51 protein-coding genes, 3 tRNA genes and 1 pseudogene (1 of these 55 running past the window's edge) are annotated in these 57,671 nt (G+C 66.3%); 50 read left to right on the forward strand and 5 right to left on the reverse strand.

Annotation, left to right across the window (positions count from 1 at the left end):
• The first annotated feature begins 343 nt into the window (after positions 1-343).
• The 4 genes from ABD301_RS08245 (at position 344) to ABD301_RS08260 (ending at position 4,246) form a co-directional block, all read left to right on the forward strand.
• Positions 344-1,159, forward strand: a complete 816-nt coding sequence (locus ABD301_RS08245; RefSeq protein WP_344308629.1) for an alpha/beta hydrolase family protein — start codon at positions 344-346, stop codon at positions 1,157-1,159.
• A gap of 19 nt (positions 1,160-1,178) precedes the next feature.
• A complete protein-coding gene (mtnA, locus tag ABD301_RS08250) occupies positions 1,179-2,174 on the forward strand; it encodes an S-methyl-5-thioribose-1-phosphate isomerase (RefSeq protein ID WP_344308631.1) in 996 nt (331 codons plus the stop codon).
• On the forward strand, positions 2,171-3,475 hold the full coding sequence (locus ABD301_RS08255) for an amidohydrolase family protein (protein ID WP_344308633.1): 1,305 nt from the start codon (positions 2,171-2,173) through the stop codon (positions 3,473-3,475). The genes mtnA and ABD301_RS08255 overlap by 4 nt, the downstream gene beginning before the upstream one ends.
• Positions 3,476-3,670: 195 nt before the next feature.
• On the forward strand, positions 3,671-4,246 hold the full coding sequence (locus ABD301_RS08260; RefSeq protein ID WP_344308635.1) for a hypothetical protein: 576 nt from the start codon (positions 3,671-3,673) through the stop codon (positions 4,244-4,246).
• 59 nt (positions 4,247-4,305) lie between these two features.
• Here the strand turns inward: ABD301_RS08260 and ABD301_RS08265 are convergent, their stop codons facing one another.
• Complete coding sequence (locus ABD301_RS08265) at positions 4,306-4,701, reverse strand: hypothetical protein (protein WP_344308637.1); 396 nt, start codon at positions 4,699-4,701, stop codon at positions 4,306-4,308.
• A 766-nt stretch (positions 4,702-5,467) separates the two neighbouring features.
• Between ABD301_RS08265 and ABD301_RS08270 the strand changes: the two genes are divergently transcribed.
• The 6 genes from ABD301_RS08270 to ABD301_RS08295 all read left to right on the forward strand — a co-directional run bounded on the left by ABD301_RS08270 (position 5,468) and on the right by ABD301_RS08295 (position 9,638).
• On the forward strand, positions 5,468-7,972 hold the full coding sequence (locus ABD301_RS08270) for a putative bifunctional diguanylate cyclase/phosphodiesterase (RefSeq protein ID WP_344308638.1): 2,505 nt from the start codon (positions 5,468-5,470) through the stop codon (positions 7,970-7,972).
• A gap of 85 nt (positions 7,973-8,057) precedes the next feature.
• Positions 8,058-8,133 (forward strand) — tRNA-Thr (locus ABD301_RS08275).
• Positions 8,134-8,153: 20 nt separating this feature from the next.
• Positions 8,154-8,226 (forward strand) — tRNA-Met (locus ABD301_RS08280).
• A 405-nt stretch (positions 8,227-8,631) separates the two neighbouring features.
• Positions 8,632-8,796, forward strand: coding sequence for a 50S ribosomal protein L33 (gene rpmG / locus ABD301_RS08285; RefSeq protein WP_163567634.1), 165 nt, complete (start codon positions 8,632-8,634; stop codon positions 8,794-8,796).
• Positions 8,797-8,802: 6 nt separating this feature from the next.
• On the forward strand, positions 8,803-9,243 hold the full coding sequence (locus ABD301_RS08290) for an FAS1-like dehydratase domain-containing protein (RefSeq protein WP_344308640.1): 441 nt from the start codon (positions 8,803-8,805) through the stop codon (positions 9,241-9,243).
• Positions 9,240-9,638, forward strand: a complete 399-nt coding sequence (locus ABD301_RS08295) for a MaoC family dehydratase (RefSeq protein WP_344308642.1) — start codon at positions 9,240-9,242, stop codon at positions 9,636-9,638. Before ABD301_RS08290 ends, ABD301_RS08295 begins: the two co-directional genes overlap by 4 nt.
• Before the next feature lie 79 nt (positions 9,639-9,717).
• Here the strand turns inward: ABD301_RS08295 and ABD301_RS08300 are convergent, their stop codons facing one another.
• Positions 9,718-11,202: a peptide MFS transporter gene (locus tag ABD301_RS08300; RefSeq protein ID WP_344308644.1), complete on the reverse strand. Its 1,485-nt coding sequence runs from the start codon at positions 11,200-11,202 to the stop codon at positions 9,718-9,720.
• Positions 11,203-11,390: 188 nt separating this feature from the next.
• Here ABD301_RS08300 and ABD301_RS08305 point away from each other — a divergent pair, with 188 nt between their 5' ends.
• From ABD301_RS08305 to rplL, 8 genes are all read left to right on the forward strand, one after another.
• The gene (locus tag ABD301_RS08305) at positions 11,391-11,816 is read left to right on the forward strand and encodes a pyridoxamine 5'-phosphate oxidase family protein (RefSeq protein WP_163567636.1); all 426 of its coding nucleotides are present in this window, start codon (positions 11,391-11,393) and stop codon (positions 11,814-11,816) included.
• A gap of 884 nt (positions 11,817-12,700) precedes the next feature.
• Positions 12,701-12,773 (forward strand) — tRNA-Trp (locus ABD301_RS08310).
• Positions 12,774-12,865: 92 nt separating this feature from the next.
• The gene (secE, locus tag ABD301_RS08315) at positions 12,866-13,264 is read left to right on the forward strand and encodes a preprotein translocase subunit SecE (RefSeq protein WP_344308646.1); all 399 of its coding nucleotides are present in this window, start codon (positions 12,866-12,868) and stop codon (positions 13,262-13,264) included.
• A gap of 34 nt (positions 13,265-13,298) precedes the next feature.
• Positions 13,299-14,072, forward strand: a complete 774-nt coding sequence (gene nusG, locus ABD301_RS08320) for a transcription termination/antitermination protein NusG (protein ID WP_163567638.1) — start codon at positions 13,299-13,301, stop codon at positions 14,070-14,072.
• A gap of 44 nt (positions 14,073-14,116) precedes the next feature.
• The gene (gene rplK, locus ABD301_RS08325) at positions 14,117-14,548 is read left to right on the forward strand and encodes a 50S ribosomal protein L11 (protein WP_163567639.1); all 432 of its coding nucleotides are present in this window, start codon (positions 14,117-14,119) and stop codon (positions 14,546-14,548) included.
• A gap of 88 nt (positions 14,549-14,636) precedes the next feature.
• Positions 14,637-15,356: a 50S ribosomal protein L1 gene (gene rplA, locus ABD301_RS08330; protein ID WP_344308650.1), complete on the forward strand. Its 720-nt coding sequence runs from the start codon at positions 14,637-14,639 to the stop codon at positions 15,354-15,356.
• A 324-nt stretch (positions 15,357-15,680) separates the two neighbouring features.
• A complete protein-coding gene (gene rplJ / locus ABD301_RS08335) occupies positions 15,681-16,247 on the forward strand; it encodes a 50S ribosomal protein L10 (protein WP_279579836.1) in 567 nt (188 codons plus the stop codon).
• 67 nt (positions 16,248-16,314) lie between these two features.
• A complete protein-coding gene (gene rplL / locus ABD301_RS08340; RefSeq protein WP_163567642.1) occupies positions 16,315-16,698 on the forward strand; it encodes a 50S ribosomal protein L7/L12 in 384 nt (127 codons plus the stop codon).
• 582 nt (positions 16,699-17,280) lie between these two features.
• Here rplL and ABD301_RS08345 read toward each other — a convergent pair.
• Positions 17,281-17,655 (reverse strand): hypothetical protein, encoded by a 375-nt coding sequence (locus ABD301_RS08345; protein ID WP_344308654.1) that lies wholly within the window; start codon positions 17,653-17,655, stop codon positions 17,281-17,283.
• 258 nt (positions 17,656-17,913) lie between these two features.
• Positions 17,914-18,261, reverse strand: coding sequence for a hypothetical protein (locus tag ABD301_RS08350; protein ID WP_344308656.1), 348 nt, complete (start codon positions 18,259-18,261; stop codon positions 17,914-17,916).
• Positions 18,262-18,368: 107 nt separating this feature from the next.
• Between ABD301_RS08350 and ABD301_RS08355 the strand changes: the two genes are divergently transcribed.
• The 18 genes from ABD301_RS08355 (at position 18,369) to ABD301_RS08440 (ending at position 43,493) form a co-directional block, all read left to right on the forward strand.
• Positions 18,369-19,067, forward strand: coding sequence for a hypothetical protein (locus ABD301_RS08355; RefSeq protein ID WP_344308657.1), 699 nt, complete (start codon positions 18,369-18,371; stop codon positions 19,065-19,067).
• A gap of 2 nt (positions 19,068-19,069) precedes the next feature.
• Positions 19,070-19,783 carry a hypothetical protein gene (locus tag ABD301_RS08360; protein ID WP_344308658.1) on the forward strand — a complete coding sequence of 238 codons (714 nt, stop codon included), beginning with the start codon at positions 19,070-19,072 and terminating at the stop codon, positions 19,781-19,783.
• A gap of 786 nt (positions 19,784-20,569) precedes the next feature.
• Positions 20,570-21,619, forward strand: a complete 1,050-nt coding sequence (locus ABD301_RS08365) for an ABC transporter ATP-binding protein (RefSeq protein WP_163567646.1) — start codon at positions 20,570-20,572, stop codon at positions 21,617-21,619.
• 63 nt (positions 21,620-21,682) lie between these two features.
• The gene (locus ABD301_RS08370; protein ID WP_163567647.1) at positions 21,683-22,459 is read left to right on the forward strand and encodes an MlaE family ABC transporter permease; all 777 of its coding nucleotides are present in this window, start codon (positions 21,683-21,685) and stop codon (positions 22,457-22,459) included.
• Between the two features lie 4 nt (positions 22,460-22,463).
• A complete protein-coding gene (locus ABD301_RS08375) occupies positions 22,464-23,291 on the forward strand; it encodes an MlaE family ABC transporter permease (RefSeq protein ID WP_163567648.1) in 828 nt (275 codons plus the stop codon).
• An 11-nt stretch (positions 23,292-23,302) separates the two neighbouring features.
• The gene (locus ABD301_RS08380) at positions 23,303-24,616 is read left to right on the forward strand and encodes an MCE family protein (RefSeq protein WP_344308660.1); all 1,314 of its coding nucleotides are present in this window, start codon (positions 23,303-23,305) and stop codon (positions 24,614-24,616) included.
• Between the two features lie 31 nt (positions 24,617-24,647).
• A complete protein-coding gene (locus tag ABD301_RS08385) occupies positions 24,648-25,688 on the forward strand; it encodes an MCE family protein (protein WP_163567651.1) in 1,041 nt (346 codons plus the stop codon).
• Entirely contained in the window at positions 25,685-26,698 is a 1,014-nt protein-coding gene (locus ABD301_RS08390; RefSeq protein ID WP_344308663.1) for an MCE family protein, read from the forward strand. Before ABD301_RS08385 ends, ABD301_RS08390 begins: the two co-directional genes overlap by 4 nt.
• Positions 26,695-28,035 (forward strand): MCE family protein, encoded by a 1,341-nt coding sequence (locus ABD301_RS08395; protein WP_344308665.1) that lies wholly within the window; start codon positions 26,695-26,697, stop codon positions 28,033-28,035. Before ABD301_RS08390 ends, ABD301_RS08395 begins: the two co-directional genes overlap by 4 nt.
• Positions 28,035-29,276 (forward strand): MCE family protein, encoded by a 1,242-nt coding sequence (locus tag ABD301_RS08400; RefSeq protein ID WP_344308667.1) that lies wholly within the window; start codon positions 28,035-28,037, stop codon positions 29,274-29,276. The genes ABD301_RS08395 and ABD301_RS08400 overlap by 1 nt, the downstream gene beginning before the upstream one ends.
• The gene (locus ABD301_RS08405; protein WP_344308669.1) at positions 29,273-30,523 is read left to right on the forward strand and encodes an MCE family protein; all 1,251 of its coding nucleotides are present in this window, start codon (positions 29,273-29,275) and stop codon (positions 30,521-30,523) included. Before ABD301_RS08400 ends, ABD301_RS08405 begins: the two co-directional genes overlap by 4 nt.
• Before the next feature lie 74 nt (positions 30,524-30,597).
• A complete protein-coding gene (locus tag ABD301_RS08410; RefSeq protein ID WP_344308671.1) occupies positions 30,598-31,248 on the forward strand; it encodes a hypothetical protein in 651 nt (216 codons plus the stop codon).
• A 28-nt stretch (positions 31,249-31,276) separates the two neighbouring features.
• The gene (locus tag ABD301_RS08415; RefSeq protein ID WP_163567658.1) at positions 31,277-32,062 is read left to right on the forward strand and encodes a hypothetical protein; all 786 of its coding nucleotides are present in this window, start codon (positions 31,277-31,279) and stop codon (positions 32,060-32,062) included.
• A 1,009-nt stretch (positions 32,063-33,071) separates the two neighbouring features.
• Positions 33,072-33,623, forward strand: a complete 552-nt coding sequence (locus ABD301_RS08420) for an RNA polymerase sigma factor (protein WP_344308673.1) — start codon at positions 33,072-33,074, stop codon at positions 33,621-33,623.
• Between the two features lie 224 nt (positions 33,624-33,847).
• Positions 33,848-34,876, forward strand: a complete 1,029-nt coding sequence (locus ABD301_RS08425) for a hypothetical protein (protein WP_344308675.1) — start codon at positions 33,848-33,850, stop codon at positions 34,874-34,876.
• A 634-nt stretch (positions 34,877-35,510) separates the two neighbouring features.
• On the forward strand, positions 35,511-38,954 hold the full coding sequence (gene rpoB, locus ABD301_RS08430) for a DNA-directed RNA polymerase subunit beta (RefSeq protein WP_344308677.1): 3,444 nt from the start codon (positions 35,511-35,513) through the stop codon (positions 38,952-38,954).
• A 92-nt stretch (positions 38,955-39,046) separates the two neighbouring features.
• Positions 39,047-42,943: a DNA-directed RNA polymerase subunit beta' gene (locus ABD301_RS08435; protein ID WP_344308679.1), complete on the forward strand. Its 3,897-nt coding sequence runs from the start codon at positions 39,047-39,049 to the stop codon at positions 42,941-42,943.
• Positions 42,944-43,049: 106 nt separating this feature from the next.
• Complete coding sequence (locus tag ABD301_RS08440; RefSeq protein WP_163567661.1) at positions 43,050-43,493, forward strand: GNAT family N-acetyltransferase; 444 nt, start codon at positions 43,050-43,052, stop codon at positions 43,491-43,493.
• A gap of 87 nt (positions 43,494-43,580) precedes the next feature.
• Here the strand turns inward: ABD301_RS08440 and ABD301_RS08445 are convergent, their stop codons facing one another.
• Entirely contained in the window at positions 43,581-44,039 is a 459-nt protein-coding gene (locus ABD301_RS08445; protein ID WP_344308681.1) for a hypothetical protein, read from the reverse strand.
• A 97-nt stretch (positions 44,040-44,136) separates the two neighbouring features.
• On the opposite strand from ABD301_RS08445, the gene ABD301_RS08450 reads away from it, so the two are divergent.
• From ABD301_RS08450 to rplV, 14 genes and pseudogenes are all read left to right on the forward strand, one after another.
• Entirely contained in the window at positions 44,137-46,656 is a 2,520-nt protein-coding gene (locus ABD301_RS08450; protein WP_344308683.1) for a M14 family zinc carboxypeptidase, read from the forward strand.
• Between the two features lie 858 nt (positions 46,657-47,514).
• The gene (locus tag ABD301_RS08455; protein WP_344308685.1) at positions 47,515-48,090 is read left to right on the forward strand and encodes a hypothetical protein; all 576 of its coding nucleotides are present in this window, start codon (positions 47,515-47,517) and stop codon (positions 48,088-48,090) included.
• 47 nt (positions 48,091-48,137) lie between these two features.
• Positions 48,138-48,926: a DUF4190 domain-containing protein gene (locus tag ABD301_RS08460; protein WP_344308687.1), complete on the forward strand. Its 789-nt coding sequence runs from the start codon at positions 48,138-48,140 to the stop codon at positions 48,924-48,926.
• Positions 48,927-49,315: 389 nt separating this feature from the next.
• Positions 49,316-49,690: a 30S ribosomal protein S12 gene (rpsL, locus tag ABD301_RS08465; RefSeq protein ID WP_163567666.1), complete on the forward strand. Its 375-nt coding sequence runs from the start codon at positions 49,316-49,318 to the stop codon at positions 49,688-49,690.
• Entirely contained in the window at positions 49,690-50,160 is a 471-nt protein-coding gene (gene rpsG / locus ABD301_RS08470) for a 30S ribosomal protein S7 (RefSeq protein WP_163567667.1), read from the forward strand. Before rpsL ends, rpsG begins: the two co-directional genes overlap by 1 nt.
• Positions 50,161-50,232: 72 nt before the next feature.
• A complete protein-coding gene (fusA, locus tag ABD301_RS08475; protein ID WP_344308690.1) occupies positions 50,233-52,326 on the forward strand; it encodes an elongation factor G in 2,094 nt (697 codons plus the stop codon).
• Between the two features lie 160 nt (positions 52,327-52,486).
• Positions 52,487-53,680 (forward strand): elongation factor Tu, encoded by a 1,194-nt coding sequence (gene tuf, locus ABD301_RS08480; protein WP_344308692.1) that lies wholly within the window; start codon positions 52,487-52,489, stop codon positions 53,678-53,680.
• A 447-nt stretch (positions 53,681-54,127) separates the two neighbouring features.
• The gene (gene rpsJ / locus ABD301_RS08485; protein ID WP_163508525.1) at positions 54,128-54,436 is read left to right on the forward strand and encodes a 30S ribosomal protein S10; all 309 of its coding nucleotides are present in this window, start codon (positions 54,128-54,130) and stop codon (positions 54,434-54,436) included.
• Between the two features lie 13 nt (positions 54,437-54,449).
• The gene (gene rplC / locus ABD301_RS08490; RefSeq protein ID WP_344308696.1) at positions 54,450-55,103 is read left to right on the forward strand and encodes a 50S ribosomal protein L3; all 654 of its coding nucleotides are present in this window, start codon (positions 54,450-54,452) and stop codon (positions 55,101-55,103) included.
• Positions 55,100-55,717 (forward strand): annotated as a pseudogene (rplD, locus tag ABD301_RS08495) (50S ribosomal protein L4); the annotation flags it as partial. The gene rplC and the pseudogene rplD, both read left to right, overlap by 4 nt.
• 143 nt (positions 55,718-55,860) lie before the next feature.
• Entirely contained in the window at positions 55,861-56,181 is a 321-nt protein-coding gene (gene rplW / locus ABD301_RS08500; RefSeq protein ID WP_163567668.1) for a 50S ribosomal protein L23, read from the forward strand.
• Positions 56,182-56,211: 30 nt separating this feature from the next.
• The gene (rplB, locus tag ABD301_RS08505) at positions 56,212-57,045 is read left to right on the forward strand and encodes a 50S ribosomal protein L2 (RefSeq protein ID WP_344308699.1); all 834 of its coding nucleotides are present in this window, start codon (positions 56,212-56,214) and stop codon (positions 57,043-57,045) included.
• 12 nt (positions 57,046-57,057) lie between these two features.
• The gene (gene rpsS, locus ABD301_RS08510; protein WP_344308701.1) at positions 57,058-57,339 is read left to right on the forward strand and encodes a 30S ribosomal protein S19; all 282 of its coding nucleotides are present in this window, start codon (positions 57,058-57,060) and stop codon (positions 57,337-57,339) included.
• Positions 57,340-57,382: 43 nt separating this feature from the next.
• Positions 57,383-57,671: the 5' portion of a 50S ribosomal protein L22 gene (rplV, locus tag ABD301_RS08515; RefSeq protein WP_163567670.1), read on the forward strand. 257 nt of this gene lie beyond the right edge of the window; the window shows 289 of its 546 coding nt (coding positions 1-289); the start codon lies at positions 57,383-57,385; its stop codon lies off the right edge, out of view.

The following is a 57,671-nucleotide window of genomic DNA, read 5'->3' on the forward strand; positions in this document are numbered from 1 at the left end:
TGCCCGCTTTTTGGGCGTCCCGTCCGGCGCGAGTTGACGCGCGCGGCAGGTACTGCCGCCATAAGCACAGACCCACCCGCCGCACGAGGGAGTAAGAGGGAATGCGACGGATGGGCCTGATCCGTGGGCGCCCTGATGGGCGCGCTATTCAGCTTTCTCTACTACAGACGCCCGAGTTGTCGAAAAGGTTGGGGCGACTTTTGCCGGGTAGTCAACTGCCTGATGGTGCATGACAAAGTGGACAGTCGGCACGAACTTCGCGCCTGTGGGCGGAATGTCTGGTTTGTCGCGAGGATGGTTCGCAAACTGGGCGAACGACGTTTCCTTGGAGGGTGTTCTGCGGATGGTGGATCTCGGGTACGAGGCTGGGAAGCCGTTTGAGCTGACCGTTGAGACGGTGGCCGAGCGGCCAGGGGTGGTGATCGCGGACTGCCGTTTCGAGAACGTCGAAGGCGAGCCGGTTGACGCGTATCTGGTGTCGCCCAAAGACGCGCCAGCGCGGGCCGGCGTGGTCTTCCAGCATTCGACTGGCGGACGGGTGGGCTTCCTGGCGGAGGCGATCCGGGTAGCCGAAGCCGGCGGGGTGGCGTTGTCGCTGCCAGTGACCTACCAGGCGTCCGGCGAGCAGGCGCCGATGATCCGGCAGTCGATTTACGCGATCCGCAGGGGTGCGGACATCCTGCTCCAGCGGACCGACCGGATCGGCTGCGTCGGGCACAGCGCGGGCGCGATGATGGCCGGCACCGTCAGTGGCCTCGACGACCGGTTCAGCTGCTTCGTTTTCGAGGTCGGGCTGTCCGGGCTGAGCTTCCACTACCGAGACAGTCAGCACCCCATGGTGCAGGCACAACGCGCGACCACACCGCCGGACGAGTTTGCCGCGCTACTGGAGTCCATAAGTCCGTACGACGCGGTGCGTTTCATCGCCGACGCGGCGCCGACCCCGTTGCTGTTCCAGTCTGCCCGGTTCGACATCGGGGTCAGCGTGGCCGAGTCGGAGACGTTCTTCGCCGCCGCTGGCGAACCCAAGGAACTGCGGTGGTACGACACTGGCCACGAGGCCAACGATCCGGCCGTCTACGCCGACCGGGCGCGGTTCCTCGCCGAGCACCTGGACCTGCCGGCCTTGCCCGAAATCCTGGCCAACCGGCTCGCCTGACGTCAGTACGCTTACTGGTGTGCGTTCCGTCGACCTGCTGGACACTCCGGATGGGCCGGTGGTCGAGATGATCGACCAGACCCTGCTGCCCGCTGAGCTGGTGATGCTGCGCTGCCGTACGCCGGTCGAGGTCACCGACGCGATCGGGCGGCTGGCCGTACGAGGTGCGCCGGCGCTCGGAGTGGCCGGCGCGATGGGCGTCGCGCTGGCCGCCTGGCATGCGACCGCGGGCATGACGGCCGAGATCGATGCGCTGCGTGATGCGCGGCCCCCCGCGGTCAACCTGGCCCGTGGCGTCGATCGGGCGGCCGGCGCGCTGGCTGGCGGCTATCCGGCCGTACGAGATGCCGCCCTGGCCTTGCGCGACGAAGAAGAGGCCGCCAGCCGCGCGATGGCGACGCGTGGCGCCGATGTGGTCGGTGAGCTGCTCGGCGACGCGCCGGCTCGGGTGCTCACGCACTGCAACAAGGGCCTGCTCGCCACCACCGGAGACGGCATCGCGCTGGCGGTCGTACGCGAAATCCATCGCCGGCAACGGCTTGCCAGCGTCGTCGCCAGCGAAACCCGGCCGCTGTTGCAGGGCGCCCGGCTGACCGGCTGGGAGCTGGAGCGACTGGGCGTGCCGTACCGGATCGCGGTCGACGGCGCCGGCCCGTTCCTGCTTGCCCGTGGTGAGGCCAATGTGGTGCTGCTCGGCGCCGACCGGGTCTGCGCCAACGGCGACGTGGTCAACAAAGTCGGCACGTACGCTCATGCGCTGGGCGCGCATCGGGCTGGTGTACCGTTTCTCGTGGTCGCCCCGGAGTCCACAGTGGACCGGGACACCGCCAGTGGCGACCGAGTGTCCATTGAGGACCGCGGCGCCGCCGAGGTGCTCGGTTTTGCTGGCGTACGAGTGGCTCCAGAAGCCGCCGGCGCGATCAACCCGGCCTTCGACGTGACGCCGGCCGACCTTGTCACCGCGCTGGTCACCGACCGCTGCGTGGTTCGCTACGACCGCGGGGAGCTGCCGTGACGGCCCGGTACCAGGCCCGCTGGGTGGTGCTCGGCGACCGCGCCGGCACGGTCATCCCGGACGGCGTGGTCGACGTCGACGACTCGGGCCGTATCGAGTTTGTCGGGCCAGCCACGCACGCTCCCGTCGTCGACGGGCCGGCGACCACCCTGGGCGGGGCTTTGTTGCCTGGCCTGGTGAACACTCACTGCCACGCGCCGATGACGCTCTTTCGGGGCGTTGGCGAGGGTTTGCCGCTGGAGCGCTGGCTGCGGGACGTGATGTGGCCGCGGGAGAGCCGCCTGACTCCCGACGACGTTTATGCCGGGATGGCGTTGGCCAGCGCGGAAATGCTGCGGTGCGGGGTCACCACCAGCTCGGAGATGTATTTCCATCCGGACGCGATGATCGCCGCCAGCACGGATTCCGGTGCCCGGCTGGTGGCGGCCGCCCCGCTGCTCGCGCCGCCCGGTACCGCTCAGCTGTCCATATTGGACGGTCAGCTGGCGGCCGCGCTCGATCACGCGGTGCGCTACGCGAAAGATGAGCGAGTGCGGATCGCACTGGGTCCACATTCGGCTTACACCGTGCCCATCCCGTTCCTCGCGACCGTCGCGGAACAGGCCCAAGCGGCCGATCTTTTGGTGCACATCCACGTGGCCGAGACGCAGAACGAGGACGCCGAGCTGCGCGAGACGTACGGGACGAGTTCGCCGCAGGTGCTGGCTGACCATGGCGTCCTCGAGGCCCAGCTGATCGCCGCGCACGCGGTGTGGCTCTCTGACGAGGATGTCGAGATCTTCCGCCGCCACGACGTGTCGGTCGCGCATTGCCCCAGCAGCAACGCCAAACTCGCGTCCGGCATCGCCAGAGTGCCAGTCTTTTCGGCCGCGGGACTACGGGTTGGCCTGGGCACCGACGGCCCGGCGTCCAACAACACCCTTGATTTGTGGCACGAGATCCGGCTTGCCAGCCAGTTGGCGAAACTGTCCACAATGGACGCGACCGCGCTGCCGGCGGCGGAGGCGTTCTGGATGGCCAGTGGTGGCGGGGCGGCCGCGCTCGGCCTGGACGACATCGGGATTCTGGAGGCCGGTCGATGGGCCGACCTCGTCCACCTGGACACCGAGGACTCCGCGTTCGTCCCGATCGAGACTCCCACCGACGTCATCACGCATCTCGTCTGGTCGGCCGGCAGTCGGCACGTACGGGACACCTGGGTGGCCGGCCGTCAGGTGGTCGCCGACGGGGTCTGTCGTACGCTCGATGTGGCCCAGCTCCGCGCGGATGTCCAGGTCAGAGCCCTTCGATTGGCCCAGTGATGTGACTTGTGTCACAAAGAGAACCGGCAACCGGGTCTTCGCGGCGAGCGTCTTTCTAAGTGCAAGGGTTTACCGGCGGCGGCCTGAGGCGGACCAAGAATCCTCCTTTAGTCAGTAGGGGTCACCGCCCATAGATGGATGTTTTTCCACTTCGGGGCAACCATCATCAATGAAGTGGCAACGGTGGGAGAGGGCATGACGGGGGTAGCGACCGGCGTACGTCGGCGAACGACGGTGCGATTCGCACCGGTGCAGCGACGGGCTCCGGGTGTCCGCCCAGTGGTCCGGATGATCGACAGCAGCCTGGTCGCGGTACCGGTTCGTCGCGAGTCACCGTTCGAGATCGCGGCCAAGCGGCAGTTGCGTGAAGCGTTGGTCGTCGGCCGCAGTTGGGCCGCGGTGATCGCGGCTTCGGCCGCGTTGGTGGCGGTCCTTCTGCAGCTGTACATGTCGGACGAGGTCGCCGCGGTTGTCCTGGTGCCCGAATGGGTTCCGTCGGTGGCTGTCCTCATTGGACTGTTGGCCGCGCTGGCGGTGCGGTCGGCCGGTCGGCTGCTGCCGCGGCGGTTCGTCGTCGGCTTCGGTTGGTTGTCTGCCGGTCTGCTGGCCTGGTCGGCCGGCTGTCTGGTGCACGACGCGCTCCGGGTCGCGCACGCGGCGCCGATGGCGATGGTCTGGAACGGCCTGCTGGCGCACGGGCTGGCCCTGCTCGCGGCGATGTTGCTCGCGGTGCGGACGTACCGCTTCCAGCGTACGACCCGAGGTCGCTGAGGTCTTAGCGTACGAAACCGGGCGGATCCCTTAGCGGGGTCCGCCCGGTTTTTGTCTGTCTACGCTGGGACGATCCAGAGATCGGGGACGATCCGCTGGAGCGCGGTCGCGGCGCTCTTGTCGGTGAGGACCGGCCAGCCGCGTTTGCTGCCCAGGTAAGCGACGTGGGCCGCGGTGGTGTCACCCTCGGCCAGGTTGTAGAACTGGTTCATCGCGTCGGACGGCACCTCGGCCCGGTCGTGCAGCCAGGTGGCCGGCTCGGAGAGCAGTCGGGCCAGCGCCGGACCGCCGTTGGGGCGGGCGTCGTACGCGTCGTAGAGGGCGCTGTCGGGGACAAGCAGAGTCAGCGCGTGCGTGCGGGCGACTCGGAGCACGGACTCGGCATAGACGGTTCTGTCGGCGAATGAAGTCAGAGCGGCAACGTTGAGGATCCAACCACCAATATGACCGATCACTCCGCCCCCATCCGCATGGTTCCTCCGACGGTCAGCAGCTCGATTTCACCTGTGCTGTGTAGCCGCACACGCGGCGAGCACGCTTGTAAGCCTAGAGTGCCGGACCGCCTTCGGAGAAGGGTAGGGACCATGACGCGCCGTGAGTCCGCGTGATAGTGGGTCGCATCCACCTCACGGAAAGTAATCGCTGGTAGATGCGTTGTTTTGCTCGTTTTGGTATGGACCTGATGTAGCCTTACTTGCGACTTAACCGACATTCTTCGCGAGTGGGAGGCGCCTCGAAATCACTGTCCACTGTGGGCCGTCAGATATGGGACGTTTGCCTGGTCTAGCCTCTCAACCGAACGGCTGAAGCCGCTTGCGCGGCCTTCCATTCATGCGAAGATGAGAGTCGGCCAGGGAATACCCGGGCAGCTTGATGGATCCTCGCGCGGTGGTGGCCGTGCGTAACCGGTGGGGGCACGACAGATGACAGCAACTGTGCGGAGGCTGGTAGCGGTGGCCTCAGCAGTCGTGGCGTTCGTTGCTCTCGGCGTCGTCGCCGGCTCGTTGGCCGTGGTACTGATATCACATGCGTCTGCTTCGGTCGCAGACTCGGCTGACAACGCGCCAGCACTACCCGACGGTGTCAGCTGGAATGCGTTGGTTGATCAACCGGCTGGTAACGGCTGGAACTAACGACTATGTAACAAAGCGGAAACCTGGGTCGGGAGCTCCTATGATCGCGCCTCAGCCGAGGGACTCTGCGAGTCGTTCTCGCCTTTGGATGCTGTTTGCGCTGGACGGCGTGTTGGCCGTCATTACTATCGGCGTGCTGGCCGGGCGGTACGAAACGGCAGGACTGCCGTTGGGGTCGCCCATCCTGGTCGCGGTCCTGACTCTCGTTTTCCTCGTCTGCGAGAGCACTCAGATCCACCTGCAGTTGCGCAGACAGGTGCAGTCTTTTTCGCTCTCCGAAGTTGCCTTGGTTATCGGGCTGTTCACCCTCCCGCCAGCTGGCATCCTGGTTGCGCGGATAGTCGCCATCCTCATCTTGTTCACGGTGCGACGCGCGTCGGTAATGAAGTCCGTCTACAACGGGCTCTCGTACGCTGCTGAGGTCGCGATCGCCGTTCTGGTATTCGACCGGATAGATCAGCACGATCCGACGAGCTGGAGCGGTTGGCTCGCCGCGTTTGCCAGCGGCGGCGCTGCGATGGGGTTTGGCTTCTGTTCAGTAGTGGCGGTGATCTGCGTAGTCCAGGGCGTAACTCCGGGCGCTCACGTGCTCCGCACCCTCTTGTACTCCGCGGTGACTGGTGCTCTCAACGTGGCGACCGCTTTGGTCGTTTTGATTGTCCTGTCGGTCAATCCCTACGCCCTGTCGCTGTTGTTCGTACTCGGGGCTGTACTTGTAGTCGGATATAGGACTTTCGCGCGATTTCTTCGGCAGAATAAGAACCTGTCTGATCTGTACGATTTCACCACGGTTGTGGCCGCTGCCCGGCAACGAGGCGCGATAGCAGACGTGTTGCTCACGCGAGCGCGAGAATTGCTGAACGCGGAGAGCGCCACTCTCTGGATCCCGGCTGAGCGGCGATATCCGGAAGTGCGGCTCACGGCTCGCATTGACGCCAATGGCGTCGTCGACGAGGTCGCTGACGAATCGACTCAGACAGACGCGATCGAAAGACATGTGCTTCAACAAGGAGAAACCCTGTATATAGCCCCTCGCCATCGTTCTGCTGAGGAGGCGCTTCAAGGACCGATTGCGGCGCGAGGGGTCCGTGACATCATCGCGGTTCCGCTGCGGTCGGGCGATGCGGTCGTGGGCTGTTTTGAGGTGGTCAACCGGCTCGGTGATCTTGAGTACTTCAAGCGCGAAGACGTACGGTTGATGGAGACGTTGGCTGCGCACGCCGCTGTCGCGGTCGAGAATTCCAGGTTGATTGATCGGTTGCGGCACGACGCGTACCACGATGCGTTGACCGGGTTGCCGAACCGGCGGCGGTTGACGTCCGCGATCACCGAGGCGTTGGGTGTGCAACCGGCGCCGGGCGAGGCTGTGGCGCTGCTTTTCCTGGATCTGGCTGGATTCCGCGAGGTCAACGAAACGCTCGGCCATGACGTGGGCGACAAGTTGCTCGCCGAGGTGGGCAGCCGGTTGTCCGCGCGGGCACCGGACGGCGCGCTGGTGGCCAGGGTCGGCGGCGACGAGTTCGCCATTCTGTTGAGAGTGGACGGTAGTGACAGTGCGGTGGCGACGGCGGTGGCACTGCAGTACGTCCTCACCGAAGCCAGCGGTACGGACGGGGTGCCGTTCGACATCACCAGCTCGGTCGGTGTCGCGCTCTATCCCGACCACGCGTCGGACGCGAACGGCTTGCTGCAACGGGCCGAGGTGGCGCAGCGGGAAGCGGTCAAGAACCCGCGGGGCGTACAGATCTACAGCGCCGCCCTGGAGTCCCGGAGCGTGGCGCGGATTGGCCTCGCCGGCGACCTGCGCCGGGCGATCGAGTCCGGCTCGCTGAGCACCCATTTCCAGCCCAAGGTGGCGCTGTCGAACGACGCGCTCGTGGGTGTCGAGGCGCTCGTACGCTGGAACCACCCGGACCGGGGCCTGGTCTCGGCGACCGACATCATCCCGGTCGCGGAGAATTCCGGCCTGATCGTGGCGCTGACGATCGAGGTGCTCAGTCAGTCCCTCACGCAGCTGGCCACCTGGCGGGCCGAGGGGCGGCAGATCGACCTCGCGGTCAACCTGTCGCCGCGCTGCCTGAGCGATGTGGACTTCCCGGTAGAGGTCGCCGCGCTCCTCGAAGAGCACGCGATCGACCCCGCGCACCTGACTTTGGAGATCACCGAGGGCGGCCTCGCCTCCGACGCCGAGCGGCCGCTGCCGGGCCTGCAGTCGCTGCGAGACCAGGGCATCCGGCTCTCTCTCGACGACTTCGGCACCGGCTTCTCGTCCCTGTCGTACTTGCGCCACCTGCCGGTCGACGAACTCAAGATCGACAAGTCGTTCGTACTCAACATGGCCACCGACGCCAGCGACCTCGCGATCGTACGGTCGATCGTCGACCTCGCCCGGCACCTCGGCATCACTGTGGTGGCCGAAGGCGTTGAGACCGAGATGACCCTCAACCTCCTGCGCGACATCGGCTGCGACATCGCGCAGGGCTTCCTGTTCTCCCGGCCGCTGCCGCCGGAGCGGCTCGACTCCTGGATGGCGGCCCGTACCGAACCCACCGGCGAAGGAGCCCTGCGCGGCCTGCGCGTCGTCCGGCTCTGAACTACCGGAACCCGTTTCACAGCACCCAAGGCCGCCGTGTACGCTCTAACTCGGTTCGGAAGCAGTCGGTCCGCGACCAAGACTGGCCCCTTTAGCTCAGTCGGCAGAGCGTCTCCATGGTAAGGAGAAGGTCTACGGTTCGATTCCGTAAAGGGGCTCCAAGCGAGCCGCAGCTCGTTGCGGCGGTGTAGCTCAGATGGTAGAGCAAGCGGCTCATAATCGCTGTGTCGCCGGTTCAAGTCCGGCCACCGCTACCGTGATTGGTGACGTGTGTCCGCGGAGAGCGCGGACCTGGTCACGTTCGCATTGCCCTGGGGGCGGGGCCCTCAGACCCCGCCCCGGGGGCAAGCCCCCGGACCCCCCGATGTGCTGAGTCTGGCAGTGGGTGGCGCGTTCGCGCCGGGGCTGGGTTCCGTCCCTGTGGTGGCGTTCGCGTTTGTATGGTGACCGTTCCTGTGGTTGCGTCCGTCCGCATGGTGACCGTCTCTATGGTTGTGGTCCGTCTGGCGTCCGGGTGGGGCGTACGTGGTGACGGTGTTGACGTAAGATGGAGGGCTGTGCGGTCGTTCTGGCCGGACAGCTATCCTGATTGATAGTCCGTGTTGATGTGCGCCTGAGGTCCCTCGGCGTACGCCCTGATGTGAAAGAGGCTCTGCGCCGTGGCTTCCACCGACGTCCGCCCGAAGATCACGATGGCTTGTGTGGAGTGCAAGAACCGCAACTACATCACCAAGAAGAACCGTCGCAACGACCCCGACCGCATGGAGCTGCAGAAGTTCTGCCCCAACTGCGGCAAGCACACCGCGCACCGCGAGACCCGCTAGCCGCCAGTGACTGACGAGGTCGTCGGCCGGACGTACGAGAGCGACCGGCCCTATCTGGTCAGTGCGGAGAAGATTGCCGAGTTCGCGGCCGCCATGGGCGACCCGAACCCGGCTTTCGGCGATTCGGCGGCTGCCACCAAGCTGGGTCATCCGGACGTGGTCGCTCCACCGACCTTCGTCACGGTGATCAGCTTCGGTGCGCTGAACCAGGTGATCGCCGATCTGGGCCTGCGTCTGCATCGGCTGTTGCACGGCGACCAGCGGTTCGTCCATCACCGCCCGATCGTGGCCGGTGACCGGCTGGTCAGCCGTACCAGTATTGAGAGCCTGCGCCGCATTTCCGGCGCCGAGATCTACACGGTGAAGACCGAGGTGTCCACTGTGGATGGTGCGGCGGTCACCTCCGCGACCGCCACGCTGCTGCACCGGCCCGAGGAGTCCGAGTGACCGCCGAGATCCCGCAGCGCCAGTTCACCGTCACCCGGGCCGACCTGGTCCGCTACGCCGGCGCGTCCGGCGACTTCAACCCGATCCACTGGAACGACCGCGCCGCTCGGGCGCTGGGTCTTCCGGGGGTGATCGCGCACGGCATGTACACGATGGCGGTGGCCGCTCGTACGCTCACCGACTGGGCCGGCGACCCGGCCGCCGTCAGTGAGTACGCGGTGAAGTTCTCCAGCCTCGTAGAGGTCCCTGACGACGACACCGGCACGACCTTGACGGTCTCGGCCAAGGTGACCAAGGAACTCGACGACGGCCGCGTCCAGGTCGACCTCACGGTCACCGTCGACGGCGAGAAGGTCCTCAACCGGGCCCGCGCACTCGTACGCCCGCCCGTCTAACTCGAACCCGGCCGACCGCATCGACGCGATGCGTGCGTTTGGCGCACGCATCGCGTCGATGCGGCAAAGTTCGGCGCTCCTAGTTGATGCCTTCCATTCGCTGCACGATTGCCGGAGTCGCCAAGTAGAGCAGCACTCCGACCGCGATCGCACCCACGCCAATCGCGCCGAAGTAGAAAACTTCGGTGCTGGCCTGGTAAAAGCCGACCACCTGGGCGCTGATGCCCTGGGCGGCCGCGTCGGACAGGAACCACAGGCCCATCGTCTGTGAGGCGAAGGCGGCCGGTGCCAGCCGGGTGGTGGTGGACAGGCCGACCGGCGAGACCAGCATTTCCGCGACGATGACGATGAAGTAGCTGCCCACCAGCCAGAACGGGCTCACCTTGACGGTCGTCCCGTACAGCAGCCCAGGCACCGTCATGAGGATGTACGACAACCCGGCGATCGCCACACCGTACGCGAACTTGTGCGGTGTCGACGGCTGCCGGCTGCCGAGTTTTGTCCACGCCCAAGCGAAAATCGGGGCGAGCACAATGACCCAGAGCGGGTTGATGCTCTGGAAGAAAGACGGCAGCAGGGTGATGCCGAACGCGTGCAGGTCAGTACGTTGGTCGGCGAAGATCGCCAGCACCACCGAGCCCTGCTCCTCGATCAGCCAGAAAACTACCGACGTGACGAAAAGCGGGATATATGCCCAAAGTCGCGACTTCTCCACCGCGCTCGTACGCGGACTTCTGAGCATGACGGTGAAATACGCGATCGGGAGCAGGATGCTCAGCACGCTGACAACGTTCACCAGTAAACCGACTGTCAACAGCCGGAAGAAGCCAGCGATCGCGATCAGCACGATCAGCGCACACAGGCCGATCCCGATGTTGCGGAACACCGAACCACGGTTTTCCGCTGTCAGCGGGCTGATCGGGTGGGCGCTCGCGCTGCCCAGCAGGCGTCGGCTGAGGGTGTACGTGACCAGGCCCAGTGCCATCCCGACCGCCGCGCAGATGAAGCCGACGTGGAAATTCGTCGCGCCGTACACCGCGCCGACAACCAGTGGCGCGAGGAACGCGCCGGCGTTGATGCCGATGTAGAAAATGCTGAACCCGGCATCCCGGCGCTGGTCTTTCTTGTCGTACAGGTCACCGACCACTTTGGACACGTTGGTCTTGAGCAGACCGGTGCCGATGATGATGAGAAGCAGGGCGATATAGAGCGCCGGCTGCCCGCCGCCGGGGATCGATAGCGTGATGTGGCCGAGCATGATGATGACGCCACCGGTCAGCACCGAACGCTGGTTGCCCAGCAGCCGGTCCGCGACCCAGCCACCCAGCACCTGGCTCATGTAGATCATCGCGCCGTAGATCGACACCAGCGCGGCCGCGGTGGCCTTCGGGATCGCGAGGCCGCCCTGGGTGGTCTCGTAGTACATATAGAAAAGCAGGATCGCTTTCATGCCGTAATAAGAAAAACGTTCCCAGAACTCGGTGCTGAACAATGTCGCCAGCCCAAGCGGCTGGCCGAAGAAACGGGTGTCGCGAGGGGCGGATTCCGCCGTCGGCGCGCTCACAGGTGTGACCTCGTTCGTCGCTGGATGTCAGATCCTCCGGACCCTAGTGCTGGCAGTCGCAGCGGGGGCCTGGAAAGGTACGGAGTTATCACACTGTTACCGGCCAAAACCGGCAACCCGGCCCGGAATCAACTCGGCAGCCGGCTGGTTGCTCCGGTCACAGCTCTCCCAACCGACGAGGGGTCCAGATGTCCAAGCCATTCAGCGAAGAGGACCGGCAGAAGTTCCTGGCGGGCAAGCACGTGGCGGTGGTCGCCGCGGCTGCAGACGACGGGCGACCGCCAGTGGCCCTACCGATCTGGTACGGATACGAGCCGGGCGGCAACATCCTGATCAACACCGGCGCCGCCAGTCGCAAAGCGCGGGCATGGGAGAAGGCCGGCGCGGTGACCGTCATCGTCCAACAGGAAGAGCCGCCGTACCAGTACGTCATCGTCGAAGGCACCATCATCGACGTGGCGAAGCCGACTCCGACCGACATCCGGGAAGCGATCGCGATCCGCTATCTCGGTGAGGAAGACGGCAAGAAGTTCGCGGCCGCCATGCCCGGCGAAGGTGCGGCCCTGTTCACCGTACGACCAGACCGCTGGATCACGGCCGACTACTCTGAGTAGCTGGCGGCAGTTCCTGCCGCGGCGCGTCAACTCGCGCCGGACGGGGTGCCCAAAGGGCGGGCACCCCGGCGGCGCGAGTTGGTCGGCCTACGGCCGACGCGGTGGTGGTTGGGTTGGGTTGGGTAGGCACGGCGCGGGGGTTGTGTTGGGTTGGGTGGGCGCGGCGCGGTGGTGGATGAGTTGGGCGTGTACGGCGCGTTGTGGTCGAGTCGGGTGGGTGCCCAAAAGGGCGGGCACCACTACTCTCACGGCGAGCTACGTCCACCGCCCGCGGTTGGGCGGCGTGATCCCGGCTTCGCCACGATGTGTGCGTTAGGTGCTCCACCGAGGTACCCGCTACGGCGCGAAACTGTCGTACCCCCCTGTCTAAATTAGCCCCCACCCAGATCGGGTGGGGGGTGGGTTTGAGGACGCGCGTCGACGAAAATTTTGACGTGTCCTGAGGTGTCTGAGGCTGTAGTTGCTGGAGTGACTTGTTCCGGCTGACTGTGTTGATCAACAACAAAGGCGCCTCATCCGTCACGTCAGCCGCAGACGCGACAGGGATGCTCCCAGCTCGACCACCACCGCGTCGGCCGTAGGCCGACCGAATGACGTCGCCGGGGTGCCCGCTCTTTGGGCGCCCCGTCCGACGTGATTCGATGCGCGCGGCAGGCACTGCCGCCAGAAACGACGTGCGCGGCAGGCACTGCCGCCAGAAATACGGATCCCGGATGGGGAGAACCCACAGTGGGTTCGTTACACTGGCGCACTGGGTCACACCGCCCTCTGTGCAAGCATGCCCCTGGCAGGGGCTTGTTGGCGGGAGGCAGTGTGGTTCGGCCGGGTTGGATCGGCAGTCGGCGCGTGCGGGCCGGTTGTCGCAAAGACGCGGTGCAGGTCAGAGGGGTGTGGCTCAATTGGTAGAGCAGCGGTCTCCAAAACCGCAGGTTGCAGGTTCGAGTCCTGTCACCCCTGCACTGTTGGGCGACGGTGGCGCTCCAAGACACGGAACAACGACGTGACACCGGCCGTTTCCCGGTGGGAAACCGACGATGGAAGAGGCGAGCGTGGCTAAGGGCAAAGGCTCCGCACCGGCCGACGATGAGGCTGACGCGGTGCTGCCGGACGACACCGACACGACGCAGGACGACGCTGATGCGGTTGACGACTCCGCTGAGGAGTCCGGCGAGTCGCGGCGCTCATCGGACAAGAGCGACCGCAAGTCGGACCGCCCGAAGTCCAAGCGTGGCGGCGGGCGTACGAATCCGGTCAGCTGGGTGCTGCGGTTCGTCCGGGAGGTCGTCGCGGAACTCGGCAAGGTGATCTGGCCGACCCGTAAGGACCTGATCACCTACACGCTGGTCGTGGTCGTGTTCCTGGTGGTCATGGTCGCCCTGGTCGCCGGGCTGGATGTCGGCTTCGAGCGGCTGGCGCTGCTCGTCTTCGGCGGCGGCACCAGCAGCTAGCCACCGGCGAAACCAAGTAAGGCTGAGTAAGGCAATGTCAAACCAGGAAGAGAGCGAACGCGTGCCCGAGTTGGACGAGGCCGGCCCGTCAGTTGACGGCGTCGAGGCCGGCGAGACCGCACCCGTCGGTGTGGTTGACGCCGACGCCCAGGGCGACGTTGAAGCGGTGGGCGACGAGCAGGACGAGGCAGCCGAGGGCGAGGCAGCCGAGGAGGCCGACGAGGTCGACCCGGTGGAGGAGCTCCGTGAGGCGCTCCGGATCGCCCCCGGCGAGTGGTATGTCGTGCACTCGTACGCCGGCTACGAGAACAAGGTGAAGACCAACCTGGAGAGCCGGATCTCGTCGCTGGACATGGAGGATTTCATCTTCCAGATCGAGGTCCCCACCCAGGAGGTGACCGAGGTCAAGAACGGAAAGCGCCAGCAGGTGCAGGCCAAGGTCTTCCCCGGCTACATCCTGGTCCGGATGGAGCTCTCGCCGGAGTCCTGGTCCGCGGTTCGCAACACCCCCGGCGTCACCGGCTTCGTCGGTGCCACCACCCGGGCCGACCGGCCCAGCCCGCTGTCGTTGGAAGAGGTCGTCAAGATCCTTGCTCCGACGGTGGAGAAGGAGCCGGCCAAGCAGTCCATCAAGGTCGTAGACTTCGAGGTCGGTGACTCGGTCACGGTCACCGAGGGCGCGTTCGCGACCCTGCCGGCCAGCATCAGCGAGATCAACCCGGACGCCCAGAAGCTGAAGGTGCTGGTCTCGATCTTCGGCCGGGAAACTCCGGTGGAGTTGAACTTCAACCAGGTCTCGAAGATCTAGCCACCCACCACTCCCAGCCAGACATCACCTCAGGAAAGACAGACATGCCCCCGAAGAAGAAGCTCTCGGCCATCATCAAGCTCCAGATCAAGGCCGGCGCGGCCACCCCGGCGCCGCCAGTGGGTCCGGCGCTCGGCCAGCACGGCGTCAACATCATGGAGTTCTGCAAGGCGTACAACGCGGCCACCGAGGCCCAGCGTGGCGACGTGGTGCCGGTGGAGATCTCGGTCTACGAGGACCGGTCCTTCACTTTCGTCACCAAGACGCCACCGGCCGCCCGGCTGCTGCTGAAGGCCGCTGGCATCGAGAAGGGCTCCGGCGAGCCGCACCGCCTCAAGGTCGCCACGGTCAGCAAGGACCAGGTCCGCGCGATCGCCGAGCTGAAGATGGCCGACCTGAACGCCCTCGACATCGACCAGGCCGAGCGGATCATCGCCGGCACGGCCCGCTCCATGGGCATCAACGTCGGTCAGTAGTTGTCGCGGGCGGACCATCCGCCCGTACGTGGGAGGGCCACGCGCTGGCCCGCCAACCACACCCCAGCAGGAATCGAAGGGAAAGCACGTGAAGCGCAGCAAGGGATACCGCAAGGCCGCCGAACTGGTGGACCGGGAGAAGCTCTACAGCCCGCTGGAGGCCGCGCGCCTGGCCACCCAGACCTCGGTGACCAAGTACGACGCGACCGTCGAGGTCGCCATGGTGCTCGGCGTCGACCCGCGCAAGGCCGACCAGATGGTCCGCGGCACGGTCAACCTGCCGCACGGCACCGGCAAGACCGCCCGGGTGATCGTGTTCGCGATCGGTGACCGGGCCGTCGAGGCCGCCGCCGCCGGCGCCGACGAGGTCGGCTCGGAAGACCTGATCGAGCGCATCCAGGGCGGCTGGCTGGACTTCGACGCCGCCATCGCCACTCCGGACCAGATGGGCAAGGTCGGCAAGATCGCCCGGATCCTCGGCCCGCGCGGCCTGATGCCGAACCCGAAGACCGGCACCGTCACTCCCGATGTCACCAAGGCGATCAACGACATCAAGGGTGGCAAGATCAACTTCCGGGTGGACAAGCAGTCCAACCTGCACTTGGTGATCGGCAAGGCGAGCTTCGACGTGGAGAAGCTGGTGGAGAACTACGCCGCCGCGCTCGACGAGGTCAGCCGGGCCAAGCCCAGCGCGGCCAAGGGCAAATACCTGAAGAAGGTCACCTTCGCCACCACGATGGGCCCGGGCATTCAGGTCGACCCGAACCGGACCCGCAACTTCCTCGTCGAGGACGACGCGACCGCCTAGTTCGGTTTCCACGATGCCCTGCTGCGAAAGCGGCAGGGCATCGTGGCGTTTGTGGGGGTGCCGCGCAGCGGGTACGAGCGGTGACGTATATTCAGTAGTTGATCCAACCGAAGACCGCTGGTTGCTGGGCCGTAGGGCTCGGCCGAAGGGCTCACGAACGTGTGAGCGGCCCGCGCAGGATGGACGGACAGTGTTGCCGGGCCTCGAAAGAGCAGCTCGCCCCACGCCCCGTGCCTTCTCGCGCCGGGGCGTTTTTTCGTTCCGTGGGGCGCCAGCCGAGCTGTACGAGAGGAGGTCGAAGTGGCCACTGCTGCCGAGACAACGGTGAAGTCCGAGAAAGTCCAGGCGGTCTCCGAGCTCGCGGGCAAGTTCCGTGACTCGTCCGCTACGGTGCTGACCGAATACCGCGGCCTCACGGTGGCGCAGCTGACCGAGCTGCGTCACTCGCTGGGGCGCGAGACGACATACACCGTCGCCAAGAACACCCTCACCTCGCGGGCTGCCAAGGACGCCGGGCTGGACGGGCTGGACGGGCTTTTCGTCGGCCCGACGGCCATCGCGTTCGTCGGCGGCGACCCGGTCGAGGCCGCGAAGCACCTTCGCGACTTCGCCAAGGCGCATCCGCTGCTGGTGATCAAGGGCGGTGTCATCGAGGGTCGCGCGGCGACCGCCGAGGACATCACCAAGCTGGCCAACCTGGAATCCCGCGAGATTCTGCTGGCCAAGCTGGCTGGTGCCATGAAGGGCAACATGGCCAAGGCGGCCGCTGTTTTCGCAGCGCCGGCTTCCAAGTTCGCCCGTACGATGGCCGCCCTGCAGGAGAAGAAGGCGGCCGAGTCCCCGGCCGCTGGTACGACCGACGCAGCCGCCGAGGCTGGCGCCGAGGGCTAGCAGCCCGAACCCGAAAGATCTGCGGGTCGGCTGCCGGCCCCGAATGTGCACGAAAGGAAAACCTGACATGGCGAAGCTGTCCAGCACTGAACTGCTCGACGCGTTCAAGGAAATGACGCTCATCGAGCTCTCGGACTTCGTGAAGGAGTTCGAGGAGACCTTCGACGTCACCGCCGCCGCTCCGGTCGCCATCGCGGCCGCTGGTGGCCCGGTTGACGCCGCGCCGGCCGAGGCCGAGAAGGACGAGTTCGACGTCGTCCTCGAGGCCGCTGGTGAGAAGAAGATCCAGGTCATCAAGGAGGTCCGCGCGCTGACCTCCCTCGGCCTGAAAGAGGCCAAGGACCTGGTCGACAGTGCTCCCAAGGCCGTCCTGGAGAAGGTCAACAAGGAAGCGGCCGAGAAGGCCAAGGAGCAGCTCGAAGGCGCCGGCGCGACCGTCACCCTCAAGTAGTTCCACGTTTCATCCCAACAGGGCGGTCATCCTCCGGATGGCCGCCCTGTTGGTTTTCCCCTTGGAGGAAACCGTTGGTGGGCTCTCGTGCATCGGTGAGGTGAGAGAGGGCTGATGACGGATCCGGGGAAGCGATCCAGAGGCTGACGGCCGTACCCACCCTCGCCAGGAACCCTGCCGCCGGAGACACCGCGTCGGCCGTAGGCCGACCGATTCGCGTTGCCGGGTGCCCGTTTTTTTGGGCGCCCCGTCCGGCGTGAATCGATGCGCGCGGCAGGTACTGCCGCCAAAGTTACTGCGCTAGCGTGGGGTAAAGCGCGGACGGAGTGTCCCGGGGGTGCTGATGAAGGATCGGCTGAGCACACCTGCGGACTCGCGCGACCGGGCCGCGCCGGCCCGGTCCCGGGCGGGCACGGCGACCCAAGAGCTGCTGCGTCTTCAACAGAGCGCTGGCAACCGGGCTGTGACCGGGGCCGTGACCGCCGACCGGGCCGCTGTCCAGCGGGTGCCGGTGACGCTTGGGACTCGGCAGGAGACGTTGTTCAACCAGGCCGGTCCGGGTGCGACGGCGGCACCGGCTGTCTATGGCGGCAACACCGGCGCGCGTGCCGACATCAGCCGCGGTGGTACGCCCGAGGTGGCCACCGTGACCGTACGCATCCGGTTCTTCGACCAGGCCCGTACGCCCACTGGTGGCAACACCGGGCCGAGGACAGCGCTCGCGCCCAATGACCCGCGGATCGCGTGGGCGACCAAGGTCTGCACCGACGCACCTGGCACCTGGAACAACCGCGGGAAGCTGGTGAGCGTACGCAAGCCCAAGACCGGCGTCGGCTCGTGGTTCTCGCCGGACCCGGGCGGCCCGGTCCAGCTGCCGCTGGTGTTCCGGGCGGTGCCGGTGTGGGACCTGGCCTCCCCGGCGGACGTGGAGATCGCGGTTTTCGGGCAGGCGACCACGGCTGGCGGTCCGCAGCATCCGATCGACGCTGGCCACTACTACATGACCAAGGGCGCGAACTACCCCTTCCCCGAGACCGCCATCTATGCCCACGAGTACGGCCACCTGATCGGTCTCCCGGACGAGTATTCGCAGTCCAACCCACAGATGCACGCACTGTTGCACGACATGGACCCAGGCACCGCGGCCGTGCGGCAGGCCGCGATGGACAACCAGGCGGTGCGCCGGATGGTGCTGGCCGCGCTCGCCCGCCCGCTCTACGACCAGTTGGCCAGGGCCACCGGCAACATCGCGGCCGCGCTCAAGCGTGGGTCGGTGCCGATGGTCACCGCGCTCGGCGGCCAGTTGCGCGCCGCGATCTCCGACCCGGCCGTCCGCGCTCTGTTCGAGTCTGCCGTGCCGCCGACCAGTGCCCGGCTCGCGCCTCGGGTAGCCGCGGCCGTACGTGGCGTCACCGGCTCGGCCAGGGGCGCGGCCGCGATGGCCGGGAAGGTCGTCAAGGCGGAGATGGCGCCGGCGGCCGTCAACGCACTGGTGACCAGCCAGTACTGGAACGCGCTGATGGCGGTCCACAACACGGCCGCCAACGTCGGTGGGATCGGCATCAACATCAACATCCAGGGCAGCGGCATCACCCCGAGCGGGTTGTGGGCAGCGGCGATGAGCGGCCCGTCCGCGGCTGACGCTCAGGCGGTGACTAATCAGTCGGTGGGTGCGCTGCAGACCGGCCGGGTGCCACCGGGTACGACCGTCCAGCTCGATCCTGCGCCAACTGGAGTCCCTGCCGGCCGGTTGGGCGGCATTCTCCGCGGCCGCCCCGGCTGCCCTGAACACCGCGACTCTCAAGACCGACCTGACCAGCGCGTTGTCGGTCGCCGCCGCTTTCCGTGCCCTCGGTGTCACCCCAACGCCGGCCACCCTGACCAGCGGCCGGGCGCTGGCCCACGCGATCAGCGGTTCCATCCGCGGCGCCGCCACGCTGGCGGCGCAGAACGCCGTACGAGCCTTCCTCAGCGCGGAGATCACGCCGGTCCTGCAGACCAGTGTCACCGCGCTCACCACCGCGGTCGGCCAGGAGGTGGACACCGTGATGGCCACTCCGGCTGGCTCCGTCGCGACCACCGCCCCGAAGGATCCGGCGATCGCCGCGCTGGCCACCTCAATGCACACCCAGCTGACCACCCAGGCCGCCGCCGCGACCGCCGCTCAGGGTGCCGCCGCCGGCTCCACCGCGGTCAATCCGGGGACCACCGCGCCGCCGCAGGCGGTCACGTACGGTACGGCCAACATGATGAGCGACAACAGCCTGACTTTCCGCGCGGACCAGTTCAGTGACCTCGCGAACAAGTTCAACAGCGCGCCTGGGCTGCGCCACGACCGGGAAGACCCGTTCAAAGCCGAGACGGTGTGAGCATGGACCTGCCGCTGTCCGGAGCCGTCCTGTCGGTGACCTGGCGGCTGCCCGGCATCGACGAAGTGCTGGCGGTGTGGCCGGACGGCACGGCCTGGCACTGGCTGCTGACCTCCGGTGAGCCTGACCAGCGAGACCTCGCCGGCACGTTCCGGACCACGGTGGCCGACGGTGAGCTCGCCACCGCTGGCCGATTGGCCGAGCGCGTACGCGCCGCCGCCGGCCAGTCAGGGAGCGGGCCGCGGCTGCTGGTCGGCGCCGGTGACCAGAGCCGCGAAGTGGAAGTCGGATCGGCGCTCGCCGGTGAGCTTGGCGCGTACGCTCAACTGCTCCGCAAGCGCGCGGTCCAAGAGCCGGTCGCCGCGATCCGATTGGCCGCCGATGTTCTCTCGCTGCCGGCCGGCTCGAGCCTGGCCCTGCGGTTCACCTCGATCGGCGTGACACCGGTGACGCTGCAGCTGGATCCACACCGGCTGGCGGTCGAGGCAGCCGACCTGTGGCAGGACGCACCAGCGCCCCGGATGGGTCTGATCAGCAGCGACAACCAGTTGCTCGACGGCCTGTATGTGCCAGCGTCCGTACCACCCGGCGCCACCGGCATGCTGCTCCTCCTGGCCGGCGATCCTCCAGCAACGCACGCCCGCGTGCGCGGCCAGCTGTGGGTGACCGGTCCTTTCCCAGACGCGTACCCACTCCCTTTCGAAACCACAGCATGATCTTGATGGAACTGCACAATCGGATTCCGATTATCACGACGGTCGGTGCTTGAGCTGCGGAAATGAGCCGGGACGTGACAATCGGACATCCAATGGTGGTGCCCGATTGCCACTTTGTTGCCCGTTCTAGCGCGGTAGGTGGGCAAAAAAAGTGACAATCGCGCATTTGCGGGCATTTTCTGGACCAATTGAACGCGCGCTTATCTCGCGCGCGCGTCAACTTACGTAATGAAAACCCGCCACCCACCCCCCACCCTTCTGAAAGGGCGGGGGCTCAAAATGTCACCCGGGTACGACAGTTTCGCGCCGCACCCTATGTAGAGCGGCCCGATTGGCTGGACAGAACACCAGGATTTCCTCGAGTGTCGGACTTTATCCCGCACTCGAGGGTGACTGCGGGATAAAGTCCCGCACTCGACGTGGTGAGGCAACACCCAGACCTGGCATTCCGCGCCGCGAGGGGCGAGCGCTGGCGGGCCAAAAACTGGGGGCAGGGGATTGTCACCTATGTGCGGTAAGGAACAATTGCGTGCTGTGACTTCCTACGAGTGACTCGACGTACCCGTTACTGGGAAGTAACGTAATGCCGATCACCGTGGGCTGCGTCACGTGACAGCCTCGGTGCAGCGGGTCAGCCGGACCTCGGCGCTGCTGCCGTACGGAGCCACAAGCTCGTCGGCAATCAGCGCATTCCACGGACAGCTGAGACGGTAGGCGGCATGATGCGTTCCGCGTCACTTACGACTTCCAGGGTCGTTGGTTCGGTTAGCCGGGAGGGGGTGCGTGATGGGCGTTGAGGTCAAGGTCGAGGGTCTGACCAAGTCTTTCGGGCGTCAGGTCATCTGGTCCGATGTCAGCCTGACGCTGCCGGCCGGCGAGATCTCGGTGCTGTTGGGTCCGTCCGGCACCGGCAAGTCGGTCTTCCTGAAGAACCTGATCGGGCTGCTCAAGCCCGACCGCGGCTCGATCACCATCCAGGGCAACGACCTCACCAAGCTGTCCGAGCGCAAGCTCTACGAGGTCCGCAAGCTGTTCGGCGTGCTGTTTCAGGACGGCGCCCTGTTCGGCTCGATGAACCTGTACGACAACATTGCCTTCCCGCTGCGCGAGCACACCCGCAAGTCCGAGTCCGAGGTCAAGCGGATCGTCGACGACAAGATGGAAATGGTGGGCCTGGCCGGCACCGAGCGCAAGCTGCCCGGTGAGATCTCCGGCGGCATGCGCAAGCGCGCCGGCCTCGCCCGAGCGCTGGTGCTGGACCCGGAGATCGTGCTGGTGGACGAGCCGGACTCGGGCCTGGACCCGGTCCGCACGGCATATATCAACCAGCTGTTCGTCGACCTGAACCAGCAAATCGGCGCGACCTTCCTGATCGTCACCCACGACGTGAACACCGCGCGTACTGTGCCGGACAACATCGGCCTGCTCTACCGCCGGCACCTGGCCATGTTCGGGCCGCGGGAGATGCTGCTGTCCAGCGAGGAACCGGTCGTCAGACAGTTCCTGAACGCCCAGCGGCAGGGCCCGATCGGGATGTCGGAGGAGAAGGACGTGGGTGAGCTGGAGGCCGAGCGGCAGGCCGGGTACGAGATGCCCCCGCTGCCGCCGATCGCGCTGCAGCTGCTGCCCACCGACGGCCAGGTCCGGGCCGGCCAGCGCCCGCCGGGCGCGTGGTGCCAGGCGAACGGGGTCACCCCGCCGCCCGGCTCGTTCCAGGACCCGCCCGGGGTGGCAGGCTCTGCTGGCAACGCCAGGCACGCGCAGAGTTCGGGCTGGACCAAACCCGCTGGCCGTGCGGACGACGACACCCTGGCATTACCCCGCGTGGAGGGTTAGCTGCATGTCACATCCAGCCTGGTCAGCGTCGACCACGGCACTCGCCGACCGGAACGGGAGCTGATGGCTTCCGAACCGATCACCGGCGGCCTGCGGACCGCCGGGAACCTGTTCTCGTTCGGTCTGGACACGGTCGTGTCGCTGCCGCGCCGGCCGTTCCAGATCCGTGAGTTCATCCAGCAGGCCTGGTTCATCGCGTCGGTGACCATCCTGCCGACCGCGCTGGTGTCCATCCCGTTCGGCGCGGTGATCGCGCTGCAGCTGGGCACCCTGACCCGGCAGCTCGGCGCGCAGTCGTTCACCGGTGCGGCGAGCGTGCTCGCGGTCGTACGCGAAGCGAGCCCCATCGTCACCGCGCTGCTCATCGCCGGTGCCGCCGGCTCGGCGATCTGCGCGGACCTCGGCTCCCGGAAGATCCGCGAAGAGCTGGACGCGATGCAGGTGCTCGGCATCAACCCGATCCAGCGCCTGGTGGTGCCCAGGGTGGTCGCCTGCATGCTGATTGGCCTGCTGCTGAACGGCCTGGTCAGTGTGGTCGGCGTGTCCGGCGGCTACTTCTTCAACGTGATCATCCAGGGTGGTACGCCGGGTGCCTACCTGGCCAGTTTCACCGCGCTCGCGCAGCTGCCGGACCTGTGGTCGGCGGAGATCAAGGCGGTGATCTTCGGCTTCATCGCCGCGGTGGTCGCCTCGTACAAGGGCATGAACGCCGGCGGCGGTCCCAAGGGCGTCGGTGACGCGGTGAACCAGAGCGTGGTCATCACGTTCATGCTGCTGTTCTTCGTGAACTTCGTGGTCACCGCGATCTACTTCCAGGTCGTGCCGGCGAAGGGCTCGTAGGGAGATGGCCGACCTGAGCTCGCTTTACAAGCGACCGCTCGCCGCCCTGGACGACCTGGGCGGCCAGATGTCGTTCTATGTCCGGTCGCTGGCCTGGACTCCGCGCACGCTCACCCGCTACAAGAAGGAGATTCTCCGGCTGCTCGCCGAGGTCTCGTTCGGGACCGGCGGTCTCGCGGTCATCGGCGGCACCATCGGCGTCATCGCGTTCATGTCGTTCTTCACCGGCACCGAGGTTGGCCTGCAGGGTTATGCGGCACTGAACCAGATCGGTACGAGCGCGTTCACCGGTTTCGTCTCGGCGTACGTGAACACCCGCGAGATCGCGCCGCTGGTCGCCGGCCTCGCCTTGTCCGCGACCGTGGGCTGCGGTTTCACCGCCCAGCTGGGCGCGATGCGGATCAGTGAAGAGGTCGACGCGCTCGAGGTGATGGGCCTGCCGTCGCTGCCGTTCCTGGTGACGACCCGGATGATCGCCGGCTTCATCGCGGTCATCCCGCTCTACATCATCGGGCTGCTCTCCAGCTACCTTTCCACCCGTACGATCTCGGTGCTCTACAACGGGCAGTCGGCCGGCACGTACGACTACTACTTCCATCTCTTCTTACCCCCGGTCGACGTCCTCTGGTCCTTCGTCAAAGTGCTGGTGTTCGCCGTCATCGTGGTGCTGATCCACTGCTATTACGGCTATTACGCGAGCGGCGGCCCAGCTGGCGTGGGCACCGCGGTGGGCCGTGCCGTACGAACCGCGATCGTCGCCATCAACGTGGTGGACTTCTTCCTCAGCCTGGCCATCTGGGGTGCCACCACGACGGTCCGGATCACCGGGTAGAGGGGACGGGAATGAGCAAGTTCGGTGAGGTGCTGAAAACCCGGCTGCTGGGCCTGGGGTTCCTGCTGCTGCTCGCCATCCTGGTGACCCTGTCGATCCTGCAGTTCCAGCACGTCTTCACGCCGGTCGTGATGGTCACGCTGCAGACCGACCAGGCCGGCAACCAGCTGAACACCGGCGCGGACGTGAAGCTGCGCGGGGTGATTGTCGGAGACGTGAGAACGATCTCCACCAACGGGACCGGCGCGAAGATCGCCCTGGCGCTGCAGCCCGACAGCGTCGGCCTGATTCCCGCCAACGTGATCGCGCAGCTGCTGCCCAAGACGCTGTTCGGCGAGAAGTACGTCTCGCTGGTCACCCAGGGGCAGCCTTCCGGCGACAGTGTTCGCGCTGGTCAGACCATCTTCCAGGACCGCTCGGCCTACTCCGCCGAGCTGCAGCAGGTGCTCAACGAGCTGCTGCCGCTGCTGCACACGCTGCAGCCGGAGAAGTTGTCGATCACCCTCAACGCGGTGGCCACCGCGCTGAACGGGCGCGGCAACGAGCTCGGCGACACGTTGGTGACGCTGAACGACTACCTGGGTCAGCTCAACGGCGCGCTGCCGGCGCTGCAGGCGGACATCCGCAAGCTGGCGTCGGTCAGCAACACGTACGCGGACGCCGCCCCGGACATCCTCGCGCTGCTGAAGAACCTGACCACCACCGCGAACACAGTGGTCGACCAGAAGACCAACCTCGCCAAGCTGTTCGCGTCCACCACGGTCACCGCGAACACCACCCGGCAGCTGCTGGAGACCAACGGCAACCAGATCATCCAGGTGGCCGACTCGTCCCGGCCGATCCTGCAGCTGCTGGCCGAGTATTCGCCGGAGTTCCCATGCTTCCTCAAGGGTCTGACGGACACCGAGGCCAGGGCCGAGAAGATCATCTACGACAACCGCATCCACATCACCGTGGAAGTCGTTCGCAACCAGGGCAAATACCTGCCCGGCCACGACGAGCCGGAGTACGGCGCGAACAGCGGCCCGAACTGCTGGGGGATGCCGAACCCACCGGTGCCGTTCCCGGCAGCGCAGGCGCCGTCCGGCTACGACTTCGGGATCGCCCGCAACCCGCTGCCGCTGGGCGGCACCACGACGGACCTGCTGACAGCCGGCGCGGATCCGCGCGGCGGCGACATGGGCACCGCTGGTACGACCGCGGACCGGCAGACCATTGACCTGATGCTGGCGCCGGTGCTGGGGGTGTCGCCGAGCAAGGTGCCACCGGTCGCCACACTCTTGTTCGGGCCGATGGCCAGAGGAGCCCAGGTGAGCTTGTCGTGACGCTCTCACATCGAACGGAAGAGGTGATCGGGTGAAGTCGGCACTCAGCGTTTCCAGCCAGCTGACCAAGCTGATCATCTTCATTTCGGTCACCGCGGTGTTGACCGCCGCGCTGGCCGTGACGATCGCGTCCACCAGCTTCGGCGGCAAAATCACGTACCGGGCGCAGTTCACCGACGTGACCGGGTTGAACGTGAGCGACGACGTGCGGGTCGCCGGCGTAAGGGTCGGGTCGGTCAGCTCGATCAAGGTGATCGGCGCGAAGCTCGCCGAGATCTCCTTCTCCGTCGACAACACGGTGAAGCTGTCGGTCGGTACGAACGCACGGATCCGTTACCGGAACCTGGTCGGCACCCGCTATCTGGCGCTCACCGACGGCCCCGGCCCGGTCGGTGACCTGCAGCCGGACGCGCTGATCCCGGTGGCCCGTACCGAATCGGCCCTGGACCTGACCGTGCTGTTCAACGGATTCAAGCCGCTTTTCACCGCGCTGAACCCGAAAGACGTGAACAACCTGGCCTTCGAGATCATCCAGGTGCTGCAGGGCGAGGGCGGCACGGTGGACAGCCTGCTGGCCAGTACGTCCTCGCTGACCAACACGCTCGCCAACCGGGACGCGCTGATCGGCCAGGTCATCACCAACCTGAACTCGGTGCTGGCCACCGTGGTGAGCCGGGACTCGCAGCTGTCCAACCTGATCGTCCAGCTGCAGCGGTTCGTCTCCGGGTTGGCCTCGGACCGTACGGCCATCGGTGACTCATTGGCGAACATCGCCAGCCTGAGCAGCAGCACCGCGGGTCTGCTCACCGACGCCCGGCCGTCGATCAAGTCGGACATTGCCTCCCTGAACACCGTGGCCGCCACCCTCAACGGCAGCTCGGACGTGGTCAACGGTGTCCTGCAGCGGTTGCCCACCAAGCTCAGCAAGCTGACCGCGCTGGGCTACGGCGGCGGGTGGTTCAACTTCTACCTGTGCTCGATGGGCGGCTACACGACCCTCCCGGTGGTCGGCAAGGTGCAGGTCGGCCCGATCGACCGGTCCGGCTACCCCTGCAGCGGGGGTGGCCAGTGAAGCCGTTTCGGGAGCGCAACCAGCTGGTCATCGGCATCGTCGGCGTGGTGGTGATCGCGCTGGTCATGCTGATCGCGTTCAACGCCGGCAACCTGCCGCTGATCGGCGGCGGCACCACGTATGCGGCGGATTTCCGGGACGCCAGCGGACTGAAGCCGGACGATGAAGTGCGGATCGCCGGCGTAAGGGTTGGCAAGGTCGAGGACCTCTCGTTGAGCGGCACCCATGTGGTGGTCAGTTTCAAGATCGACAGTGGCCAGCTGACGCTGGGCAGCACGACGACGGCTTCCATCCGGATCAAGACGCTGCTCGGCCAGAAATACCTGGCGGTGGTGCCGACCGGTGGCGGGAAGCTCAGTGGCGACATCCCGACCAGCCGGACGACCTCGCCCTTCGACGTGGTGCAGGCGGTCAGCGGACTCGCCCAGACGGTCGGCGACATCAACACCACCCAGCTGGCCGCCGCTTTCGACACCATTTCCGAGACTTTCGCCGGCAGCCCGGCCAACCTGAGTTCGGCGCTGACCGGACTGTCCAAGCTGTCCACCACGATCGCCAGCCGGGACGCCCAGCTCGGCCAGCTGCTGGCCAGCGCCAACACGGTGACCGGCCTGCTGGCCGACCGGCGGACCCAGTTCCAGCAGCTGATCACCGACGGGAACCTGCTGCTCGCCGAGCTGAACCGGCGCCGGGTGGTCATCCACACGCTGCTGGTGAGTTCGACCGCGCTGGCCAACCAGCTGACGGCGCTGATCGTGGAGAACCGCAACCAGCTCAAGCCCGCGCTGGACCAGCTGCACGGCGTGCTGAGCCTGCTTCAGGCCAACCAGAACAACCTGGACGCGGCGCTGCAACGGTTCGCCCCGTTCGTACGCACCTTCGCCAACGTCCTGGGCAACGGCCGCTGGTTCGACTCGTACATCGGCTGCCTGCTCCCGCCGCCGCCGATCAGCCCCGCCGCCTGCCCGGAGTCAGGCCAGCCGACCAACCCGCTGGGAGGCGGCGGATGAGCGCGCAGACCGCTGAGAAGACGCCCCGGTTCATCGATCGGCCAGGCATGAAATTCCTGCCGATTGGGCTGGTCATCCTGCTGATCGCCGTCATCGGTGGGGTCGTCTGGATCGCCACTACGCCGTCGTTGCGTACGATCACCGCGAATTTCAGCGAGACCGTCGGCGTCTATGCAGGTTCGGACGTACGCATCCTCGGCGTGAAGGTCGGCACCGTCACCTCGGTGACGCCCATCGGCGGCCAGGTTCGGGTCGAGCTGAACTACGACAGCAAATACAAGGTGCCGTCCGACGCGGTCGCGGTCATCGTGCCGCCGTCGCTGGTCTCCGACCGATATGTGCAGCTCTCGCCGGTCTATCAGAGCGGCGCGCAGATGGTGGACGGCGCGGTGCTGGGCACCGACCGGACCGCGGTGCCGGTCGAGCTGGACCAGATCTACCAGTCGCTCAATGACCTGAACGTGGCGCTCGGCCCGAGCGGCGCGAACCGGGACGGCGCGCTCAACCGGCTGCTCGCCACCGGCCGCGCGAACCTGCAGGGCAACGGTACGAACCTGAACACGACCACGAAGAACCTGTCGCAGGCCATCCAGACCCTCGCGGACCACCGCGGTGACGCCTTCGGGACGATCGCCAACCTGCAGCAGTTCGTCAGCACGCTGGCCGCCAGCGACTCCCAGGTGCGGACGTTCAACAGCCAGCTGGCGCAGGTGTCCAGCCAGCTCAACGGCGAGCGGGCAGACCTTGCCGCGTCGCTGAAGGCGCTGTCGATCGCGCTCGCGCAGGTGCAGTCGTTCGTGAAGGAGAACCGGACGTCGCTGTCCACCGACGTGGCCCAGCTCAGCAGCCTGACCGCGATCCTGGTCAAGCAGAAGGCGTCGCTGGCCGAGGTGTTGGATGTGGCGCCGCTCGCGATCAGCAACGTCGAGCTGGCGTACAACGCCACCTCGGGCACCCTGGACACCCGCGACGACGCGATTTCCGGGCTCGACCCGGCGCTGACCCTGTGTGGCGGGTTCCAGCTCGCGAACGTGCTGGCCAAGGACGAGTCGCTGCGGAACACCTGTGTCGGCCTGGTGCAGATGATCACCCGCTGCAACACCGGCATCGTGCCGGCGATCCTCAAGCCGCTGGCCGCGCTCCCGCCGGTACGAGCGCTGCCCTGCAGTTATTCCGCGCTGCCCGGCGGCACGTACCCGACCTTCGGCAACGGTGCCTCACCCGCCAACGGCACGCCCACGGGCACTGGAGGCGGGGTCAACCTCCCGGTGCCTGGCTCCGGGTTGACCGGCACCATCGACCGTACGGTCGGCGGCATCCTGAGCGGAGGCAACTGATGGTGCTCTCCCGCCGCAGACCGGTGGTGCGCTGGGTCGCGTTGCTCAGCTGCCTGGTGGTTTTCGTCGCTGGCTGCAAGTTCGACGGGTTGTACGGCGTACCGCTGCCTGGCGGAGTCGCCGGCACCGGCGGCTACCAGGTGAAGATCGAGTTCGCCGACGTGCTCGACCTGGTGCCGCAGTCAGCGGTGAAGGTCAACGACGTGACCGTCGGCAGCGTCGGCGAGATCGACCTGGTGCCGGCGTCCATCCCGGCCAAATACGCGGCGATGGTCACCATCAACCTGGAGAAGTCGGTGGTGCTGCCGGACAACGTGTCCGCCGGCATCCGGCAGACCAGCCTGCTCGGCGAGAAGTATGTGGACCTGCAGAGCCCGCCGGCCGGCCAGGAGGTCGGCCGGCTGTCCTCCGGTGACCTGATCCCGATGTCCCGTACCAGCCGGGACGTGGAGATCGAGGAAGTGTTGGGTGCGCTGTCCCTGGTCCTGAACGGCGGGGCCCTGCAACAGATCCAGACGATCAACAAGGAGCTGTCCACCGCGTTGTCCGGCCGCGAGCCGCAGGTCCGCTCGCTGCTGAACGAGCTGGACACCTTCGTGGGCAGTCTGGACGCGCAGAAGGCGAACATCATCAAGGCGCTGCAGGGCCTGAACCGGCTGGCAGCGGTGCTGAACAGCCAGAAGACCGTGTTCACCAACGCGCTGGACAGCATCGGCCCAGGCCTTGCCGTACTGGCCGACCAGCGCCAGCAGCTCACCCAGACGCTGACGGCGCTGTCCAAGCTGGGGGCGGTTGGTACGCACGTCATCAACGCCAGCAAGGCCGACACGATCGCTGACCTCAAAGCCCTGCAGCCGACGTTGGCGCAGCTCACCAAGGCCGGCACCGACCTGCCCAACGGACTGGAGCTGCTGTCCACCTTCCCGTTCCCGAAGAACGTGGTCGACGCGATCTTCATCAGCAACGGTCGTGCGTACGCGAACATCGACATCAACCTCGACCTCAATCTGACCGACGTGCTCGGCAACCTGCTCACGCCTAACCAGACCCCGATACAGGCGCCGCAGACCGGTGGCACCGGCACCAACCCGGTGCTGCCGCCGGATTCGTCGCATACCGGCCAGCCGACTCCCGGGGTGAACGGCGGGATCCAGGACCTGCCCGGCATCACGTCGGGACCGCCCGGCGGTTCGTCCGGAGGCGGCGGTCTGAGCGGCATCCTGTTAGGAGGCACCTCGTGATCACCCTGCGGACGAAGATCCAGGTGGCCGTCTTCGTACTGGTCGCGCTGCTGGGCGTGAGCTTCGTGTCGGCCAACTACGTCGGCTTGGGCGACACTCTGTTCAACCGCACGTACGTGGTGAGCGCCGACTTCAGCCGGGCCGGCGGCATCTTCCAGAACGCCGCCGTCACGTACCGCGGCTTCCAGGTCGGCAAGGTGCTGCAGGTCTCGCTGATCCCCGGTGGCGTAAGAGCGACCATGCAGCTCACCCGGGACACCAAGATCCCGTCCAGCAGCCGGGCAGTGGTCACCGACCGGTCCGCGGTCGGTGAGCAGTACATCGACCTGCGGCCGGCCACCGGCGCGGGGCCGTTCCTGGTGGACAACAGCACCATCCCGATGTCCCGTACGGGCACACCGTTGCCGCTGGAAGACATCCTGCTGAACCTGGACAAGCTGGTCGGCTCGGTCAACCAGCAGGACCTGTCGGTGGTGATCGACGAGCTCGGCAAGGCGTTCAACGGCGAGGCCGGGCAGAACCTGGACCGGCTGCTGGACAACACCACCGCGCTGGTCAACGACGCGCAGATCTACCTGCCGCAGACGCTGCAGCTGATCGCCGACGGCAGGATCGTGCTCAGCACTCAGGAGGCCTCGGCCAGCGACATCCGGCAGTGGGCGTCCTCGCTCGCGGGCCTGTCCGGTCAGCTCAAGGCCAGCGACCCGGACCTGCGCCAACTGCTCGCGGTCACCCCGGGTGCGGCCACCGAGGTCACCAACCTGGTCCGCCAGTTGCAGCCCAACCTTGGCTTCCTGCTGGCCAACCTGCTCACCACCAACCAGGTGGCGGTCCGTCGGCTGGACGGCATCGAGCAGATCCTGATCGCGTACCCGATCGCGCTGGCCGGCGGCTCCACGGTGGTGCCCGGCGACAACACCGTGCACTTCGGGCTGGTGCTCAACGTCGACGACCCGCCGCCTTGCCGTTACACCGCGTCGGCGCCGCTGACCTGCACCTCGACCGACAAGAAGTACGGCTCGGAGGTGCGCGGCTGGCAGAACGCGCCGCGGCCCGGTGGCGTCGACCCGACGGCCCAGCCGCCGGACCCGACCACTGACTCCGCCGCCGCTGGGTACGACCCGACCACTGGCATCGCCACCACCTCGGACGGTTCGCCGTACGTGCTCGGTGGCACCGGCGGCCAGGCCGCGCTGCTCGGTGACCAGGCTTGGAAGAGCCTGCTCATCACCCCGCTGAGCGGCTAGTGGGCGCCTTGAGGGTTCCACGGGGAAACACCTCAAGGCGGACCTGGTCAGCTCCACAAGGAAGGTTCCTGCAGGTGCCCACCCGAACCGAGTCCCGTACGGTGACGCCGTCCACCACTCCCGACCCCGGCGAGCGTCCCGTGTCCGTACCGTCCGAGCCAGCCACGGCCAAACCGGCCGCCCCGAAGTCGTCCGGCCGCCGGCCGCCGGTCCGGGACTGGGTGTCCTGGCTGAACCCGCAGGGACCCACCGGTCGGGGCGTGGTGGCCTGCGTTCTGGTGGTGCTGATGGTGGCGCTCGCGGCGCTGATCGGCTGGCAGGCGTGGCAGCTGACCAGCAACCAGACCACCGCTGCTCGGCAGGCGGCGGTGGTGGCGGCCGCCCGGGACGCGGCGCAGAACCTGCTGTCGTACAACTACACGACCATCGACCGGGACCAGCAGCGGGTCGTCGACCGGACCACCGGTGACTTCAAGGACCAGTACACGGCCGGGCAGGCGCAGATCAAGAGCCAGGCAGTGAAGCTGAAAGGGTCTTCGACCGCGCAGATCCTGGAGGCCGGGCTGGTGTCGTCCGACAAGGACTCGGCCACCGTGCTGGTGTCCGCCGACGTGACCGCCAAGTCCAGCCAGGACACCAAAGGCACCGTCCGGCATCTTCGGATGCAGGAGCAAATGTCGTACCAAGGTGGCCGCTGGCTTCTCGGCAACCTGAACTTCCTGTAGGACCGACCGGACGGAAAGGAGGATCCCGATGGCCCGCCGCCCCATTCCCCGCGCGTTGCGCAGCACTCGTACCAACCAGCCCGCCAGCCGGCCCAAGCCGGCTGCCGCCGGCAAAACGGTCACCCCGAGGCGGACGACCGCACCGGTCGCGCCCGAGCCGGTGAAGCCCACCCGCGACACCACCGAGACCCGCCGGCCGTCGCCCCGGCCGTCACCGCGTCCCAGCGACCAGCGCGCGGACACCAGCCGCTCCCGGTCGGCCCGCTCCAGCCGCCGCACCCCGCCCGGCCGGCGTCGGCGTCGTCGTACGACCAACCGCTGGCTGCCGTTCCAGGCCGCCTCCGGCCTTACCCTGGTTGTCCTGCTTCTCCTCGTCGTCCTCATGGGCGCGGTGAGCGGCGGGCTGGTCTTTTGGCAGGCGTACGACGCGGACGCCGCCACTGCCCGTACAGCCGCCGTCGCGGCCGCCGCGGTGCAGGCGCAGACGCTCTTCTCGTACGACTACCGGCACCTGGACCGTGACATCGCGGCCAGCCGCAAGGTCATCACCGGGCAGCTCGCCACTGACTACGTAAAGACCAGCACCCTGGTCGTCGGCCCGCAGGCCACTGCCAACAAGGCCGTCGTCGCGGCCACCGTGACCGCGTCTTCAGTCGTCACCGCTGCGCCCGGCCAGGTGACCGTACTGGTGTTCTTGAATCAGGCCGTGCAGAACAAGAACGTCCAGGGGACGCGGCTTGACCAGTACCGCGTCCGGATGGTGATGCAGAAGGTCTCCGGAAAGTGGCTGATTTCGCAAGCGACCCCGCTTTAGGGGATTGCGTACGGGTCGGCCCTGTTTGGGGGCCGTGTCTGCTGCGGTGACGAGCGTCCTGGTTAAAAGCCGTGACCGCGAGGGGGCGGCGTCTCGTCTACCAGCCACCGGGAAACCCCACCCCGACACCAAAGGGCGGTGTCGGGGTGGGGTTTCCCGTGCTTACTGTCGATGCGCCCTGTGTTTCTGGCGCCTTCGGCGCGGGCGCCGTCGACTACGGCTACGAGCGTCGGTCCTCAGACCCTGCAAAACCCGCAGGGTCTGAGGACCGACGCCCCTGCCGGAGGGGCGACAACATCGGCCTGGCGGCCGATGGCGCCGAACGGGGCTGGGACTCGTCGGAGTTGGCCAACTTTGGTTTGGGTGTTGCGGTCCCGAACGGGTTGGAAGGGTGGCCTGGCGGCCGATGGCGCTGGGACTCGTCGGAGTTGGCCCAGCCGGGCTTTGCGCTCCCTGACCGTTTGGCGCTCAGGTTGGTGTAGGGTGGTAGCCGCTGAGGCCAATAGGCCGAAGAAGTGAACCCGGTTCGTGGTCGGACGGCCACCAGCCGGGTTTTGCGTTTACAGGCTCAATTGTGTTCTTGCGTGCAGGTGGGAACCCGGGCTCGCCAGGCTCCGCCGGCGCCGTAACACCAGCCGACCACATCTGGAACCCAGATCAGCGGCTCGCTCGCAGAGTCCATGTGTTCATAGGCGAGTTTCTTCGCGTCTTGACTGTCGATTCAGCTCTCGAACAATGGTCTGTCGATCGAACTTGTCACGGTCGTCGCGAGAGTCGAAGACGAGACGGTGAGCACTCTTGGCCAGAGTGACTTCCAATAGCTGTTTGACGCGGCGGCGGCACAGGTCATGCAGAAGGTCTCCGGAAACTGGCTGATTCGCAGGCCACCCGCTGTAACGGCGGACACCGCCCGAACGGGTGCCCGTACGGGCGGTTCTGCAACCCGGCGGGTGCCTTGTCCATCGATGGAGTGACAGCATTTCTCCACCGAATGGGGGCAGGTGTGCCCGTGGAAGTAGCTACGGACAGAGAAGGCGGATCGCCGGATCCGCGGGATTTCGTCGAGCGGCTCTACATTGACTCGGCCAGCCAGCTGTTGGTGGCCGCCTTCGCGCTGACCGGCAACGTGGCGGAGGCACAGGACGCCGTACATGAGGCATTCCTGGGCGCTTTCGCCCATCCGAGCCGGATCGTACGGGCCGACAACCCCGTCGCGTACCTGCGCACGGTCACGCTGAACATCGCCCGGGAGCGCTTCCGGCGGCGGCAGCGGCTACGGGTCCTGATGCGCCGGATCCCGGTCCCGGACGACCAACTGCCGGGCCTGAGCCCGGATCGTACGGCGCTGCTCGCCGCGATCCGCCAACTGCCCGCCAACCAGCGGGAGGCGATCACGCTCTTCTACCTGGCCGACATGAGCGTCGAGGATGTCGCCGCCAACCTGAAGGCACCGACCGGCATGGTAAAAGCGTGGTTGTCCCGCGGCCGTGCCCACCTCGCCACCCTGCTGGGTGACGACGAGACTCCCCGCACGCGCGTACCGGAGGCCAAGCATGCTTGACACCGACCTGGAGGACTTCCACGCCGACGCGTTCGGCGACATCCGCGCCGAGATCATCGCCCAAGGCCGGCTGTTGGGGTCCGTTGCAACTGCGGGCCAAGCAGCGCCGCCGTACGGTCAGAACCCGTCTCGTAGTCGCGGTGGCCGCGGTGTTCGTCCTGGCTGTCGGTGCCGTCGCGGGTCCCTCGCTGCTACGGCCCTCATTCTCCATCCCGGCATCTTCAGTGCCCGATTACGCCAAGACGCCACCAGTGACCGGGCCGATCCAGGCGGTAGCTGTCGCACCTGAGGGAATCAAGAAGGTCACCAACGTCGACCAGCTCGACCCGCAGGTGGCATTCGGAGTGTTCCCGCTCGGCAACGGCCTGAAGCCGGCCGGGCTCGCTCGTACGCTGGACGGTGGCCGCAGCTGGACCGGCTGGCGGCTGCCTGATGCGTACGAGCCCAATTCGATGGCCGTGTATGCGTTGAATGACGAGACAGCGATTATCGACAACCTGATCACCCGGGACGGCGGCCGGACGTGGGCCGTACTCAAGAGTGGGTGGGGATCACCGATCGCGACGGTCCCCGCTGGCTGGCGGCTCTACTCGGGTTCGGCTGGGTACAGCGCAAGCCCCGTGATCATGGGGGGAAGAGAGCAACTGGCCGCCATCGATCCGGCCACTGGCGTCATCCACCCGTTGAGTCATCACCTGGGATTGGTCGGCTACCGGATATCGGAAGCAACGGACGGGTCGTTGTGGCTGCTCGGGCAGCGGGACTACCCCGCACACGGGTACGTCGTCAACGTCAGCCACGACCGAGGGATGACGTGGTCCGCGTTCGAGCCCAAGAGCCCGCCGCCGAACACAAACGGCCTTAACGTGAGCAGCTTTGACGGGCGTACCGGCTATCTCCTGTCAACGGCGGCCGGACCCAACAAGAGCACCCTGGGCTACCTGTACACGACCCACGATGGCGGCAAGAGCTGGTCCGCGGCACGTCAGGTGCCGCTCAGTGCCGCGGGTGGCGTCGAGGCCCTGCCGGACGGCGGGATGCTGGTGGTCAACCTGCTCAGTCCAGACACCGGTGGCCCGGTCATGACCAGCAAGGACGGTGGCCAGACCTTCCAGACAGTTCCGGGGCTGACGTACACCACCGCGATTTCCCGACTGCTTGGCGGTGGGTGGCAGGCCAACGCGGCGCACTTCCAGAGCACCTGGATGGCGTCCGCGGACGGTATCCACTACACCCCGCTTCTCCTGCCCTAGCCGCCGCGGTGCCTTATGACGTGCCCACAATGCACGTCATGAGGCACCGCGAGCCCCGGAGATTCCCTGGCCTTGATCGGTCCCGTACGACAGTTTGAACGGAATTCATGGCGAACACGCGTTCGAGTCATCTCGACCGGTCAGTACGGGAGAAACCGGGCGGGCAGCGAGGGATAACCGCAGCTCAAAACTCGTAAAAAGGATAAAAGGCTGTCCGGTTGCCGCAAGGGAGAGCAGCACATTATGTCCTTTAAGACCCCTTGACATCGGCCACTCGGCGACACGTAGGGCTTCACCTCTTGACGAGGGGCTATCTCGGCGTGCACGCTTCCAGTGCGGCGTAATCGTGACTCGCGCGAGGTTCTGGATCCGGTGCTGACGGATCCCTCGCAGCCGGCCCGCCGGGGGTGCGTTGGACAGGCGTGCCCGTTGTGGCTAGACTGCTAGTTTGCGCTGCCTTCCGTCATGCTTCCTGCCAAGGAACTGTTGTTCAGGGGTCTGTTCAGAGTGTTGTCCGACTGCCGCGGGTACGGCTTTGTCGACGATGTTCTGGCTGGTCACTGGGCTTCAGATTCGAAGCGGGTCGCTAGGGGTGCGCGCGTCATGACAGCAACGGTGCTCGAGAGGACGCATCTTGGCAGTCTCCCGCCCCGGCAACAAATTCCACTCTCGTCCCAGCGCAGGTAATCCTTATGGGCCGCTCCGTGTCTCCTTCGGGAAGATTCAGGAGCAGCTCGAGGTGCCCAACCTGCTCGCTCTTCAGACCAGCTCGTTCGACTGGTTGATCGGCAACGAGGCCTGGCAGTCTCGGTCCGCCGACGCTCCGTCGACGCTCAGTGGCCTGGCCGAGATCCTCGAAGAGATTTCTCCGATCGAGGACTTCTCCGGCTCTATGTCGCTGTCCTTCTCCAACCCGCGCTTCGAAGAGGTCAAGGCCTCCATCGAGGAGTGCAAGGAGAAGGACCTCACGTACTGCGCACCGCTCTTCGTGACCGCGGAGTTCACCAACAACACCACTGGCGAGATCAAGAGCCAGACGGTGTTCATGGGCGACTTCCCGATGATGACTGCCAAGGGCACGTTCATCATCAACGGCACCGAGCGCGTGGTCGTGTCGCAGCTGGTTCGTTCTCCTGGGGTGTATTACGCGAAGGAGCCGGACAAGACCTCCGACAAAGACGTCACGAACGTACGGGTGATCCCCAGCAGGGGCGCCTGGCTGGAGTTCGACGTCGACAAGCGCGACTCGGTCGGTGTACGCATCGACCGCAAGCGTCGGCAGGCTGTCACGGTCCTCCTGAAGGCCCTCGGCTGGACTCCGGAAAGGATTCGCGAGCGGTTCGCGGATTCGGAGATCATGATGGCCACCCTGGAGAAGGATCACCTCGTCGGTCAGGATGAGGCGCTGCTGGACATCTATCGCAAGCTCCGCCCGGGCGAACCGCCCACCAGGGAGAATGCCCAGACGCTGCTGGACAACCTGTTCTTCAACCCGAAGCGATACGACCTGGCCAAGGTCGGTCGGTACAAGGCGAACCGCAAGCTCGGTGTGAACGTGCCCTTCACCACCGGCACCCTCACCGAGGACGACGTGGTCGCCACCATCGACTACCTCGTGAAGCTGCACGCGGACGTCGACGGGTATGAGCCGGACGACATCGACCACTTCGGCAACCGGCGGATCCGTACCGTCGGCGAGCTCATCCAGAACCAGGTGCGGGTTGGCCTGTCCCGGATGGAGCGGGTCGTCCGCGAGCGGATGACGACTCAGGACGTCGAGGCGATCACGCCGCAGACCCTGATCAACATCCGCCCGGTGGTGGCCTCCATCAAGGAGTTCTTCGGCACCAGCCAGCTGTCCCAGTTCATGGACCAGATCAACCCGCTGGCCGGGTTGACCCACCGTCGCCGGCTGAACGCGCTCGGCCCCGGTGGTCTGTCCCGTGAGCGGGCCGGCATGGAGGTCCGCGACGTGCACCCGAGCCACTACGGCCGGATGTGCCCGATCGAGACCCCGGAGGGCCCGAACATCGGCCTGATCGGTGCGCTGGCCGCGTTCGCGCGGATCAACCCGTTCGGCTTCATCGAGACTCCTTACCGCAAGGTCGTCGACGGCATCGTCACCAGCCAGATCGACTACCTCACCGCGGACGAGGAAGACCGGTATGTCAAGGCCCAGGCCAACGCTCCGCTGACTGCGGAGGGCCGGTTCGCTGAGGACCGGGTCACCGCTCGGCGTAAGGGCGGCGAGGTCGAGCTGGTGGCCAAGGGCGAGATCGAGTACATGGACGTTTCGCCGCGCCAGATGGTCTCGGTCGCGACCGCGATGATTCCGTTCCTTGAGCACGACGACGCGAACCGCGCCCTGATGGGTGCGAACATGCAGCGCCAGGCGGTTCCGCTGGTGCGCACCGAGCGTCCGCTGGTCGGTACGGGCATGGAATACCGCTCCGCCGCCGACGCCGGCGACGTGGTGGTGGCCGAGCAGTCCGGCATCGCCGAGGACGTGTGCGCCGACTACATCACCGTCATGAACGACGACGGCACCCGTCGGACGTACTTGCTGCACAAGTTCCGCCGCTCGAACCAGGGCAGCTGCATCAACCAGAGCCCGATCGTGGCCGAGGGTGACCGGGTCGAGGCTGGCCAGGTGCTTGCCGACGGCCCGTCCACCGACTTCGGTGAGATGGCGCTGGGCAAGAACCTGCTGGTCGCGTTCATGCCGTGGGAGGGTCACAACTACGAAGACGCGATCATCCTGAGTCAGCGGCTGGTCCAGGACGACGTCCTCACCTCGATTCACATCGAGGAGCACGAGGTCGACGCCCGGGACACCAAGCTGGGCGCCGAGGAGATCACCCGGGACATCCCGAACGTCTCCGAAGAGGTCCTCGCGGACCTCGACGAGCGCGGCATCATCCGGGTCGGCGCCGAGGTCGGGCAGGGCGACATCCTGGTCGGCAAGGTCACCCCCAAGGGTGAGACCGAGCTGACCCCGGAAGAGCGGCTGCTGCGCGCGATCTTCGGTGAGAAGGCCCGAGAAGTTCGGGACACCTCGCTGAAGGTGCCACACGGCGAGTCCGGCACGGTGATCGGCGTTCGTACGTTCAGCCGCGACGACGGTGACGAGCTGTCGCCCGGCGTGAACGAGCTGGTCCGGGTGTACGTGGCGCAGAAGCGCAAGATCTCCGACGGTGACAAGCTCGCCGGCCGGCACGGGAACAAGGGTGTGATCTCCAAGATCCTGCCCCCCGAGGACATGCCGTTCCTGGAGGACGGCACTCCGGTCGACATCGTGCTGAACCCGCTCGGCGTGCCCAGCCGGATGAACATCGGTCAGGTTCTGGAGATGCACCTGGGCTGGGTCGCTTCCCGCGGCTGGAAGGTCGACGGGGATGACCAGCCGTGGAAGGTGACGCTCAAGGCCATTGGCGCCGACTGGGCCGACCCGAACACTCCGACCGCGACGCCGGTGTTCGACGGCGCGAAGGAGGAGGAGATCGTCGGGCTGATGGAGTCCACGATCCCCAACCGGGACGGCAACCGGATGGTCGACGGCACCGGCAAGGCGATGCTGTTCGACGGTCGCTCGGGTGAGCCTTATCCGGCACCGGTCGCGGTCGGCTACATGTACATCTTGAAGCTGGCCCACATGGTGGACGACAAGATCCACGCCCGGTCCACCGGTCCGTACTCAATGATCACGCAGCAGCCCCTCGGTGGTAAGGCGCAGTTTGGTGGTCAGCGCTTCGGTGAGATGGAGTGCTGGGCCATGCAGGCGTACGGCGCCGCTTATGCCCTGCAGGAGTTGCTGACGATCAAGTCCGATGACGTGCCCGGTCGCGTGAAGGTTTACGAGGCCATCGTCAAGGGCGAGAACGTCCCCGAACCCGGGGTGCCCGAGTCGTTCAAGGTGCTGCTGAAGGAACTGCAGTCCCTGTGTCTGAATGTCGAGGTGCTTTCCACGGACGGCGTGTCCATCGAGATGCGCGACTCCGACGACGAGGTGTTCCGCGCCGCGGAGGAGTTGGGAATCGATCTGTCTCGGCGTGAGCCGAGCAGCGTCGAAGAGGTCTGACGTGTACGGCGGGAGCGTTTCCGGTTCGCCGGATACGTTCCCGCCGGCCGCCGACCACCGTCAGGACCTGTAAAAGAAAGAGAAGGTTACACGTGCTCGACGTCAACTTTTTTGACGAGCTGCGTATTGGCCTGGCCACCGCCGAAGACATCCGCCAGTGGTCCCATGGCGAGGTGAAGAAGCCGGAGACGATCAACTACCGCACGCTCAAGCCTGAGAAGGACGGCTTGTTCTGCGAGAAGATCTTCGGCCCCACCCGCGACTGGGAATGCTACTGCGGCAAGTACAAGCGAGTTCGGTTCAAGGGCATCATCTGTGAGCGCTGCGGTGTCGAGGTCACTCGGGCCAAGGTGCGTCGTGAGCGGATGGGGCACATCGAGCTGGCCGCGCCGGTCACCCACATCTGGTATTTCAAGGGCGTTCCGAGTCGACTGGGTTACCTGCTCGACCTCGCGCCGAAGGACCTAGAGAAGATCATCTACTTCGCCGCGTACCTCATCACCTCGGTGGACACCGAGGCGAGGCACCGCGATCTGCCGACCATCGACTCGGAGATCGGGGCGGAGCGCAAGCACCTCGAGCAGCGCCGCGACAACGACATCGAGACGCGCGCGAAGAAGCTGGAGACCGACCTCGCCGAGCTTGAGGCCGAGGGCGCGAAGAGCGACGTACGACGCAAGGTCAAAGAGGGCGGCGAGCGCGAGATGCGCCAGCTCCGCGACCGCGCGCAGCGTGAGATCGACCGGCTCGACGAGGTGCTGGACACCTTCCGCAAGCTGGACGTTTCCCAGCTGATCCCGGATGAGCTGCTCTACCGCGAGCTCCGGGACCGGTTCGGCGACTACTTCGCCGGTGGCATGGGCGCCGAGGCGCTGCAGAAGCTGCTGGAGGGTTTCGACCTCGAAGCCGAGGCTGAGTCGCTGCGCGAGACCATCCGGTCCGGTAAGGGACAGCGCAAGATCCGCGCGCTGAAGCGGCTGAAGGTGGTCGCGAACTTCCTGAACACCCGGAACTCGCCGCTGGGCATGGTGCTGGACTGCGTACCGGTGATCCCGCCGGACCTGCGTCCGATGGTGCAGCTGGACGGTGGACGTTTTGCCACCAGCGACCTGAACGACCTCTACCGCCGGGTGATCAACCGGAACAACCGGCTCAAGCGACTGCTTGACCTGGGCGCGCCGGAAATCATCGTCAACAACGAGAAGCGGATGCTGCAGGAGGCCGTCGACGCGCTGTTCGACAACGGCCGCCGTGGTCGTCCGGTCACCGGGCCGGGCAACCGTCCGTTGAAGTCGTTGTCCGACATGCTGAAGGGCAAGCAGGGCCGGTTCCGTCAGAACCTGCTCGGCAAGCGTGTCGACTACTCCGGCCGTTCGGTCATTGTTGTTGGCCCGCAGCTCAAGCTGCACCAGTGCGGCCTGCCGAAGATGATGGCGATCGAGCTGTTCAAGCCGTTCGTCATGAAGCGGCTGGTCGACCTCAACCACGCGCAGAACATCAAGTCCGCGAAGCGGATGGTGGAGCGTACGCGTCCGGTCGTCTGGGACGTGCTGGAAGAGGTCATCACCGAGCACCCGGTGTTGCTGAACCGTGCGCCGACGCTGCACCGTCTGGGCATCCAGGCCTTCGAGCCGCTGCTGGTCGAGGGCAAGGCCATCCAGATCCACCCGCTGGTCTGCACCGCGTTCAACGCGGACTTCGACGGTGACCAGATGGCGGTGCACCTGCCGCTGTCCGCCGAGGCCCAGGCCGAGGCCCGGATCCTGATGCTGTCCAGCAACAACATCCTGTCGCCGGCGTCTGGCCGTCCGGTCACCGCGCCGACCCACGAGATGGTCATCGGCCTATATCACCTCACCTCGCCGGAGGCCGACGCGCTGGGGGCGGGTCGAGTGTTCTCCTCGACGGCCGAGGCGATCATGGCGTACGACAACCATGAGCTGAACCTGCGTGCCGCGATCCGGATCCGGCTTGACGACATCCTCGGCGTGGAAAACGGCGATGAAGGCGACAAGTGGACGGCTCCGGAGGGCTGGCAGCCCGGCACCGCGGTGGTGCTGGAGACCACCCTTGGCCGGGTGCTGTTCAACGAGACCCTGCCGCCGGACTACCCGTTCGTGAACTACGAGATCCGCAAGCAGCAGCTTTCGGCGATCGTGAACGACCTGGCCGAGCGTTATCCGAAGGTGCAGGTGGCGGCGACGCTGGACGCACTGAAGGAAGCCGGCTTCCGGTGGGCCACCCGGTCCGGTGTGACGATCTCGATCGACGACGTGGTGGTGCCGCCCCGCAAGGCGGAGATCCTGGAGTCGTACGAGAGCGAAGCGGAGAAGATCGAGAAGCAGTACCAGCGCGGCGTCATCACCGCTGAAGAGCGGCGTGGGGAGCTCATCCAGATCTGGACCCGGGCGACCAACGAGGTGGCCAAGGAGATGGAGCGCAACTTCCCCATCACCAACCCGATGTGGAAGATGATCCACTCCGGCGCGCGCGGCAACATGATGCAGGTCCGGCAGATCGCCGGCATGAAGGGCCTGGTGGCCAACCCGAAGGGCGAGATCATCCCGCGCCCGGTGAAGCACAGCTTCCGGGAAGGCTTGACCGTGGCGGAGTTTTTCATCTCCACCCACGGTGCCCGTAAGGGTCTGGCCGACACCGCTCTGCGTACCGCGGACTCCGGCTACCTGACGCGTCGTCTGGTGGACGTGAGCCAGGAGGTCATCATCCGCGAGGACGACTGCGGCACCAGCCGCGGTCTCCCGCTGCCGATCGCCGCCGAGGTGGACGGTGTCCTGGTCAAGGACGCGCACGTGGAAACCAGCGTGTACGCCCGGACGCTGGCCGAGGACGCGACCGACCCGGAGGGCAAGGTCGTACTGGCCGCCGGCAGTGACCTCGGCGACGTGGGCATCCAGCGGTTGGTCGAAGCCCGCGTCACCAACATCAAGATCCGCAGCGTGCTGACCTGTGAGGCACGCCTGGGTTGCTGCGCGGTCTGCTACGGACGGTCGCTGGCCACCGGCATCCCGGTGGAGGTCGGCGAGGCGGTCGGCATCATCGCCGCCCAGTCGATCGGTGAGCCTGGTACGCAGCTGACCATGCGTACGTTCCACACCGGCGGCATCGCCGGTGACGACATCACCACCGGTCTGCCGCGTGTCCAGGAGCTGTTCGAGGCCCGTGTCCCCAAGGGCATGGCCCCGATCTCCGAGGCCGCCGGCCGGATCCGGATCGAGGACACCGAGAAGTCGCGCAAGATCATCGTGGTGCCGGACGACGGCAGCGACGAGATCGCGTACGAGAAGATCAGCCGCCGGTCGCGGCTGCGCTTCGGCGACGGTGACCACATCGAGGTTGGCGAGAAGCTGCTCGAAGGTGCGGTCAACCCGCATGAGGTGCTGCGCATTCTTGGGCCGCGTCAGGTGCAGCTGCACCTGGTCCAGGAGGTGCAGGAGGTCTACCGCTCGCAGGGTGTGCAGATCCACGACAAGCACATCGAGGTCATCGTCCGGCAGATGCTGAAGCGGGTCATCATCATCGACTCGGGTGCGACCGACTTCCTGCCGGGCGCGCCGATCGAGCGGGCCCAGTTCGAAGCGGAGAACCGCCGCGTGGTGGCCGAGGGTGGCGAGCCGGCTTCGGGTCGTCCGTCCCTGATGGGCATCACCAAGGCGTCGCTGGCCACCGACTCGTGGCTGTCCGCGGCCTCCTTCCAGGAGACCACCCGGGTGCTCACCGACGCCGCCATCGCGGCCCGGAGCGACTCCCTGTTGGGCCTGAAGGAGAACGTGATCATCGGAAAGCTCATCCCGGCCGGTACGGGCATCTCCCGCTACCGCAACATCCGGGTCGAGCCGACCGAGGAAGCCCGGGCATCGGTCTACTCGATGTCCCCGTACACCGACAACGGCGACTACTCGGTGTTCGGCCAGGGCAGCGGCCAGGCAGTTCCGCTGGACGACTACGACTACGGCGGCTACAACCGCTGATCGCGTAGCCAGTACGACACAAAGCCGGCCGTCCCGTACGCGGGGCGGCCGGCTTTGTTGTGCGGGGCCTGATGCGCGCCCACCGCTGACCTGACCGTACGGCAGCATGGGCAGCGTGGTGGAGATGAGCTTCCTGACCGAATCCGACCGGGCCCGCTGGGAAGTGCTCGCCCGCGGTAAGGACACGTATTTCGAGGTCGTACGCGACGACGACGATTACGAACGGACCTGGCGACGGCTGCTGAAGGACGAGCGGATACGCGGGATCGCCGCCCGGCTGGACGGCAAGGTGGTCGGCATCGCGCACTACCTGTTCCACGCCAGTGTCTGGTACGCCGGAAAGTGCTATCTGGTGGACTTGTTCGTGGACCCCGAAGTCCGGCGGCGAGGTGTTGCGACGGCAGTGATCGAGTGGGTGGCGCGGGACGCTGAGGACCACGGTTTTCCCAGCCTCTACTGGAATACACTGGAAGACGCCCCAGCTCGCGCGCTGTACGAAAGGGTGGGCAAATACCACCAGGGGTTCATCCACTACAGCTATCGCCGCTAAGCCCGCGAACTTGACGTTTCGTTGTCAGCACGCCCGATATGGGCAATGACAACGTCGAGTTCGCGAAAGGTGAGCGGACGTGCGGCATCAGGTGCCGGCGTACCACAGGCGTACGTGGCGGGTGTTGAGTAGGAGGCCTGCGGTCAGCAGGGCCAGGCCGCCGAGCAGACCCGGCACGTAGTAGATCAGCAGGCTCACCTCCAAGTGCGCGTACGGGAGCTCGACGGCGGTGATGGCGACCAAACCGACCAGGGTGAGCACCCCGAGCACCTGCGCGAGAAGCTTCAGGTACGTCCACGCCGACGGGCCGCCCCACCAGCCGCGGACGAGAAGCGCGCTCACGGCGAGACCCCAGAACGTCACCCAGAAGACGTCCGTGCCGCTGGTCTTCGGAGAGGTGATCATCCCCACCACGCTCGCGCCGAGCATGCCCAGCCAGCTGACCAGCATGAGCCCCCAGCCGACGTGCAGCTGCCACGGGCGGTATTCCGCCAGGGTGTGTTTCCGCTTGGCGGGGATGTTGCGCAGGCCGGCAAAATACGTCACGACCTGAAAGGTTAGTGACCGGTGTGGGTCGGTTCGTGGAGCGGATCGGCGATTTGCCCGTACGTTGGTGCTCTCTTGGGCGTGAGGGGAGTTCGGCGTGCGGAAGATCAGCTGGGTGACCGCGGTGACGGTGGTGGCGGCGTTGGTCGCCGGGGGAGCGATGTCCGTGGCGCCCGCGCAGGCGGCGGCATCGTGTGACACCGTCAGCACCACGCCGACGTACGCGGGCAAGGTGCCGACGGCCAAGCAGGTGTTGGGCTTCGATCTTGGGAGTCGGGAAGCGACCGGCGACCAGCTCAACAAATACCTGAGCGCGGTGGACCGAGCCAGTGACAAGGTGGTGTCGGGGACGTTCGCCACCACGACGACCGGGCGGAAGCTGTCGTACGCGCTGGTGTCACGGAAGAAGAACCTGACGCCGGCGGCGCTGGCTCGGTTGTCGACGGATGCGGCGTTACTGCGGCGGCCGGATTTACCGGCGGCGGTGGCGAAGGTGATTGAGGCGCGGATGCCGGCGATTTTGTGGCTGACGGCCAATGTGCACGGCAACGAGCCTGCTGGTGGGGACGCGGTGGACCGGATCGCGTACGAGCTGGCGGACCGGACCGACTGTGTGGCGAGCCGGATCCTGGACAACGCGGTGGTGGGGTTGATTCCATCGCAGAACCCGGATGGTCGGGCGTTGAACACCCGGCAGAACGCGAACGCATTCGACATGAACCGGGACTGGTTTGCCCGTACCCAGCCCGAAACTTCCGGGAAACTCGATCTGCTGGCGAAATACCCGCCGCAGCTCTACATCGACGAGCACGGCATGGGCGGCGACAGCTATTTCTTCCCGCCGAACTCCGACCCGACCTACCACGAGACCTCGGACTCGTCGGTCGACTGGATCAACAACGTGTACGGCGTGGCGAATGGCGCTGCTTTCGACGCGAAGCAATTTTCGTACGATACCTACCAATCCGGCTATGACCTGTTCTTTCAGGGGTACGGGGACAGTGTCCCGACCACCGAGTTCGGTGCCGCCGGTATGACCTTCGAAGTCGGGCAGGGCGCCTCCTATCCGGTGCAGACGGAAAAGCACTACACGTCCGGAATGGCTTCGCTGTTCGCCGGCGCGGGACGGCGCGCACAGATCGTGAGCGGATGGCACAACGCGTACGTTCAGGCCGAAAAACAGGGTCAGCAGTGCTCGTTGCAGCCGAACAAGGTCTACAACCCGGGTCATACCGTGCAGCTGCCGGTGCCGGACATGAAGGTCTGCGGCTACTTCCTGCGTACCGACAACCCGGCCAAGGCGCGGGACACCGCGGTGGTCGTCAAGCGGCTGCAGCAGGCTGGCGTCGTCGTTTATCGGCTGGCGAAACCGTTGTACGTCAAGGATTTCGCCGCGTACGGGCGGGCCAGAGCGGCCGCGACGATGCCGGCCGGCACGTACTGGATTCCGATGGCGCAGGCCGAGAAGCACTGGATCCAGGCGATGCTCAACGAAAACACGTATGTGCCTTTCCCGTATTTCTATGACGTATCCGGCTGGAGCATGGCGCTGCTGTCCAATCTGGACGGTGGCTACACTGGGCTTTCGCTGAAGCCGCTGTCAACCGTGCTGCCGCCGGTACGGGTGCCAGCGGTCAAACTGCCGTCCGGGCTACCGAGGGTAGGCATTCTTTCGTACACTTCGAGCCCATTCCAGCCGTCCGAGAGTGCCGGCTGGCTGCGGTGGCGGCTGGACCATGACTGGCGAATCCCGTCCACCGTGCTGAGCCCGAGCCAGGTGACACCGTCGGTGCTGTCCCATCTGGACACCCTGCTGGTGCCGGACACGGACGCCAAAACCGTCACGACATTGCTTGGTGCGACGGGAAAGAAGGCGCTGGCCGACTGGACGAACGGCGGTGGTCACTACGTCGGTTGGGAGGGCGGCGCCCAGCTGGCGGCCGGCCTGGGCCTGTCGACCGCGGTGTTGCGGGATCCGAAAGGCACCGCGCCCGGCACACTTTTCCGAGTGAACACGCCAAACGCGGGGACCAACTGGGTGATGTACAACAGCGATCCGGTCATGACGGCCAGCAACCCGGCCAATGTGGTGGCCAGCTACCCGGCGCTCACCTCACCGGACTGGTATGTCTCGGGTTATCAGCAAGGCGAAGAGGAGCTGGCCGGTACGGCCGCGGAAATCAGCGAGCCAGCTGGTTCCGGCCAGGTCACGGTTTTCGCGGTGGATCCGAACTTCCGGGCTTTCTCCGACGGCAGCGCGCACCTTCTTTTCGACGCATTGCTCGCATCGCGTGGGACCGCGAAGGCGCAGCCGTACGTCAACAGTGGGCAGCGCTCGGCCGCGGAACTGCGGGCCGAACAGTCCGCCGCGGCCATGACCCGTACGTACGGAGCCTCCCTGGTGCTCCGGGTCCGGCCAGCTGACGCGACCGCCGCCGGGCAGGTGCTGCGCGGGCACGGGGTGACATACCGGACCGTGACCGGACCGGGCTTTGTCCAGCTCGTCGTCGACTCGGGCCGGTACGCGCCCGCCGATCCGGCCTCATGGATCCGCTCGTTGCCGGCCGAACTGGCCGCCGCCGGCGCCGCCCCGCCGCTCGCCATCCAGACTCCCTGAGTTACTGGAGCGTTTCGCACGGGAAGGTCTCCGGATCGAGGTCGGGGTTCTTCGGTCCAGGTCGAAGGTCAAGGGTCGAGATCGAAGGTCAGGGGCGAAGGTCAGGGGCGAAGGTCAGGGGCGAAGGTCAAGGTCAAAAGCGGCGGTTGCCTCCGAGGAGAGGGAAGATCCCGGTTCTTCCGGGGTTGACCGGGTGGGTTGGGGTTTCGTACGGGGTTACGGACACCTCGCGCTGTTGGTGATGACGTTGGTTGGTTCTGTGCCCTGTTTGTCGCGTTTCCCGAGCGGTTTTCCGGGTGTCGCTCGTCGAGTGCGGGACTTTGTGCACCGCTCGACGTCGAGTGCGGGCTTTTGTACCGCACTCGACCCCCGACCTGTGACAGCTGGGACTGATGGGGTCCCTGTGACTCCTGCGACCGCTCGTCCCACTCTTTGGGCCGTGAGTTGTTGATCTTGGTTAGTTGGTCTACCCAAAACGGACATCGGCGTGAAATGTCTGGCTTGGGTAGGCCAACTAACCAAGATCAACAAAGGATGTCGCGGAGAGTAGCCGAATCTGGCACGGTGGTGGCGTGGAGTAAGTGGGGTGAGGGGATGTGCTTTTTCGCGAGTGCCCAACCACCCACCCAACGCACCACCCGCACCCAAACTCCGTTCTTCCTAGAGGCGCCGCCCGCAGGGCAGACCTTGACCTTCGCCCTTGACCTTCGGCCCTTGACTTTGACCTTGAAACCCCGTGACTCGGGCGCCGAGGAGCCGACCTCGCACCGAACCGCAGCGCTCCATGCGGTCTTGGCTCAAGAGGCATCGGGGAGGTCCTAGACTGCGGGAGTTGAGGTCAAGTCGGAGGGTGGCGTGATGGCGTACGGGTCAACACCGCCCCCGGTGCCGTCGCCCGGCGCGCTACAGCCCTTCAGGGTGCAGCCGTACGGGCCCCCGACCTACGGAGCCCAGACCTACGGAGCTCAGCCGTACGGAGCTCAGCCCTACGGAACACAAACGTACGGAACGCAGCCGATTCCGAACTACTCGGCGCTGCCGGTCTGGGATCCGGCCCGGCGGCCCGGTCCGTACGGCGGTCCTGGCTGGCAGCCCGGTCCATACGTGCCGTTCCAACCGCGGGCGCCGCGGCCGCGGCCGGCGAGCGCGGCCGTTTGGGCGCTGGTGACCGGGATCGTCGCGGTCGCGCTCGCGCCCTGCCTGGGCGGTGTCGTGCCGGGGCTGATCGCGCTGGCGTTGGCGAGGATGGCGGCCGCCGAGGTGGCGGTGTCCGACGGGTGGTTGACCGGCGCCGGGATGATCAAGGCGGCGCGGGTGCTCAGCCTGGTGGCCATCTCGATCGCCGTGGTGGTCGGCACCGCGCTGGCTGTCAGTTGGCTGGTCGGGTTGGGTGTTCCAGCGCAGGACGCCCACTACCCAAGTAACGTTGACTAATAGCGCAGCGCAGGGCGGTTTTCGCCTTACGGGGAAGGAAGATTGGCATGACCGAGCAACCCGGTGAGAACCGGCCGGCGGGCAGTGGTGAGCCCCACCCGACGCCGCAGTATTCGACCCCCAGTTACGACACCCCGGCGTACGACCCGACTTCGTACGATGGCCAGGCCGGCTATGAGCCGCCGTCCTTGAAGAAGGACGAGCCGGCCCAGCCGTGGGCCGACCCGGGTGGTGCCGCACCGGCTGGCGGGTATGACCAGGCGGCCCAGCCGCCGAGCGGGTACGACCCAGCGACCGGCTACCCGCAGCAGGCCGACCCGGGTTACGGCACCGCGCCGGCCTCCGGCACCGGCTACGGCCCGTCCTCCGGTGCCGGCTACCCGGCGTCCGGCGTTGGTTACCCAGCCTCGGGTGCTGGCTACCCGGCGTCTGGCGCCGGCTATCCGGCCTCGGGTGCTGGCTATCCGGCCACCGGCGGGGGCTACGGCCAGCCACCGGCGGCGGGCTACGGCCAGCCGGGTTACCCGCCGCCGGGCAGTGGCTATCCGGCCGGCCCGCGTACGGACGGTCTCGCTATCGGGGCGATGATCTGCGGAATTCTGGCGATCCCGCTGGCGATCTGTTGTTACGGGGCGTTCAGCTATCCGCTGGGCGCCGCGGCACTGATCATGGGCTTCATTTCGCGGAGCAACATCAGCAAGTCCAATGGGCAGCTCGGCGGCGACGGGATGGCGCTGAGCGGCCTCATCTGTGGCGCGGTTGGCATCGTACTGGCGATCTGCGCGGTGATTTTGTTGCTGGCCTTCGGCTTCCTGAGCCAGCTCAGCCCGAGATAACGCGGATCACGCACCCCCGTTTTGACCTGCGCGACGGGGGTGGGTACGCTTGTTGTTCGTGCCTGGGGTGACCCGGGCGTGCTCGCGCGCCGTCAGGCGGGCCTGTGACGGAATAGACACGGGCGCGTACCTGTTGTGGTGAGCGGTGGCGCACTCCCGATGGACGTAACAGTTCGCGTAGGTGCGTGGGTTGGGCGACACGCCCGACCGCGGGGGTCGGGAAATCGGGCCCCGACCAGGTCATGAACAAAACAGAATGACACGATCACGTGTGCGTACGGGCCCGGCTCGCCGAGAGCGAGCCAGCGGTTGGCCGCGTGACGCGAGAGCACGACCGAAGACCACAGCTTCACCAAGGCAAGACAGACAACGAAGGAAGGCCAGGCTCGGTGCCCACGATCCAGCAGCTGGTCCGCAAGGGCCGCCAGGACAAGGTCGAGAAGAGCAAGACGCCGGCGCTCAAGGGCGGTCCGCAGCGTCGCGGGGTGTGCACGCGGGTGTACACCACCACGCCGAAGAAGCCGAACTCGGCGCTGCGCAAGGTCGCCCGCGTCCGGCTGACCAGTCAGATCGAGGTCACCGCGTACATCCCCGGTGTCGGCCACAACCTGCAGGAGCACTCGATGGTGCTCGTGCGTGGCGGCCGGGTGAAGGACCTTCCCGGTGTTCGATACAAGATCGTCCGTGGCTCGCTGGACACCCAGGGTGTCCGCGGCCGCAAGCAGGCGCGCAGCCGGTACGGCGCGAAGAAGGAGAAGAGCTAATGCCCCGCAAGGGTCCCGCCCCGAAGCACCCGGTCGTCATCGACCCGGTGTACGGCTCCCCGTTGGTCACCAGCCTGATCAACAAGGTCCTGCTGTCCGGTAAGCGTTCGGTCGCCGAGAAGATCGTCTACGGCGCGCTGGAAGGCGCCCGTGAGAAGACCGGCGCCGACCCGGTGATCACGCTCAAGCGTGCGCTGGACAACGTGAAGCCGACCCTGGAGGTCAAGAGCCGCCGGGTCGGTGGCGCGACCTATCAGGTGCCGATCGAGGTCCGGCCGAGCCGGTCCACCACTCTCGCGATGCGCTGGCTGATCACGTACAGCCGGGCGCGCCGGGAGAAGACGATGACCGAGCGTCTGATGAACGAGTTGCTGGACGCCAGCAACGGTCTGGGTGCGAGCGTGAAGCGACGCGAGGACACCCACAAGATGGCCGACTCCAACAAGGCCTTCGCGCACTACCGCTGGTAGCGCACCGCGGCGGGCAGCCCCAGCCGAGCTGACCCCACCGCACGTCGATCACGATTTTGAGAGAAGAGAGCAGTGGCCAAGGACGCCGAACTCGTCACGACCCGCAACATCGGGATCATGGCGCATATCGACGCGGGCAAGACCACGACGACCGAGCGCATCCTCTTTTACACCGGTATCAACTACAAGATCGGTGAAGTCCACGATGGCGCGGCCACCATGGACTGGATGGAGCAGGAGCAAGAGCGCGGCATCACGATCACGTCCGCGGCGACCAAGTGCATCTGGAAAGACCACTCGATCCAGATCATCGACACCCCCGGGCACGTCGACTTCACCGTTGAGGTGGAGCGCAACCTGCGGGTTCTCGATGGCGCGATCGCGGTGTACGACGGTGTTGCCGGGGTAGAGCCGCAGACCGAGAACGTCTGGCGGCAGGCCGACAAGTACCACGTGCCCCGGATGTGCTTCGTCAACAAGCTGGACCGTACGGGCGCGGACTTCTTCCGTTGCGTCCAGATGATGCGGGACCGGCTCAACTCCACTCCGCTGGTGCTGCAGATTCCGATCGGCCTGGAAGGCGACCACATCGGGGTCGTCGACCTGCTGGAGGAGCGCGCGCTCACCTGGCGTGGCGAGACGAAGGTCGGCGAGGACTACGCGATCGAGGCGATTCCGGCCGAGCTGGTCGAGCAGGCCGCGGAGTACCGCGAGAAGCTGATCGAGACGCTCGCCGAGGTCGATGACACGACCATGGAGGCCTATCTCGAGGGCAAAGAGCTGTCGGTGGCCGAACTCAAGGCCGGCATCCGACGGGCCACCCTCGCGAGCCTGGCGAACCCGGTCGTCTGTGGTTCGGCGTTCAAGAACAAGGGTGTCCAGCCGCTGCTCGACGCCGTCATCGACTACCTGCCCAGCCCGCTGGACGTGGGTAACGTGCACGGTGTCCTGCACGACGGCGAGACCCCGGTGGAGCGCGCTCCGAGCGAGAGCGAGCCGTTCTCGTCGCTGGCCTTCAAGATCCAGACCGACCCGCACCTGGGCAAGCTCACGTACGTCCGGATCTACTCGGGCCGCGTGGAGGTTGGCAACCAGGTGGTGAACTCGACCAAGGACCGCAAGGAACGGATCGGCAAGATCTACCAGATGCATGCGAACAAGCGCGAGGAGCGCGGTTTCGCGGGCGCTGGCGAGATCATCGCCGTGGCGGGTCTCAAGCAGACCACTACCGGCGACACGTTGTCCGACTCGTCGAACCCGGTGATCCTGGAGTCGATGACCTTCCCGGACCCGGTCATCTCGGTGGCCATCGAGCCCAAGACGAAGAGCGACCAGGAGAAGCTCTCCATCGCGATTCAGAAGCTCGCCGAGGAGGACCCGACCTTCAAGGTCCACCAGGACGACGACACCGGCCAGACGATCATCGAGGGCATGGGCGAGCTGCACCTGGAGGTGCTGGTCGACCGGATGCGCCGCGAGTTCAAGGTCGAGGCGAACGTCGGCAAGCCGCAGGTGGCGTACCGGGAGACCATTCGCAAGAAGGTCGAGAAGGTCGACTACGTCCACAAGAAGCAGACCGGTGGTTCCGGCCAGTTCGCGAAGGTGCTCATCTCCATCGAGCCCATCGACACCACGGACGGCACCACGTACGAGTTCGAGAACAAGGTCACCGGTGGCCGGATCCCGAAGGAGTACATCCCGTCGGTGGACGCCGGTGCCCAGGACGCCATGCAGTACGGCATCATGGCCGGCTACCCGCTGGTGGGGATCAAGCTGACGCTGCTGGACGGTGCGTACCACGAGGTCGACTCGTCCGAGATGGCGTTCAAGATCGCCGGTTCGATGGCGTTGAAGGAGGCTGCCCGCAAGGCCAGCCCGGCGCTGCTCGAACCGTTGATGGCGGTCGAGGTCACCACGCCCGAGGAGAACATGGGCGACGTGATCGGCGACCTGAACTCCCGCCGTGGCGTGATCCAGGCCATGGAAGAGCGTGGTGGTGCTCGGGTCGTGAAGGCCCAGGTGCCGCTGAGCGAGATGTTCGGGTATGTGGGCGACCTGCGGTCCAAGACCCAGGGTCGGGCCAGCTACTCGATGCAGTTCGATTCGTACGGCGAGGTTCCGGCTAACGTCGCGAAGGAAATTATCGCCAAGGTCAACGGCGAATAAGGCGTTCGGCGCCCCGGAAGCGGGGCGTCGGACTCCGGCCAGGACGATGGCATAACTCTCCAAAGCGATGGGCGAGTAATTCCGCTCAAAACACACCCAGTACGCTCGTCGGCCGAGACCAACGGCGGAGCACAGAGAAAGAGTCCACAGGAGGACCACAGTGGCGAAGGCCAAGTTCGAGCGGACCAAGCCGCACGTCAACATCGGCACCATCGGTCACATTGACCATGGCAAGACCACGCTGACCGCGGCCATCACCAAGGTCCTGCACGACAAATACCCGGACATCAACCCCTTCACGCCTTTCGACCAGATCGACAAGGCGCCGGAGGAGCGGCAGCGGGGCATCACGATCTCGATCGCGCACGTCGAGTACCAGACCGAGAAGCGGCACTACGCGCACGTCGACTGCCCCGGTCACGCCGACTACATCAAGAACATGATCACCGGTGCCGCCCAGATGGACGGCGCGATCCTGGTCGTCTCGGCGACCGACGGTCCGATGCCGCAGACCCGTGAGCACGTCATCCTGGCCCGCCAGGTCAACGTGCCGTACATCGTGGTGGCCCTGAACAAGGCCGACATGGTGGACGACGAGGAGATCCTGGAGCTCGTCGAGCTGGAGGTTCGCGAGCTGCTGTCGAACCAGGAGTTCCCCGGCGACGACGTACCGGTGATCCGGGTGTCGGCGCTGAAGGCGCTCGAGGGTGACGCGGACTGGAGCGCCAAGCTCCTGGAGCTGATGGACGCCGTCGACGAGTCGGTTCCGGAGCCGGACCGCGATGTCGACAAGCCGTTCCTGATGCCGATCGAGGACGTCTTCACGATCACCGGCCGCGGCACCGTGGTCACCGGTCGTGTCGACCGCGGCGTGCTGAAGGTCAACGAGACCGTCGATATCGTCGGTATCCGCGAGCAGAAGCAGACCACCACGGTCACCAGCGTCGAGATGTTCCGCAAGATCCTCGACGAGGCTCGCGCGGGTGAGAACGTGGCGCTGCTGCTGCGTGGCATCAAGCGCGAGGACGTGGAGCGCGGCCAGGTCGTCATCAAGCCGGGTACGACCACCCCGCACACCGAGTTCGAGGGCCGGGTCTACATCCTGTCCAAGGAAGAGGGCGGGCGGCACACGCCGTTCTTCAACAACTACCGCCCGCAGTTCTACTTCCGCACCACCGACGTGACCGGCGTGGTGACCCTCCCCGAGGGCACCGAGATGGTCATGCCGGGCGACGACACCAACATGTCGGTCTCGCTGATCCAGCCGATCGCCATGGAGGAGGGCCTCCGGTTCGCCATCCGTGAGGGTGGCCGTACCGTCGGCGCCGGTCAGGTTACGAAGATCCTCAAGTAGTTCCTCCCAACCGGGGTGACGGCAGACACCTGCAGCCACCCCGGTTGGTGTGTGTCTGAGCCGATCAGGCATACTGCGAAGGTTGCTCATTGAGTGCGGTCGGGAGTGCCCGGCGGTTGCGCCGAAGGATCCGGCCGCGCTTGAGCGAGCAGAAGCACAGAGATGTTGAGAAACAGTGCGGGCAGTGGATGAGCGCTCAGGTTCGCTGAGCAGGTCATCGGCCCGTGCGGGATCCAGACCCTGGCCCATCAACTCGACTGTGGGTGGCTCGCGGAGATTTTCCGCAGACCCCCTGCGGGACGATGGTGTATGGGCCGCGGTGTGGTTCCAAGTCCGACACACCCGACCGCGGGGGTCGGACAAGACGCAGGATTGCAGGGTTTGACCAGCTGGTTCGCTGCAGCTGATCGACCGCAGCGGTACGAGTAGAAGGAACTTAACGACGCCATGGCGGGACAGAAGATCCGCATCCGGCTTAAGGCCTACGACCACGAGGTCATCGACTCCTCGGCGCGCAAGATCGTCGACACGGTGACCCGCACTGGTGCGTCGGTCGCGGGCCCGGTGCCGCTGCCAACTGAGAAGAACGTGTATTGCGTGATCCGCTCCCCGCACAAGGACAAGGATTCGCGCGAGCACTTCGAGATGCGTACGCACAAGCGGCTCATCGACATTCTCGACCCGACTCCGAAGACGGTCGACTCGCTGATGCGGCTGGACCTCCCGGCCGGCGTCGACATCGAGATCAAGCTGTAGGGGCCGAACCACTATGGAAACCCAAGTCAAGGGCATCCTGGGCGCCAAGCTTGGCATGACCCAGGTTTTCGACGAGAACAACCGGATGGTTCCGGTGACCGTCGTACAAGCCGGTCCGAACGTCGTCACCCAGGTCCGGACTCCGGACAAGGACGGCTACAACGCCGTCCAGCTGGCTTTCGGCGCCATCGACCCGCGCAAGGTGAACAAGCCGCTGGCCGGACACTTCGGCAAGGCCGGGGTAGCGCCGCGGCGGCACGTCGTCGAGCTGCGGACCACCGACGCCAGTGAGTACGAGCTCGGCCAGGAAGTCACCGCCGAGCTGTTCGAGGCCGGCGTGAAGGTCGACGTGGTCGGCACCACCAAGGGCAAGGGCACCGCCGGTGTCATGAAGCGCCACGGCTTCCACGGCCTCGGCGCCGGTCACGGCGTGCAGCGCAAGCACCGCTCACCCGGCTCGATCGGTGGCTGCGCCACCCCGGGCCGTGTCTTCAAGGGCATGCGGATGGCTGGCCGGATGGGCCACGCCCGGGTCACCACTCCCAACCTGACCGTGCACGCGGTGGACGCCGAGAAGGGTCTGCTGCTGATCAAGGGCGCGATCCCCGGTCCGACCGGCGGTCTGGTCCTGGTCAAGACCGCTGCGAAGGGCGGTGTCGCCAAATGAGCGAGTTGACCGTGAACGTGCTGACCGCCGACGGTGAGGCCAGTGGCAGCGTCGAGCTGCCCGCCGAGCTGTTCGACGTGCAGGCCAACCTGCCGCTGATGCACCAGGTCGTGGTGGCCCAGCTGGCCGCCGCCCGGCAGGGTACGCACGCGACCAAGACGCGGGCCCAGGTTTCCGGTGGCGGCGCCAAGCCGTACCGGCAGAAGGGCACCGGCCGGGCCCGGCAGGGCTCCACCCGTGCGCCGCAGTTCGTCGGCGGTGGCGTGGTGCACGGCCCGCAGCCCCGCTCGTACGCCCAGCGGACCCCGAAGAAGATGAAGGCCGCCGCGCTGCGTGGCGCGCTTTCGGACCGGGCCCGCGATGGTCGCGTACATGTGGTCGAGTCGCTGGTCTCCGGTGAGGTTCCTTCTACCAAGGCCGCGCTGAAGATCCTGACCTCGGTGACCTCGGCGAAGCACTCGCTGGTGGTGCTGGAGCGTGGCGACGAGCTCACGCTCAAGAGCCTGCGCAACGTGCCGACCGTGCACCTGCTGTTCGTCGACCAGCTGAACACGTACGACGTGCTGGTCAACGAGGACGTGGTGTTCACCGCGGCGGCGCTGACCGCGTACGTCGGCGGTGACCTGGAGCTGGCTCCGGCCAAGCCGTCCACCAAGAAGGCCGACGCCACGACCGACGCCAAGGCGGACGCGGACGAGAAGCCGGCCAAGGCGCCGAAGAAGAAGGCCGCCAAGGCTGACGCGCAGGAGGACGACAAGTGAGCGCCAACCCGCGGGACATCCTGCTCAAGCCGGTGATCTCGGAGAAGAGCTACGGGCTTCTGGACGAGGGCAAATACACCTTCGAGGTGGCGCCCCACGCCAACAAGACCGAGATCAAGATCGCCGTTCAGCAGGTCTTCAACGTCAAGGTGATCAGCGTCAACACGCTGAACAGGCCCGGCAAGCGCAAGCGGATGGTGTTCGGCCGCAACGGTCACACCACCACCGTGTTCGGCACCCGCAAGTCCAGCAAGCGGGCTGTGGTGACCCTCGCGCAGGGCGATCGCATCGAGATCTTCGGCGGTCCGGTCTCCTAGCCGGCTGATTGATGAGGGATTTGTAGAAAAATGGGCATCCGCAAATACAAGCCGACGACGCCGGGCCGGCGTGGGTCGAGCGTGGCCGACTTCGTCGAGATCACTCGCTCGACGCCGGAGAAGTCGCTGATCCGCCCGCTGTCCAAGACCGGCGGCCGGAACGTGCACGGTCGCGTGACCACCCGCCACCAGGGCGGCGGCCACAAGCGGGCGTACCGGCTGATCGACTTCCGGCGCTCGGACAAGGACGGCGTGCCGGCCAAGGTCGCAGAGATCGAGTACGACCCGAACCGCACCGCGCGGATCGCGCTGCTGCACTTCGCGGACGGCGAGAAGCGCTACATCGTGGCACCGACCAAGCTCAAGCAGGGCGACCGGGTCGAGACCGGCCCGTCGGCCGACATCAAGCCGGGCAACAACCTGCCGCTGCGCAACATCCCGGTCGGCACCGTGGTGCACGCCATCGAGCTGCGGCCCGGCGGCGGCGCGAAAATCGCCCGGTCGGCCGGCTCGTCCGTACAGCTGGTCGCCAAGGACGGTCCGTACGCCCAGCTGCGGATGCCGTCCGGTGAGATCCGCAACGTGGACGTACGCTGCCGCGCGAGCGTGGGCGAGGTCGGCAATGCCGAGCAGTCCAACATCAACTGGGGCAAGGCCGGCCGGATGCGGTGGAAGGGCAAGCGCCCGTCCGTCCGTGGTGTGGCCATGAACCCGATCGACCACCCGCACGGCGGTGGCGAGGGCAAGACCTCGGGTGGTCGCCACCCGGTGAACCCGAAGGGCAAGCCGGAAGGCCGCACTCGGAAGAAGAAGGCCAGCGATGCACTGATCGTCCGTCGCCGGCGCACCGGCAAGAAGCGCTGAGGAGTCTGATCAATGCCACGCAGCCTGAAGAAGGGCCCGTTCGTCGACGACCACCTGCTCAAGAAGGTGGACGTACAGAACGACAAGGGCACCAAGAACGTCATTAAAACCTGGTCTCGTCGTTCCACGATCATCCCCGACTTCGTCGGGCACACGATCGCCGTGCACGACGGACGCAAGCACGTCCCGGTGTTCGTCACCGAGTCGATGGTCGGGCACAAGCTCGGCGAGTTCGCGCCGACCCGGACGTTCAAGGGTCACGAAAAGGACGACCGGAAGGCTCGCCGCCGCTAACAGCGGTCTGAGTTGACGAACAGCAGACGGGATTGACTTAGAGATGGCAGTGGTAGAAGGCAACCGCGTGAACCTGCGCAGGGAGCGTCTCCTCGGTGAGGCGCCCGGTGCGTTCGCTGAGGCACGTTACGTGCGGGTCAGCCCGATGAAGGTACGTCGGGTTATTGACCTGATCCGTGGCCTGCCGGCCAGCGAGGCGCTCACCCTGCTGCGGTTCGCCCCGCAGGCCGCCAGCGAGCCGGTGTACACCGTGCTGGCCAGTGCGGTGGCGAACGCCGAGAACAACGAGCGGCTGGATCCGGAGAACCTGCGGGTCACCAAGGTATTCGTCG

Origin of the sequence: Fodinicola feengrottensis, from assembly GCF_039530045.1 — a bacterium.
GTDB lineage: Bacteria > Actinomycetota > Actinomycetes > Mycobacteriales > HKI-0501 > Fodinicola > Fodinicola feengrottensis.

Bases quoted from the DNA above. Each gene is read 5' to 3' on its own strand.
- ABD301_RS08245 (WP_344308629.1), top strand. From the start codon at position 344: ATGGTGGATCTCGGGTACGAGGCTGGGAAGCCGTTTGAGCTGACCGTT.
- ABD301_RS08260 (WP_344308635.1), top strand. From the start codon at position 3,671: ATGACGGGGGTAGCGACCGGCGTACGTCGGCGAACGACGGTGCGATTC.
- ABD301_RS08270 (WP_344308638.1), top strand. From the start codon at position 5,468: ATGCTGTTTGCGCTGGACGGCGTGTTGGCCGTCATTACTATCGGCGTG.
- ABD301_RS08305 (WP_163567636.1), top strand. From the start codon at position 11,391: ATGTCCAAGCCATTCAGCGAAGAGGACCGGCAGAAGTTCCTGGCGGGC.
- nusG (WP_163567638.1), top strand. From the start codon at position 13,299: ATGTCAAACCAGGAAGAGAGCGAACGCGTGCCCGAGTTGGACGAGGCC.
- rplK (WP_163567639.1), top strand. From the start codon at position 14,117: ATGCCCCCGAAGAAGAAGCTCTCGGCCATCATCAAGCTCCAGATCAAG.
- rplL (WP_163567642.1), top strand. From the start codon at position 16,315: ATGGCGAAGCTGTCCAGCACTGAACTGCTCGACGCGTTCAAGGAAATG.
- ABD301_RS08350 (WP_344308656.1), bottom strand. From the start codon at position 18,261: ATGCCGATCCCACCGACGTTGGCGGCCGTGTTGTGGACCGCCATCAGC.
- ABD301_RS08360 (WP_344308658.1), top strand. From the start codon at position 19,070: ATGGACCTGCCGCTGTCCGGAGCCGTCCTGTCGGTGACCTGGCGGCTG.
- ABD301_RS08365 (WP_163567646.1), top strand. From the start codon at position 20,570: ATGGGCGTTGAGGTCAAGGTCGAGGGTCTGACCAAGTCTTTCGGGCGT.
- ABD301_RS08370 (WP_163567647.1), top strand. From the start codon at position 21,683: ATGGCTTCCGAACCGATCACCGGCGGCCTGCGGACCGCCGGGAACCTG.
- ABD301_RS08375 (WP_163567648.1), top strand. From the start codon at position 22,464: ATGGCCGACCTGAGCTCGCTTTACAAGCGACCGCTCGCCGCCCTGGAC.
- ABD301_RS08380 (WP_344308660.1), top strand. From the start codon at position 23,303: ATGAGCAAGTTCGGTGAGGTGCTGAAAACCCGGCTGCTGGGCCTGGGG.
- ABD301_RS08395 (WP_344308665.1), top strand. From the start codon at position 26,695: ATGAGCGCGCAGACCGCTGAGAAGACGCCCCGGTTCATCGATCGGCCA.
- ABD301_RS08400 (WP_344308667.1), top strand. From the start codon at position 28,035: ATGGTGCTCTCCCGCCGCAGACCGGTGGTGCGCTGGGTCGCGTTGCTC.
- ABD301_RS08415 (WP_163567658.1), top strand. From the start codon at position 31,277: ATGGCCCGCCGCCCCATTCCCCGCGCGTTGCGCAGCACTCGTACCAAC.
- ABD301_RS08440 (WP_163567661.1), top strand. From the start codon at position 43,050: ATGGGCAGCGTGGTGGAGATGAGCTTCCTGACCGAATCCGACCGGGCC.
- ABD301_RS08455 (WP_344308685.1), top strand. From the start codon at position 47,515: ATGGCGTACGGGTCAACACCGCCCCCGGTGCCGTCGCCCGGCGCGCTA.
- ABD301_RS08460 (WP_344308687.1), top strand. From the start codon at position 48,138: ATGACCGAGCAACCCGGTGAGAACCGGCCGGCGGGCAGTGGTGAGCCC.
- rpsG (WP_163567667.1), top strand. From the start codon at position 49,690: ATGCCCCGCAAGGGTCCCGCCCCGAAGCACCCGGTCGTCATCGACCCG.
- rpsJ (WP_163508525.1), top strand. From the start codon at position 54,128: ATGGCGGGACAGAAGATCCGCATCCGGCTTAAGGCCTACGACCACGAG.
- rplC (WP_344308696.1), top strand. From the start codon at position 54,450: ATGGAAACCCAAGTCAAGGGCATCCTGGGCGCCAAGCTTGGCATGACC.
- rplB (WP_344308699.1), top strand. From the start codon at position 56,212: ATGGGCATCCGCAAATACAAGCCGACGACGCCGGGCCGGCGTGGGTCG.
- rpsS (WP_344308701.1), top strand. From the start codon at position 57,058: ATGCCACGCAGCCTGAAGAAGGGCCCGTTCGTCGACGACCACCTGCTC.